Genomic DNA, 57,671 nt, shown 5'->3' with positions numbered 1-57,671 from the left:
CGACTGCGCGTACTCGGCGCGCAGCATCGGCGCCCAGGCGTCTTCCGACAGGTCGTTCGCATAGGCCGCCGGCGTATCGCCGACGGTGGCGGTCGCATCCAGGTCGGCGGCGATGTCGTAGCGTATCGCGCCCAGGCCGATGCCGAAGGCGCGCCTGCCGTCCTGCAGGAACATCCAGGTGTACGACACGCCGGTGATGTCCAGGTCCAGCCGGCCGGTGAACGCCGCATCGACCGGATAGGTGTTGTCGCCGATCTCCAGGTCGCGGTCCAGGAAGCGCACGCTGGCGTCTTCATAGTCGTAGCCGAACGCATCCAGCGTGTGCCGGCGCGCCTCGCCGAAACTCCCGCCGATGCTCCACGCCAGCGCGTCCTGGCGATCGACGAACCCCAGGTCGCGCTGGAAGTTGACGTGCGTGCCGAGCGAACCATCGCTGGCGTCCCATCGCGTGTCCAGGTCGTGATCGGCCCAGTAGCGCCCTGCGCCGATGTAGAAGCGATCGACCGCTGGCAGCAAGTCCTGCGCGGCAGCGGTGGACGATGAGCCTGCGAGGAGCAGGCCGAGGACAACGGGACGGTGCATGGGACGGCTCCTGTGGCAGGGCGGACAGGCAGTGCGTCTTCGTGGATTCCGACGTCGCCAGCATCCGCCCGCCTCCTTGCGGGGTCAAGGCGACGGGCAGGTAAACACGCTTCCTTGCTTCGCGACCTCGACCTCCGGCGCCGACAGGTGCATCAGCAACCGCGCCAGCGTCACCACGTCCTGGAAGTTGTGCAGCAGCACGCGTCGCAGCAGGCCGGCATCGCCACCCCGCAGGTACTGCAACCACGCGCCCGGTGCTTCCGAGCCCGGCAGATCGTCTTCGCGGACGATGCCCAGCGCATGGCGCTCGATGGTGCCCAGGCGACAGTTCTCCCACACGCCGCGATAGCGACGGCGCGTGGGGAACAGCAGGTCGAGGTGTTCGAGGCCGGCCAGCGGCGTACCCTGCCGCGCCAGCCGGTAGCGCGTGGCGAGCAATGGCGCGTCGTAGCAGCGCCCGTTGTAGCTGACCAGCCGCGTGTCTTCCGCCAGCCAGTGCGAGAATTCGCGCAGCATCGCCGGCTCGGCGGACAGGTGCGTGATCAGCAGTTGGCGCACGCGCAAGCCGCCCGGCACGAAATCCGACGCACCCACCATGAAGGCGCGCGTGCCGGTGCCGCCGGACAAGCCGGTGGTTTCGGTATCGAAGAACAGCATGCCGGCGGTCGGCAACCGGCCGGTGCGGGCGAACGTGCCGTCCACGTCCTCCGGCACCGTGTCGAACGGCAGTACGTCTTCGAGCAACAACAACCCCGGCGCGATTTCGGTGCCGGGCAGATGGCGGTCGCGCGCGGGCACAGGCGCCGCGGAACGCGCGTGTTCGCGAATACCCAGCATGCGTCGCAGCGCAGGCAACGGATCCGCGACCGCAACGGTGTCCGGTGTCGCCTTGGCGGATGCATGGCCCGCCTGCCGGCGCAGGCGTTGCAGTGCTTCCAGGCTGATGCTCATGCGGCATCCAGCAAGTGCAGCACGCGCGTGGCGAGTGCGCGCGGCGTGGTGTCGGCGTCTTCGTCGGCCGCCAGCACCGGGCCCACGCAGGCGGGGCATCCGGCCTTGCAGTCGCAACGACCCACCAGGTCCGCCGCACGGCGCACCAGTTCCTGCTGACGTCGCCACAGCGGCTCGCTCAAGCCGATGCCGCCGGGGTAGTTGTCGTACAGATAGACCGTCGGCACGAAGCGCTCGCCCGACACCGGCGACAGCACCTGGCTGTCGGTGCCGCGCAGCTGCCCCCTGCCCTGCGTATCCGGCAGCGCGAACCATGCACCATCGCCATCCCCCACGGCTTTCTGCAGGTCGCGCCCCTCGGCCATCACCGCGACCGTGGCGGCGATGTGCAATGCGTACGCCGCGCCGAGAAAGCCATCCAACGCTTCCTGCCGCGAAGCGAAAGAAGCCTCCAACACCTGCGGCGGCAGCTGCCACCACAGGCTGGTGGTGTGCATTTCCTGGTCCGGCAGGTTCACCGGCCCGTAGCCGATGTTCTCGTGCGTGTAGTAGCGGATCTTCTTGTAGCCGGCCACGCGCCGGACCACATGTACTTCACCGTGGTGGCAGGTGCCCTGCCCCGCGATGCCGCCATCGAAACGCTCCAGCACCTTCAACTTCGTGTAATCGATGGCGTCGGTGTAGTAATCCACGTGGGTGCGGGTGACGTAGGCCTTGCGGCCGTCCCAGTCCAACCGTTCCACCTGGTAAGGGGTGGACTGCACCATGTGGATCGCGCCTTCGTACAGGGTCAGCGGCGCGGCACTGTAATCCACTTCGGCGATGATCACCTGGCGTCCGTCGGTGCGGTCCACCACGACGAAATTGCCGTCCGCCACCGAACGCAGGCTGACCGCGTTGGCCGGATAGCTGTCGGCGATCCACTCGTAGCGGTCGCCCTCGCGATGGACCACGCTGTCCTCGTCCAGCAGGTGCAGGAACGGCGATGGATCGATGGGTCCATACGCCTCGCCCGCGAGGAACGGCAGTTCGAAAGCCGCACAGCGGATGTGGTCGAGCAGGATCATCGGCTGGTCCGGCGCGATGCGTGCGTGTTCCGGCGGGCTGTCGGCGAAGAACTCCGGATGCCGCACGACGTACTGGTCCAGCGGCTGCGAACTGGCCACGAGGATGCCCAGCGACGCCTGTTGGCGACGGCCGGCGCGACCGAAGCGCTGCCAGGTCGCGGCGATGGAGCCCGGATACCCGTTCAGCACCACCGCATCCAGGCTGCCGATGTCCACGCCCAGCTCCAGCGCCGAGGTGGACACGATGCCGTCCACGCGTCCGTCGCGCATCGCGCGTTCGGCCTCGCGGCGCTCGGTGGGCAGATAGCCGCCGCGATAGGCGCGGATGCGCGCCGGCTTGCGCGGATCGTGGTCGAAGACATCCTTCAGGTACTTCGTCAGCACTTCCACCATCGTGCGCGACTGCGCGAACACCAATGTCTTCAGCCCGGCCTTGATCGCCACCCGCGCGATCCGGTTGCTCTGCGACCGCGCCGACGCGCGCAGGCCGAGGTCGGGATTGACCACCGGCGGGTTCCACAGCAGCACGTGCTTGTCGCCGGTGGGCGCACCGGATTCGGTGATCGCCTCGACATCGGCCTCGATCAGCGCCTCGGCGTGCGCCTTCGGATTGCCGATGGTGGCCGAGCACAGGATGAACTGCGGGTCCGCGCCGTAGAACGCGCACACGCGCTTGAGCCGTCGCAGCACGTTGGCGACATGGCTGCCGAACACGCCACGGTAGGTGTGCACCTCGTCGATCACCACGTAGCGCAGGTTCTCGAAGAACTGCGCCCACTTGGTGTGGTGCGGCAGGATGGCCTGGTGCAGCATGTCCGGATTGCTGACCACGATGTCGCCGTGCAGGCGGATCGCCTGGCGCGCATCGCCCGGTGTATCGCCGTCGAAGGTGAAGGCCTTCAGCCCGAGGTCGCCGGCACGGCTGAGGTCGAGCAGTTCCGCCACCTGGTCCTGCGCCAGCGCCTTGGTCGGGAACAGGTACAACGCCTTGCCCTTGCGCGAGAGCGCCGACGCCACCACCGGCATCGTGTAGCACAGCGACTTGCCCGACGCGGTCGGCGTGACGATCGCGAGATGCCTGCCCGCCTGCGCGGCCGTCCACGCTTCGGCCTGGTGCGAATACAGCCGACCGATGCCGCGCGCGCGCAGCGCGGCGGCGAGTGCGGGCGGAAGGTCTTCGGGCAGGTCCGCATACCGCCCTTCACGCCCGGGAATGACGAACCGCCCCGTCACCCGGTCGTGGTACTTGCCGGCCAGGCGCTCAGCCAGCGCGTTGCCGTCGCCGGCTTCCGCAGGCAGCACGGCGGCATCGCGGGCGTAATGGCGGACCAGCGAGGTCTGGGCAGGCATGGCGTCTCTCGTTGCGGGGTGCGCGCCATGAAACGCCGCGCGCGTCTCAATCCCTGAGACTGAGCGGCGACGGGTGGATGAACCGCACCTCAGCTTTGTGATCGGCATTTGAAGGGATTTGTCACCCACGGGTAACGCGCGGCGGGTTACCACGGCATCACCCCCGCCGGAAGCGCCCGCCCATGAACCGACACCTCTATCGCGAGCAGCTCGACACCCTGCGCCAGACGCCGTTCCGTTCGCCCGACCGGGCCGACGACGCGTTCGCCGCCTTCACCGCCCACGATTACGGCCGTCGCCGCCGCCTGCATCCCGATGTGGCCTGGGAAGACGCCTGCCGCGCCTACGCCTTCGCCGCGGCCTCGCACGCGGACCATGGCGGACAGGACCTCGACCTGGATACCGAACTTGAACTCGAAGACCATTGGGAGCGACTGCGTGGAGATGCCGGTCCGGAGTGGCCTGTCGCACGCACGTTGTTGCGCGAAGCGTGGCGATGGCTCGACGAACATGAACCGACACTCGTGAGCATGCACTGACGAACGGTTGGCCGGCAGCCGTGTAGCGATGCGTGTCCCTGTATGCAGGGGCCGACAATAAAACAAGAACCGGCAGATCATGGACCGCGTACCTGTGCGGACGCGGGTGGGAGACGTTGCCACAGGGGGTCGCGCTGTCGGATGCGCGACGGGGACGGGAACGCGGCTGTCATGCCTCGGTAAGCCGTGTTTCATCCAGCGGGTCCATGCTCCGCCAGGCTTTCGCCAGGGAGTGGGACCGTATGTCATGCCTCCATCAACCGATCGCCCCGGCCTGGGCGGACGCGCACGCCCCCTGCGCCGTCATCGACATCCACGCCGAAATGGTCTTCTGGGCCGACACCTACGCCAGCCAGCCGTTCCATCGACACGGCACGCCGTTCCGCCATTACGTGCCCACGCTGAAGTTCGCCTACGACGTCTACCTGCTCTCGCACCGGCAGTCGCTGCACGAACTGTTGCCCTCGCTGCCGGCCCGGTACCACACGGGCACCGTGCGAGGCGTGCGCCTCGACTGGCCGCTCGCGCAGGCCGTCATCGAGCGCGTGTGGGAGCGCCTCAACGCGCCGCTGGAAGACGATCCACCGCTGTTCCCGCCTTCGCCCGCGGCGTTGATGGACGAGCGCGCGATCCTTGCGGCCGCCATGCGCCAGCGCTGAACTTCACGCCGCCGATGCAAAGGTGAACCAGAACGCGCCTGCACGGTTAAACACGGGTTAAAACGCCGTTGATTTCACTTAAGCATCACTCCGACGAACCAACACTCGCCGTGTCAGACCACCACACGACACGGGGATCACCATGGCCAGTCTGCATCACCGCAACGCCCACGCCACCGCGCAGATCGTCGACATCGATGCCGAGCTCGCGTACTGGAAGACGCGCTTGAACGAAGACACCTTCCAGGTGATCGGCGCCACGGTCGGTGATCTGGAGCAGTGCCTGAAGGTGGGCTACGACGCCTACCTGCTGCACCACCAGCGCGAGTTCGACGAGATCGCGCCCGCCCTGCGCGATCGCCTGCAGCGCTACTGCCCCGATACGCCGATCGGCTGGTACCGCGCGCAGCCGATCATGCGCGCGGTCTGGCAGCGGCTGAAGCCCGCCACCGTCGGCCACGTCTAAAGCCGCACGGGTGGGCAGGCCTGTCGCCGGTCAGGCGCGCAGGCCGAGGGCGTGTTCGATCGCGGTGAACAGCGACTGGATCTGCACGGGCTTGCCGACGACCGCCGCGCAGTCGTGGCGATCGTCCTGCATGCCGGGCTCGCGCAGGCGGATCACCGGCCCGTCGAAGCCGGCCTCCTGCAACACCGCCAGCACATCCGCCGCCGACAGCAGCAGGATGTCGTCGTCGAGGATGGCCAGGGCCGGCAGGCCGATGCGGGCGATCTGCTGCAACGCGATGGCGCCGTCGGGTGCCATCATCGGGTCGTAGCCCTGCGCCGCCAGCGCGTTGCCCAGCAGCGACAGCCGCGTGGCATCGCCGTCGACCAGCAGGATCCGCCGGCCTTCGCCATCGTGGAACACCGCCCCTTCCGGCGCACTCCATTCTTGCGATACCGGCGCAGGCAGCCAGAGCTCGAAGCTCGTGCCCTGGCCCAGGCTGCTCTCCACCCGGATGCGGCCCTGCACCGACTCGACGATGCGCTTGCACGACATCAGGCCCAGGCCGGTACCGCTGGTCTTGGTGGTGAAGAACGGCGTGAACAATTGGCTGCGCGTGGCCTCGTCCATGCCACTGCCTTCGTCGGCGACGCGGACCACCACGTGGTCGCGGCCGTCATCATCGGTCGCGCGCCGGGCCGACAGCGTCAGCGCGCCGCCCTGTTCGGCCATCGCCTGGATGCCGTTGAGGCACAGGTTGATCAGGCACTGCTGGAACTCGGTGTAGTTGCCTTCGATCAACAACCCCTCCTCGGGCATCTCGATCGCCAGGCGCACGCGCTTGGACAACGACCCCTGCATCAGCAGTTGGACGGCCTGGAACAGGGCCGCCACCTCGATGCGCTCGCTCGCCTTGCGCGAGCCGCGCACGAAGGACAGCATCGAGTCGGCCATCTCGTGGCCGCGCTTGCCGCTCTCCGAGATCACCGCGCCCAGGCGCAGGATCTTCGGGTCGTTGCTGTAGGTGGCCAGCAGGTCGGGCACGATCAACAGCGGCTGCAGGATGTTGCGCAGGTCGTGGCTGAGCCCGGCCGCCAGCATCGCCAGGCAATCCAACCGTTGCGAGCGCATCAGTTCGCGTTCGGCGTGTTCCCGTTCGCGCTCCAGGCGCGATTCGCGGATGGCGCGCGCCACCGCCGACGGCAGGCGCACGGGCGTGTGCTTGAGCACGTAGTCGCTGGCGCCTTCCTGCAACGCCTTGACCGCCGCTTCTTCGCCGATGGTGCCGGAGAAGAACACGAACGGCAGGCGCGTATCGCGCGACTGCAGGATCTCCAGCGCCTGGTAACCGGAGAACCCCGGCAGCTCCATGTCCGAGATCACGAGGTCGAACGTCTCACTGGCCAACGCCTTGCTCATGCTCGCCGCATCGTCGACGCGCACGAATTCAGCGTCCAGCCCTGCGTCCTGCAACTGCTCGACCAACAACTCGGCATCAAGTTCGGAATCCTCCACCAGAAGGATCCTCACCCGCCCCAGCGGTGTCCCGGTGCGCGGCACGGATCAGCCCTGCGCCGGCGTTTCGTTGATGACGGCCCAGAACGTCCCGAGCGTCTTGACCGCCTGGAAGAACTGGTCGATGTCCACCGGCTTCACCACGTAGGCGTTCACGCCGAGGTCCCAGCTGCGCGCCAGGTCGCTCTCTTCGCGCGAGGACGACAGGATCACCACCGGCAGGTGCCTGAGCTGGTCGTGGTTGCGGATGTTCTTCAGCACTTCAAGGCCGTCCATGCGCGGCATCTTGATGTCCAGCAGCAGCACCGACGGCAGGCCTTCCTCGCGATGGGCGTGCGCGCCGCGGCGCAGCAGGTAGTCCAGCGCTTCCACGCCGTCCTCGACGTGCACGATGGGATTGGCCAGGTTGGCCTCGCGCAGTGCGTCGATCGCCATTTCGGCGTCGGCCAGGCTGTCCTCGGCCAACAGGATGGTGCGGATGGCGCTCATGCGTCTTTCTCTCTGGAAGATGGCGCATCGAGCGCCGCGGGAAGGGTGAAGAAGAAGGTCGCGCCCTGGTCCGGCGCCGATTCGGCCCAGACGCGGCCGCCATGGCGCCCCAGCACGCGGCGCACGCTGGCCAGGCCGATGCCGGTACCGGCGAAATCGCTGGCCTTGTGCAGCCGCTGGAACACGCCGAACAGCTTGCCGGCATACGCCATGTCGAAGCCCGCGCCGTTGTCGCGCACGCTGAAGAGGTGGCTGCCGTCGTCCTGCAGGCGGTGTTCGACTTCAATCAGCGAGCGCTCGCGCTGGCTGCTGTACTTCACCGCGTTGCCCAGCAGGTTGCCCCATACCTGGCGCATCATGTTTTCATCGGCCAGCACGATGGGCATCGGCGAGATCCGCCAGTCCACCCGCTCGGCGCGGCCGTCGCCGGCCTCGTTGGCATCCAGCATGGCGCGCGCCTCGGCCACCAGCGACTGCATGTCCACCGCCTGCAGGCGCAGCGCGCTGCGTCCCAGGCGGGAATACACCAGCAGGTCGTCGATCAGCTGCGACATGCGACGCGCGGAATCGCCGATCACGTCCAGGTAGTGGCGGCTCTTGTCGTCGATGTCCTCGCCCAGGTGCCGGCCCAGCTTGTCCGAGAAACCGGCCACATGGCGCAGCGGTGCACGCAGATCGTGCGACACCGAATAGCTGAACGCCTCCAGCTCCCGGTTCACTTCCGACACCTGCTCCACCTTGCCTTCGAGCTGGCGGTTCAGCGCGGCGATCTCCTGCTGGGCGGTCTTCTGCAGCGACACATCGCTGACGGTCACCAGCACCGCATGGTCGTCGTTGTCCGGCAGCGGCATGCGGCGCGCATTGAGCAGCACCGTGCGGCGCAGGCCATCGGCGGTGTCCTGCTGCAGTTCGTAGTCCCACAGCTCGCGGCCGCGCGCCAGCACGTCGTCCAGGCGCTGGCGCATCACCCGGTCCTGCCAGGCGTCGCCCAATTCGTCCAGGCTGCCGACCTTGTCGCCCTTGCCGATCCCGTACAGCTCGGCGAAGGCCATGTTGTGCATCTGGATGTGCTGGTCGGCATCGAGCAGCACGATCGGCTCGCGCACGGTATCCAGCATCACCAGCGCGCGCTGGCTGGCGCGGGCCGTTTCCTTTTCCGCATTCAACCGTCGCGTCACCTGCCGGCCCAGCGACAGCAACACCAGCGACAACAGCAGCAGCTGTGCGCCCATGGCCACGAGCGCCAGCCACTCCGCCCGCTGGCGCTGCCGTTGCGCGTCGATATTGCGCTGCTCCAGCAACTGCCGTTCGTCGTTCAGGATTTCCGTCAGCAGCGCACGGATCGGGAAACGCGTCGCCAACGGGGCCACGACACTGCCGCGGTAGGCGTCCGGCGCCTCCAGCAGTTGGCCGATCACCTCCACGCGCGCATCGACCAGCTCGCGCAGGCGCCCGACGCGCACCAATTGCTCGGGGTTGTCGGCCGTCAGCCGCGCCAGGGTCTCGAAACGCGCGGGCAGTTCGCGCATGCCGCTCGCCATGCGGTCGCGCGCCAGCGGGTGGTCGGCACCCAGCGCGATCATCATGCCGGACGACTCGATCTCGCGGACGTCCAGCGCCAGCGCCATCACCGCCGCTTCGACTTCGTGGGTATGCGCCACGGCATCGGCGGCATCCAGGTTGGCGCGCGACAGGCGCTGCAGCAGGATCACCGGACCGACCACGATCATCAGGACCACCAGCCCCAACAAAGGCAGGCGCCACTTACCCCACATCATGCGGGCGCGGTCGTCGTTCATGGTCCCCTGGCATCGAATGAACGCGCGGGCCACTCCGACAGTCCCCGCGCGGAAAAGTCAGGGGATGCTAGCGCAGGATCGTGATGTTGGGAATGAAGGCGGGTCGTTCAGCTATGGCGTTCAGGAACGTGGTGCCACGCACACGCGATCGCGGCCTTCCCGCTTCGCTTCGTAGAGCGCCTGGTCCGCGCGCCGCATCTGTTCACGCAGCGATTCGCCCGCCACGTGCTCGGCGATGCCCGCGGAGAGCGTCGCGACGACGCCGTCGTGTTCCTTGCCGAATTCGCCACGCACCCGCTCGGCGAACGCAGTGGCGGACAGCGCGTCGTCGCCTTCCAGCAGCACCGCGAATTCCTCGCCGCCGATACGCGCAGCGCAGCCCTCGTCGCCACCGGTACGCGCACGCATGATCGCGCCGAGCCGCTGCAGCACCGCGTCGCCGCCGTCGTGCCCCAGGCGATCGTTGACGCGCTTGAAGTAGTCGATGTCCAGCACGACCAGCGCGACCGGCATGCCGGCGGCCGCCGCACGCGCATGCAGGGCGTCGGCGCGTTCGCTCCAGCCGTTGCGGTTGAGCAGGCCGGTGAGCGCATCGGTATGCGCCTGCTCCACCAGCCGGCGGCGCATCTGCCACGCCGACACGGCGAAGTCGGTGCGGTAGCCGGCCAGGACCAGGCCGAATCCGATGGTCGTCAGCGTGTACAGCCAGTACAGCGCACTGCCCGTGCCGGGCGCGCCGTGCAACACGATGCGCAACTGCGCCATCACCACGATCAACAGCGCGAACGCCAGCAGCGACACCGGCCGCACCATCAGCGCCATCAGCGCCAGCGGCAGCAGTTGGAACAAACCCGTGCGCAGCGCCAGCTGCCCGGTCGCGCCCGGCAGCGGCATGCTCATGAAGATGCCCGTCAGCAGCGTCGCCACCAGGGTCAGCATCAGGCGCTGCTGCCACTGGGTCAGGCGCGCCACGCCCGCAGCGCACCCCGCCACCACGCCCGCCACCAGCAACTGCAACCAGGCCGGGTAACCGATCGTGGGCGTGGCGCCCGCCAGTTCGAACGCGGCGATGATCGCCAGCAGCACCGCACCGCACAGCAGCACGCCGCTGACGATGGGCCGGGTGGCGCGCAGCTGCGCCTGAGTCAGGTCTTCGCGCTCGGACGCATCGAGACCCCGCGTGGAATCGCGCGCAAGCAGGCCCCGCAAGCTGCGCAGCATGCCGGGCGCCACCACGGGCGAATCGGGATAAGAGCGTGCGCGCATGCGCGACTCCTGGCCAACGTCACCCAGGCGGTGCAACTCCCGTGCCAGCGGGCTCGCGCCCGCCGCAGCAGGGTTTCGACGGCGCCGGCGCCTCATCGGACGCGGCTCCGCGCCGCGTCGGACTGACGCGCTACGTCGTTTTCAGGCTCCCCGTGCCCTTCCCCCATGGCGCGACCTATCCGCCGAAGGCCGCGCGCATGCGCGCTTCGTCGGGCTGCTCGATCACGCCCTTCTCGGTGACGATGGCATCGATCAGCTCGGCCGGGGTGACGTCGAACACGGGATTCCACGCCGCCACGCCCTCGGCCACGATGCGGGTGCCGCCGATGCCCAGCAGTTCGGCCGGGTCGCGTTCTTCGATGTGGATCGCATCGCCGTTCGGCGTGGCCATGTCCACCGTGGACGACGGCGCCACCACCATGAACTTCGCGCCGTGGTGGCGCGCGGCGATCGCCAGTTGATAGGTGCCGATCTTGTTGGCGGTGTCGCCGTTGGCGCAGATGCGGTCCGCGCCCACCACCACCCACTGCACCGCCCCGGTCTTCATCAGGTGCGACGCGGCCGAGTCGGCGATCAGGGTGGCCGGAATACCGTCCTGCTGCAGTTCCCACGCGGTCAGGCGCGCGCCCTGCTGCCACGGCCGGGTTTCGCCGGCGTAGACCTTGCCGATGCGGCCCTGCGCCACGCCGGCGCGGATCACGCCCAACGCGGTGCCGAAACCGGCCGTGGCCAGCGAACCCGTGTTGCAGTGGGTCAGCACGCCGCTGCCGGTCGCGATCAGCGCCGCGCCCAGCTCGCCCATGTGGCGGTTGGCCGCGAGGTCTTCCTCGGCGATGGCCAGGGCTTCCAGCTCCAGCACGCCGCGCCAGTCGCTGCCGGCGGTCTTCAGCGCCGCGCGCATGCGGGCCAGCGCCCAGGCCAGGTTCACCGCGGTGGGACGTGCGGCGTTGAGGCGTTGCAGGGCGGGTTCCAGCTTCTCCGCCGCGTCGGCCGGCGTGGCGGCCAGCACCTCGCGCGAGGCCAGCACCACGCCCCAGGCGGCGGCGATGCCGATCGCCGGTGCGCCGCGCACGGCCAGGTCATGGATGGCGGCGGCGACGTCATCGCTGGTGGTGCAGCTCAGGTACTCCACAACGAACGGGAGCTTGCGCTGGTCCAGCAGTTCCAGGGCGCCGCCGGTCCAGCGGATGGGACGGATGCGGTCGTAGCGGGCGTAGTCGATGGGGTCGGTCATGGGGCCATTGTACCGGCCCCTCCCGCGCCCCCACTCACGCCCGGGGCATCACCAGGTCCGGAAGTCGGCCCGGCAGCCGTCGGTCACCCACACCCCGCGGCCATCCTGGCCCCAGGTACGGCCCTCGATGCAGGCGGCATTGGACAGCTGGCGGACCAACTGCACGCGCCCGCGGCCTTCGATGCCACAGGTCCGCGTGCGGCCCTTCTCGGACTCGCACCGGAAGGTCTGGCCATAGCCGTTGCCATGCCCATTGTCGTAGCCGCCGTTGTTCCAGCCCCCGTTGTTCCAGCCGCCGCCACTCCAGCCGTTGCCGCGACCGTACACCTCGAACTCCGCTCGACAGCCGCGCGACACCCAGATCGCGTTGCGATCCTGGCCCCAGCTGTAGCCCTCGGTGCAGCGCGCCTTGGACAACTGGCGGACCAGGCGCACGTCGCCGCGGCCATTGATGGCACAGGTACGCGAACGCCCGTCGTTCGATTCGCAACGGATGCGCTGGGCGTTGCCCCCGCCACCGCGGCCGCTGGCGAACTCGGCGCGGCAGCCGCGGTCGACCCACACGCCATCCCGCGTGCGGCCCCAGTTGCGGCCTTCCTCGCAGCGCGTCTTGGAGATCTGCCGCACGACCTGCACGCCACCGCGCGTCTCCATGCGGCATTCGCGGTAGCGGTTGTCGGTGGATTCGCAGCGCACGACCTGCCCGTTGCCGTAATAGCGATCGTCGTACTGCGGTGCGGCCTTGACGGCCGCCGTACCGAACAACGCAACCGTGCCCAGCACCAGCGTTGCGATCAGGGAGCGTTCCATGGCGTGCGTCCTCGTGGGTGTTGGAACGCAATCTACGCAGCGATCATGAACGCGCGCCCACGTAATCGTTTGCAGCCGGAAGCGTGCGCGTGGCGTGTTTGGCTGGCTTTCAGGCGCGCGCGAAATCGAAGGCGACCACGTCCGCGATGCGCGGCGTATCGAGCATCGCCATCAACAGCCGGTCCACGCCGAGGGCGACGCCCGCGCACGCCGGCATGCCGTGCGCCAGCGCGGCAAGCAGGCCTTCGTCGGTAGCGGGCGCGGCTTCGCCCCGCGCGGTGCGGGTCGCCACGTCGCGCGCGAAGCGTGCACGCTGCTCCGCCGCATCGGTGAGCTCGTGGTAGCCGTTGGCCAGTTCCAGCGGGCCGAGGTAGAGCTCGAAGCGTTCCGCCACCGGCACGCCGTCGCGCTCCACCACCTTGGCCAGCGCGCACTGGCTGGCCGGGTAGTCGTGCACCACATGGATCTCGTCGCGGCCGAACGTCGGCTGCAGCCGGTGCGTCATCAGCAGGTCCAGCCAGTCGTCCCGGCTCAGGCCATCGCCGTCGATGGCGATGCCGGACGCCGCATTGCGCACCGTGTCCAGATCGGCGGTCATCGGATCGAAGCCCAACCGCTGCCGGTACAGGTCGCGGAAGCTCACGCGCGACACGGTCGCCTCGCGGCCGATCATCGACAACGCCGCCTGCACCAGCGCCACCGTCTCGTCGATCAGCGGTTCCAGCGTCCAGCCCACGCGATACCACTCCAGCATCGTGAACTCCGGGTTGTGCCGCCCGCCCGCCTCGCCATCGCGGAACACCCGCCCCAGTTCGAAGCAATCGCCCACGCCTGCGGCGAGCAGGCGCTTCAGCGGGAACTCCGGCGACGTGCGCAACCAGCGCGTGCGCGACGCGCCGTCCGTGCGACCGGAGAATTCCAGTGCGAACGAGGCGATGTTCGCGTCGGTGTTACCGGCGCGCGACATCATCGGCGTCTCGACCTCCAGCACGTCGCGCGCGAAGAAGAATTCGCGCACCAGCCGGTTGACCCAGGCGCGCAGGCGCAACGCGTCGCGCGAGCCGGACGGTGCCCAATCGAGGCCGGCGACCCCGTCGGTCCAGCCGGGTCCCGGTCGCCAGCGGCTCACGCGCCGCTCCCGTGCTGCGCCAGGAACGCCAGCAACTGCGCCTCGTCCCAGATCTCGATGCCCAGTTCCTGCGCCTTGGCCAGCTTGGAACCGGCGGCTTCGCCCGCCACCACCAGGTGCGTCTTCTTCGACACGCTGCCGGCGACCTTGGCGCCCAGCGCTTCGAGTTTCTCGCCGGCTTCGTCGCGGCTCATCGCGGCAAGACCTCCGGTGAGTACGACGGTCTTGCCATCAAGTGGACCCGTGGTGGTGGCGGCCTCCTCTGGCGTCACCTGCAACAGGTTTTCCAGCGCCGCGCCGCTGCGCGACAGCAGCTGCGCGTTGGCCTCGTCCTCCAGCCAGGCGGCGAAGGCATTGGCGGAATCGCTGGGCAGGCCGGCGGTGACGAAGTTGTGCACCGGCGCATCCAGCAGCGCCTGCACCGACGGGAACGCGGACGCCAGTTGCTCGGCGCGCACGCGGGTGACCTTGGGAATCTCCAGGTCCACCAGCAGCGTCGCCAGGTCCAGCGTCGCGCGCAGCTTGCCGGACGGCGGATGCGTGTCGCCGATGACGACGCCGCGCGCCAGCAGCGCGTCGATGGCCTGCTGGTTGCCGGGCTGGTCGAGGAAGTGGCCCAGCGAGCGCGCCACTTCGCCGCCGATGTCCGGCACGCGTTTGAACAGCGGCCACGGCAGCCGGCGGATCAGCTGCAGGTCGCCGAACCACAGCGCCAGCGCCTTCGCCGTGCTCTCGCCCACATGCTGGATGCCCAGCCCGAACAGGAAGCGCTCCAGCGTGGTCTGGCGGCTGCGGTCGATGGCTTCGATCAGGTTCTCGGCCCACTTCGTCGCGACCTTGCCGGCCTTCACGGTCTCGGGGGTGGTGCCGTCGCGCTCGTCCACGCGGCGTTTCATCTCGAGCAGATCGTCGACGGTCAGCTTGTAGAGGTCGGCCACGTTCTGCACGAAGTCGAGGTCGCTGAGGTCCTCGACGAAGCGCTCGCCCAGGCCCTCGATGTCCATAGCACGGCGCGAGGCGAAATGGATGATCGATTCCTTGCGCTGCGCCGGGCAGGTCAGCTCGCCGCTGCAGCGCCATACCGCCTCGCCTTCCTCGCGGACGATCTCCGAGCCGCACACGGGGCAGCGCGTCGGCATCTGCCACGACACGGTGCCGGCCGGGCGACGTTCCGGCACCACGCCGACCACTTCCGGGATCACGTCGCCGGCGCGGCGCACGATCACCGTGTCGCCGTTGCGCACGTCCAGGCGCGCGACCTGGTCGCCGTTGTGCAGGGTGGCGCGGGTGACGGTCACGCCACCGACATGCACCGGCTGCATCAGCGCCCACGGCGTCACCGCGCCGGTGCGGCCGACGTTGACCTCGATCGATTCCAGCACCGTCATCTGTTCCTGTGCCGGGAACTTGTGCGCGATCGCCCAGCGCGGCGCGCGCGAGACGAAGCCCATCTCGCGCTGGCCTTCCCCGTCGTCCAGCTTGTAGACCACGCCGTCGATGTCGAACGGCAGGCCGTCGCGCGCCTCGCCGATGCGCTGGTAGTAACCGAGCAGGCCGTCCACCCCTTCCACCACGTCACTCAGGCTGCTGACCGGGAACCCCCAGCCGCGCAGTTGCTTCAGCGTGGCGGAGTGAGAGTCCGGCAGTTCGCCGCCCTCGACCAGGCCGGTGCCGTAGGCGAAGAACGCCAGCGGCCGCTGCGCGGTGATGCGCGGGTCGAGCTGGCGCAGCGAACCGGCCGCGCCGTTGCGCGGATTGGCCAGCACCTTGCCGCCGTGCTTGCGCGCGTGTTCGTTGTACTTCTCGAAGTCCGCGCGCGGCATGTAGACCTCGCCGCGCACTTCCAGCACGGCGGGCCAGCCGGTGCCGCGCAGGGTCAGCGAGTCATCCTCATTTTTTCCGCTGCGCAAGCGCAGCGGAATGGCCTTGATGGTGCGCAGGTTGAGGGTGACGTCCTCGCCGGTGGCGCCGTCGCCGCGCGTCGCGCCCTGCACGAACACGCCGTTCTCGTAGCGCAGGCTGATGGCCAGGCCGTCGAGCTTGGGTTCGGCCGAGAAACGCAGCGCCGGGCGCTTGAGCCTGTCGGCGATGCGGCGGACGAAGTCCTGCACTTCCTCGTCGCTGAAGGCGTTGCCCAGCGACAGCATCGGGATGGCATGGCGCACCTCGGCGAACTTGCCGGCCGGCGCGTTGCCCACGCGCTGGGTGGGCGAATCGGCGGTGACCAGCTCGGGGTGTGCGGCTTCCAGTGCGTCCAACTCCCGCAGCAGGCGGTCGTACTCGGCGTCCGGGATGCTGGGCTCATCGAGCACGTGGTAGCGGTAGTTGGCGTCCTCCAGCTGGCGGCGGAGGTCGGCGATGCGGGCAGCGGGGGTCGGCGTCATATTGTGAATTCTAAAGCCGCGGGCCGTGGCGGGAGGTGCAGGCGCGGCGGGTCGAGGGCCGTCCCTGCCCTCCGACGCATCGCGTGCCTTCAGCCGTCGGACCGTCCGCAAGGCTCGGAGGGTCGTCGATGGGGCTTGGAGCGCCATCTTCGGGCAGATAGGTGAGAAATCCTGCGTCAGGGATACCGCGATGACGGTCTGTCAGTCGTGGAACAGCTACAGCACGTCCTCATCCAGGTCGCGCAGGACCTCGGGCAGCGCGGGCGTCACTTTCACCGGACGGCGTTCGCGCACGCTGACGTCCTCATCCAGCGGGCCGCGGTACTGGTGCAGCAGCAGGCCCAGTTCACGCACATGGCCGGACTGCAGCACGTCCTTGATGAAGGCCACCCATGTGGCCATCGCCTCGTCGACGCGCCGCGCCTCCGCCTCGGCATCCGCGTCCGCGTGCTCCCGCTTCTGGCCCAGCGCCCGCGCCACCTTGGTCGGACTCCAGCCCTTGAGCGCCAGCCGGCGCGCTTTCTCGTCCCAGTCGGTCGTCTGCGACGAACGTCCACGACCCAGCGGTCCGCCACAATCGCATTCGCCGAGCGTCGTCAGGAAATAGGACTCACCCGCCACCAGGTGCTGCTGGACCGACGGGCTGGCCAGGGGACGGAGCTGCCGGCCATGCGCACGCGCGATCGCATCCAGCGCAGCGATCGGCGCGGTGGCGGGCAGCGTGGCGGTGACGAAGCGGCACATGCGCGCAGTCTAGCGGAGCCGTCTCACGGCATGCCCGCGCCCACCGTCATCCGTACCGGGATGCCGGCCGGATCGAACCCGTCCAGGCAGTAGACGTTGATGCCGTAGTAGTCCGGGGTGACGCGCTTGCGGTGAAATGGGTAGATGCCGCATAGCCTGCAGAAATGGTGGTGCGCGGTGTGCGTGTGGAACTGGTAGTCGGCGAGTGCGTCGGCGCCGGCCAGCAGGCGGAAGGCGCGCTCGTGCACCTTCACCATCAGCGCGTTCTTCTTGCGGCAGATCGAGCAGTCGCATTGCGTCAGCTCGGGAAAGTCGGTGTCGATCTCGAACCGGACCGCGCCGCAGTGGCAGCTGCCGGTCCAGGTCTGCAAGGGGCGGCTCATGATGTCCCCGCGTTGACAGGCAGGAATCGCGTCACCTTCTGCTTCAACAATTGAATGAGCACGGGGTCCATGAAGTCGTAGTCGTCGGGGATGTCGAGGCAGATCACCCGCTTGCCGTTGAGATGCGCGCGGAACCGCTTCGCCAGACGGTTGCGATGGGCCTTCTCCATCACGAAGACCAGGTCCGCCCAGGCCAGCACCTCGGGCGACACCGGCGTGCCGGCTTCGTGGCCCAGCCCGGCCGACGCGGTCTCGATACCCGGCCAATCGGCGAACACCTGCTCCGCCGTCGGGCTGCGCAGGCGGTTCTGGGTACAGATGAAAAGGACGTTGCGGGGCATGGCACGCAGTGTGCGGGATCGCGAGGGGGTGGGCCAAGGCCCCCATACAGACCGTAGGCTGGGTTGGAGCGAAGCGCAAACCCAGCGATCCATCCGGAACCCTTGAGCGCTGGGTTTCCGCTGTGCTTCAACCCAACCTGTGCGCTTCTCAATCCCGAACGATTGCCATCGACAACACGCCCAGCATGAAAAGCCCCATCAGCAGCAGCCCAAGGAAATTCGCGTTGCAGAGGTACCGGTTGATCCAACGCTTCTTTTCTTCATCGCTGAGGCTTCGCCGGTACGCCCGCATCTCTTCGTGCGGCCACTTCGTCCACAGGAACGAGAACCACGGCGCGTCATCGACCACGAGCGCCTTGTCGGCGATCCGCACCTTGACGACGCAGAAGAAGAGCAACCAGAAGACGATCTGGTGCGTGAACCCGGCGATGAAGATCGTCTGCAGCAGGATGAGGAGTGTTTCCAAGACTAGGTCTCCATCACGCGGCGAAGATCAGTCTCGTGGGCTGAGTTGAAGCGAAGCATGGCTTTCAACGGCGGAGCCGGTCAACCCAGCAGGATGTCCGGATGGCCGAGGATGCTGGGTTTACGCTTCGCTTCAACCCAGCCTACGGCGGATCGGATTGTTCGGCGCCATAGGTTGGGGGGAGCGAAGCAAACCCCAACACGCGACCTCTGGCGATGCAGGAGTCGAACTCACTCCCGTGACGTTGGGCTTCGCTTCGTTCACCCCAATACATGCCACTGATGGGTATCGCCTTCGGCTCCACACATCCTACGTGCTGCTTACGTAGGCTGGGTTGAAGCGCAGCGCAAACCCAGCAGGATGTCCGGATGGCCGAGGATGCTGGGTTTACGCTTCGCTTCAACCCAGCCTACGGCGCTGGATCGCCCTACTCGTAGATCTGACCGCAGACGAGGAAATCCTTGAACTGCTCCCAGCTTATTTCTGGCATGAAGGACACTCGCCTTTCCATGGCGAGAAGAAAGACCTCAAGAGAGCGTTCGTTCGCCTCGTGCTCACTGACGAGGCGCGCGATAGCCAGATACAGCTCGCGATTCGTATCCAGCGACGACGTCATGCGAACGGCCTGGAATCGGCCGCGTGGTTCACCAACGCGGCGCCTTCGTCAGCGGCGGCGCTTCATGCTGGCGGTCGTAGGCGCGCAGTTCTTCGCGGATGTGCTGGATGCGCTGGCGGCCGAGGGTGTTGCGGCTGTCGTCGAGGACCACGCCGCCGAGCAGTTCGGCCATGCGTTCGACGTTGGGAACCAGCTTCTCCCAGGCTTCCAGTGCGGTCATCGGCGCCGGCAGCGTAAGGAAGAACGCGATGGCCGGGGTTTCCAGTTCGCGGATGTGGGCCATGTCGAAGCTGCCCGGCTGCATGATGTTGGCCATGCTGAAGACCGGGCCGCGTTCGGGGTGCCCTTCCACCAGCCGGTGGAACACGTTCATGTGGCCGAAGGTCAGGCCGGTCTTCTCGGCCGCTACGACGATGTCCTCGCCGCGCAACACGTGGCCGGCCTTGGCCGCGACGTACAGCGAGACGATCTTGTCGAAATCCTGGTTGGGCCGCTTGCCCAGGTCGCTCTCGACGCCGACGACGGGCGTGCCGCCGGCCAGGCCGAGTTGCGGCTGGCTGACGCGTTCGCCGCTGTAGTCCTGCACCTGCTCGCTGGTGTCGTCGCCGGCGATGCTGGGCTCTACGCGCGCGGTGTCGCGCTCGGTGGTTTCGATGCGGCGGCCCTGGCTGGGCTTCTTGGGACGTCCGAACAGGAAGATCGCCGCCAGCAGCAGGACGCCGGCGACGAGGATTCCGATACGAAGCATGGCCATGTCGGACACAGGGGATTCTCCGGCAGGTTGGGATCGATCAGGGTCAGGCGGCGCCAGCCAGGCGGGCGGCCTCTTCGAGGTCCACCGACACCAGGCGACTGACACCGGGTTCCCTCATGGTAACGCCACTGAGCTGGTGTGCGGCTTCCATCGTGGCCTTGTTGTGGGAGACGAACAGGAACTGCACCTTCTCGCTCATCTCCTTCACCATGTTGGTGAAGCGGCCGACGTTGGCCTCGTCCAGCGGTGCGTCCACCTCGTCCAGCAGGCAGAACGGCGCGGGGTTGAGCTGGAAGATGGCGAACACCAGCGCCACTGCGGTCATCGCCTTCTCGCCGCCGGACAGCAGCGAGATGTTGGAGACGCGCTTGCCCGGCGGGCGCGCCATGATCGACACGCCGGTATCCAGCAGGTCCTCGCCGGTCAGCTCCAGATAAGCGTGGCCGCCGCCGAACAGGCGCGGATACAGCTGCTGCACGCCGGCGTTGACGCGGTCGAAGGTGTCCTTGAAGCGGCCGCGGGTCTCGCGGTCGATCTTGCGGATGGCTTCTTCCAGCGTGTCCAGCGCCGAGGTCAGGTCGGCGTTCTGCGCCTCCAGGTACTCCGAGCGCTGGCTGGCTTCGCCGTATTCGTGGATGGCGGCCAGGTTGACCGGCTCCAGGCGGCGCATGCGGCCGTCGATCTGGGTGACGGCCTGCTCCCACTCGCGGATGTCGGCGACTTCCGGCAGCGTGTTGACGACGTCTTCCAGCACGAAGCCGCCGGCCACGACGGCGTCGGACAGCTGCTCGGCCTTCAGCGCGAGCGCCTGCTGGTCGAGCTTGCGCTGGGAGATGCGCTCGCGCTGGGCCAGGGCCTGCTCATCGCGCTGCTGGCGGGTCTGTTCGTACTGGCGCAGTTCGTTGTCGATGCCATCCAGCAGCGCGCGCGCTTCGGCCAGCTGGCGGTCGGCGGTGACGCGATGCTCCAGCGCGGCCTGGCGCTGCGCATCGAGCTCCTGTACCGGCGAATCGCCTTCGTTCAACTGCAGGGTGAGTTCTTCCAGGCGCGAGTCCAGCTGGCCACGCTGGCCGCCCATGCGGTCCAGGGCCTGGCTCAGCGAGACGATCTGGGCGCGCTGCGATTCCAGCGTCAGCGCCAGCGCATGCGCGGTGTCGCGCGAGGTGCGCGCGGCTTCGCGGGCCTGGTCGCGGGCGTCGACTCGTTCACGGCGCTCGCTTTCCAGCGCCTGGCGGGCGGACTCGAGGTCGCCCATGCGGCCGACGGCGTCTTCCAGCTTCGTGCGGGCTTCGCGGGCCTGTTCGCGGCTGGCGTCGAGGGTTTCGACGAGTTGGGCGATCTCGCCGTCGATGCGTTCAATGCGGGTGCGGGTGGCGTCCACGCGGCCCTGCTGGCTCTGCAGCTGGCCGGCCAGTTCGGACACGCCGCGGTGGGCCACGTACAGCGTGCGCTGTGCGTCTTCGCGCTGCTGCTCGGCGGCCAGCAACTGGTCGCGCAGGTGGGCCAGGCGCTCTTCGAGTTCGGCTTCACGGGCCTGCAGCGTTTCGATCTCGCCGCGCAGCGACTGGATCTCGCGCTCGCGCAGCAGTGCGCCCTGCTTGGCCGCGCCGGAGCGCAGCACGCGCACCCAGCCGTTGCCCAGGCGTTCGCCGTTGCGGGTGATGACGGAATCGCCGTCGGGCAGCTGCGCCTGCAGGCGACGCGCCTCGGCCAGGTCGTCGGCGACATGCAGGCGGGCCAGCAAGCGACGGATCGCGGCCGGGCCCTGCACTTTCGCGGCCAGCGAAGTCGGCGAGAAGGCGACGTCGCCCGCCTCGCCCGACACCAGCGCGATGCGGCCTTCGCCGAGTTCACCCAGCGCATCGACCAACGACTCCGGGGCATCGACCAGCACGCCTTCGATCAACTGGCCGAGCGCGCCTTCGACGGCATTCTCCCAACCCGGCTCGACGGTGAGCTTCTCGCCCACGCGCGCCGCGCTGTCCAGCCCGCGCGCCTGCAGCCAGCTCATGGCGGCGCCCTGCTCCTGGCCGAGCGCGGCGTGCTGCAGCGTTTCCAGCGAGGACAGGCGGCCACGGGCTTCCTGCGCGCGCTTGCGCACGTCGGACAGTTCGGTCTGCGTGCCGCGCTGCTGCTCCTGCACGTCGGCGGCGCCCTGTTTGCGCGCCTCGACCTGCTCGGTCAGCGTTTCCAGCGATTCCTTCTGGGTGTCGTGCTGCAGCTGCAGCTGTTCGAACGCGCTGGCCAGCGCGTCGAGATCCAACCCGGCGCGCTCATTGGCCAGTGCCTCGCGGCGGCGGTCGGCCTCGAAGGCCTGGCGGTCCAGGTAATCGACGCGGGTGCGTTCCACGTCGCCGGCGCGCGAGGCTTCGGCCGTCTCGCGGCTGTGGGTCTCCCAGCGCTGCTGCCAGTCGGCCAGCGCCGTCTCGGCCTCGCGCAGGGCGTCCTGGCGCATGACGTCGTCTTCGCGCAACTGCTCGAGCTGGGGTTCGGCATCGGCCACCGAATCCCGCAGGACATTGAGGCGCGTCTCGTCGCCGCTGATGTGCTGGCCGAGTTCCTGCAGCGCGTTGTGGACTTCGTCGCGCGCCTTCTTCAGGCGTTCGGCAAGCTCGCGCTGGTGCTGGATCTGCTGTTCGACGCGGGCCAGCGTGCTGCCGATCTGGTAGACCTCGCCCTGTGCCTTGTTGAGGCCGTCGGCGGCTTCCTCGCGACGCACGCGATCGGTCTCCAGCAGGCGTTCGGCTTCGCGCTGCTCGGCGATCAACTGCTGCAGCTTGGTTTCTTCCTGCCCCAGCTTCTCGCGCAGGCCCTGCAGCTTGCCGTCCAGGCCGCGGTACTCCAGCGCCTTCCACTCGGCATCCTTCACCCGGCGCTCTTCCTGCAGCGCCTTGTACTGCTCGGCCTGCTTGGCCTGGCGCTTGAGGTGTTCGAGTTGCTTGCTGATTTCCTCGCGCAGGTCGCTGAGGCGGTCCAGGTTCTCGCGGGTATGGCGGATGCGGGTCTCGGTTTCCTTGCGGCGCTCCTTGTACTTGGAGATGCCGGCGGCTTCTTCCAGGTACACGCGCAGGTCTTCCGGGCGGGCCTCGATGATCTGGCTGATCATGCCCTGCTCGATGATCGAGTAGCTGCGCGGGCCCAGGCCGGTGCCGAGGAACAGATCGGTGATGTCGCGGCGGCGGCACTTGGTGCCGTTGAGGTAATAGTTGCTCTGGCCGTCGCGACTGACCTGGCGCTTGACCGAGATTTCGTTGAACGCAGCGAACTCGCCGCTGATGGCGTGGTCGCTGTTGTCGAAGATCAGCTCGACCGTCGCCTGGCTGACCGGCTTGCGCGCCGAACTGCCGGAGAAGATCACGTCCGTCAGCGAATCGCCGCGCAGGCGGCTGGCCGAGCTTTCGCCCATGACCCAGCGCACCGCGTCGATGATGTTCGACTTGCCGCAGCCGTTCGGCCCGACCACGCCGGTCATGTTGGTCGGCAGGTGGAGCACGGTGGGATCGACGAACGATTTGAAACCGGACAGCTTGATGGTGGAAAGGCGCATGCGGCGGTGTCTTCCGGGCACCGCGACCGGACCGAGCCGACGCGCTGCCGCAAGTATGTAAAGGGATCAGCTTTGATTGCCAATCTATTGATTCATATGGCAATCCGGTACAGCCAAAGGCGCACCAACAAATGAGTATAGCGGCCCCCGCCATGCTGTGCCCGGGCCTCCGGTCGCCGTACGCCACCCCGGGCGGGAAGTACGGGAAAGGCCCGCGCCTGTTAGCATCGCAGGCCGCTCCACCCCTCCCCCCTCCCACAGCAACGGCCCACATTCCGTGTCTCTTTTTGCATCCGTCGAACTGGTGCCCGGCGACCCCATCCTGGGGCTGACCGAGGCTTTCAACGCTGATCCCCGTACCCAGAAGGTCAACCTGGGCGTCGGCATCTATTACGACGAACAGGGGCGCATCCCCCTGCTCGACTGCGTGCGCCAGGTGGAACAGGCGCTGGCCGCCGCCGCCAAACCGCGCGGTTACCTGCCGATCGACGGCCTGGCCGCGTACGACGCCGCCACCCGCGAGCTGGTCTTCGGCAAGGACTCCGCCCTGGTCGCCGCCGGCCGCGTGGCGACCACCCAGACCGTCGGCGGCAGCGGTGCGCTGCGCGTCGGCGCGGACCTGCTGAAGAAGCTGCTGCCGCATGCGACGGTGGCGATCAGCAACCCGAGCTGGGAGAACCATCGCGCGGTGTTCGGCGCGGCCGGCTTCGATATCGTCGACTACACCTACTTCGACGCCGCCACGCACGGCCTGGATTTCGCCGGCCTGCTCGCCGACCTCGGCCAGCTCAAGCCCGGTACCGTCGTGCTGCTGCACGCGTGCTGCCACAACCCCACCGGTGCCGACCTGACGGTCGACCAGTGGAAGCAGGTGGCGGGCGTGCTGAAGGAACGCGGCCTGTTCCCCTTCATCGACATGGCCTACCAGGGCTTCGACAAGGGCATCGCCGAAGATGGCGCGGCGGTGCGGATCATCGCCGATGCCGGTGTCGACAGCTTCGTCGTCGCCAATTCGTATTCGAAGTCGTTCTCGCTCTATGGCGAGCGCGTGGGTGCGCTGTCGGTGGTCGCGCCCGATGCGACCGCCGCCAAGGCAGTGCAATCGCAGGTCAAGCGCATCATCCGCACGATCTACTCCAGCCCGTCCACGCACGGCGCCGCACTGGTGGCCGGCGTGCTGGCCAGCCCCGAGCTGCGTGCGCTGTGGGAAATCGAACTGGGCAGCATGCGCGAGCGCATCCATGCGCTGCGCGCAGGACTGGTCGACAAGCTCGCCGCGCTGGGCGCACCGGAGTTCGGTTTCATCCAGCAGCAGGCGGGCATGTTCTCGTACTCCGGCCTGGGCAAGGCGCAGGTGGACCGCCTCCGCGACGAGTTCGGCATCTATGCCGTCGGCACCGGTCGCATCTGCGTGGCCGCGCTGAACCAGCAGAACCTGGACTACGTGGCGCAGGCGGTTTACACGGTGGGTCGCGGCTGACCCGCCATTATCCGCTGCAACGGAAAAGGGAGGCTTCGGCCTCCCTTTTTTCTTGCCCCTCGCCCGCCTCAGCCGAGCCGCACGCCACTGTCCGGGTCGAAGAAATGCGGCACGGCGTTCTCGAGGGTAAGCCGCAATGCGTGACCGGGTTCGGGCAGGTGCTGCGGCGGCATGCGCGCGACCAGGGCCTGGTCGGCGTAGGACATGTTGACGAAGACCTCGTTGCCCACCGGCTCGATCAGCTCCACCTGGGCTTCGAACGCCGGCTTGCCGATGCCGGCCGGCTGCAGGTGCTCGGGCCGCAGCCCCATCGCCACGCGTCGTCCCAGCCAGGCGCCGGGGACCGGCGCCGGCCCCAGCGGCACGGCCGCGCCGCTGTCGAGGACCAGGCGCACCCCATCGTCCTGCTGCAGCGTGCCATGCAGGACATTCATCGCCGGGCTGCCAAGGAAGCCGGCGACGAAGAGGTTCGCCGGCCGGTCGTACAGCGCCATCGGCGTATCGATCTGCTGGATCTCGCCGTCCTTCAGCACCACGATGCGCTGGCCCAGCGTCATGGCTTCGACCTGGTCGTGCGTCACGTAGACCATCGTCGCGCCCAGTTGGCGATGCAGCCGCCCGATCTCGGTGCGCACGGAATGGCGCAGCTTGGCATCGAGGTTGGACAGCGGCTCGTCGAGCAGGAACACCGAGGGTTCGCGCACCAGCGCACGCCCCAGCGCCACGCGCTGGCGTTGTCCGCCGGACATCTCGCGCGGCAGCTTGCCCAGCATGTGGGTCATGCCGAGCGTGTCGGCCGCGGCGTTGACCCGCCGGTCGATCTCGGCGCGCGCCACGCCACGCAGCTTCAGGCCGAAGGCGAGGTTCTCGGCCACGGTCATGTGCGGGTAGAGCGCATAGCTCTGGAACACCATCGCGATGTCGCGGTCCTTCGGCGCCACGTCGTTCACGCGACGGCCGCCGATCAGCAGGTTGCCGTCGGTGATGTCCTCGAGGCCGGCGATCATCCGCAGCAACGTCGACTTGCCGCAGCCGGACGGCCCCACCAGCACCATGAGCTCGCCGTCGGCGATCTCGAAACTGGCCCCGCGCACGGCCACCTGGCCGTTGTCGTACACCTTGCGCACGCGGTCGAGTTGGACGCTGGCCATCATTGCTCCGGTCGGGCATCGCCCGTCTGCTGGGTTGCCGCCGCCGGGCCCCTCCCGGTCGCAGCCGCCGCCCTCGCGGGCGACGTATCCGCTTCCCGTTCCGTGGGCGGGGAAGTTGCGCTATTCTGCCATGTAACCGTTTTCACAGCGCAAGCGGCCCCGGCGCCGATGTCCTGAAGTCCCCACCGCACATCCTGCCGCCCATGCGTTCTTCCTCGCCCCGCACGCTTGCCCCCGCACCGGCGTATGCCGGAATCGCGCATACGTATACGCATGTCGAATACGCGCGCGCCACGACATCCCCGCGGCGCAGGTGCGCGCTATCATGCGCCGCCCACGCGACGTGGCCACTCCACGGCAATACAGGATCGACCAGGCGAATGCAGCGGACCAGTTTCGGAAGCCACACTGCAGCGAACAGGATGTTTCCCGCATGAGCAACGCTGATCGCGTCCTCCTCGCCGATATCGGCGGCACCAATGCGCGCTTCGCGCTGGCGGACCCTCATGCCGCCGTGCCCTTGCTCGACGACAGCGTGCGCGAGTTCGTGGTGGCCGATTTCCCGTCCCTCGCCGATGCCGCGCAGCACTATCTCGACGAGACCGGCGCCACGGCCCAGAACGGCGTGTTCGCCGTCGCCGGCCGCGTCGATGGCGATGAAGCCCGCATCACCAACCATCCGTGGGTCATCTCGGTGAACCGCACGCGCCAGGCGCTCGGTTTCCAGGGCCTGAAGCTGGTCAACGATTTCGCCGCGCAGGCCATGGCCGTGTCGCTGCTAACGGCGCGCGACGTGGTCGCCATCGGCGGCGCGCGCTGGACGCCGGCACCGCTGTCGGTGCCGCGCACATACGCCGTCATCGGCCCCGGCACCGGACTGGGCGTCGCCGCGCTGGTGATCCGCGACGGCCGCGCGTATCCGCTGGAAACCGAAGGCGGCCACGTCAGTTTCCCGCCCGGTACGCCGGAGGAAATCCGCATCCTCGAAATCCTGTCCGCGCAGTTCGGCCGCGTCTCGAACGAGCGCCTGATCTGCGGCCCCGGACTGGTGAACCTGTATCGCGCGCTCAGCGAAATCGCGGGCGAGGATCCGGGCGGTCCGCTCGAACCGAAGGACGTCACCGCGCGCGCCGCCGCCGGCGATCCGCGCTGCGTGCGCACGCTGGATGTGTTCTGTGCGGTGTTCGGCGCGATCGCAGGCGACCTGGTGCTCACCACCGGCGCATGGGATGGCGTGTTCCTCACCGGCGGACTGGTGCCGAAGCTGCTGCCGTCGCTGCAGCACTCCGGCTTCCGCCAGCGCTTCGAACACAAGGGCCGGTTCTCGCCGGCGATGGGCCGCGTGCCGACGCTCGCGAACGTGCATCCGCGTCCCGGCCTGCTGGGTGCGGCGGCGTACGCGGTGGAACTGTTCGGCCCGGGACAACCCGCGCGCGCCTGAGGTTTCGCGCATTTGCGCGCTGCATCGCAGCAGGATGCGGCGCAGCGCACCAAGACTGGTCTTGCTTTGGTCACTTTCGCGCCTGCGTCAAAGGCAGTAGAAAGCAGCATGCCGTCGCCGTCTTCCTCCGTCCTGCCGCTCCGCACATGGGGCCCCGGGTGCGGCGCGCTCCTCACGACCTCTTCCGCCACGACATGCAGAATTCCCACGTCTGCAGCCTAGCCCTACGCCCATGAGCCTGCACCCCCGTATCCAGGAAGTCACCGAACGCATCCGTCAGCGCAGCGCCCCGTTGCGCCGCGCCTACCTCGACGGCATCGACGCCGCGCACCACGGAGGTCCGCAGCGCGAACGGCTGAGTTGCGGCAACCTCGCGCACGCCTTCGCTGCGTGCGGCCCGACCGACAAGGGCCGCCTGCGCGCCGATGCCACGCCCAACCTCGGCATCATCAACGCCTACAACGACATGCTGTCGGCGCACCAGCCGTTCGAGCACTACCCCGAGATCATCCGCCAGGTCGCGCGCGACCTCGGCGCGACCGCGCAGGTCGCCGGTGGCGTGCCGGCCATGTGCGACGGCGTCACCCAGGGCCGCCCGGGCATGGAACTGTCGCTGTTCTCGCGCGACGTCATCGCGCAGGCCACGGCGATCTCGCTCAGTCACGACATGTTCGACGCCGCGCTCTACCTGGGCGTGTGCGACAAGATCGTCCCCGGCCTGCTGATCGGCGCGCTGGCGTTCGGCCACCTGCCCGCGGTGTTCGTGCCGGCCGGTCCGATGACGCCCGGCATCCCGAACAAGGAAAAAGCCGCCGTGCGCGAGCGCTACGCCGCCGGCCAGGCGACGCGCGAAGAACTGCTTGAAGCCGAAGCCGCGAGTTACCACGCCGCCGGTACCTGCACGTTCTACGGCACCGCCAACTCCAACCAGGTGCTGCTGGAAGCGATGGGCCTGCAATTGCCAGGCACGTCGTTCGTCAATCCCGACCAGCCGCTGCGCGATGTGCTGACCCGCGCCGCCGCCGAGCGCGCGCTGCGCATCACCGCGCTGGGCGACGACTACCGGCCGATCGGGCGCCTCATCGACGAGCGCGCCATCGTCAACGCGATGGCGGCGCTGATGGCGACTGGCGGTTCCACCAACCACACGATCCACTGGATCGCGGTCGCGCGCTCGGCCGGCGTGGTGCTGACGTGGGACGACATGGACCTGATCGCACAGACCGTGCCGCTGCTGGCGCGCGTCTACCCCAACGGCGAAGCCGACGTGAACCGCTTCGCCGCGGCCGGCGGCACGCAGTTCGTCTTCCGCGAACTGCTCGACGCTGGGCTGATGCACGACCTGCCGACGATCGTGCCCGGCGGCATGCGCGCGTTCTGCGACGAACCGCGTTTGCAGGATGGCGGTCTCGCCTATGCACCCGGCATCGCGCAGAGCGCCGACGAGGACGTGGTGCGCCCGGTCGCGCGCGCGTTCGAAGCGCAGGGCGGCCTGCGCCTGCTGCGCGGCAACCTCGGCCGTTCGCTGATCAAGACCTCGGCCGTGAAGCCGGAGTACCGCTTCATCGAAGCGCCGGCCGTCGTCGTCGACGACCCGCGTGCACTCAACAAGCTGCACGCCGCGGGTGCGCTGCCGCAGGATTTCGTCGCCGTCGTCCGTTACCAGGGCCCGCGCGCGAACGGCATGCCGGAACTGCATTCGCTGGCGCCGCTGCTGGGCCTGCTGCAGAACCAGGGCCGCCGCGTCGCACTCGTCACCGATGGTCGCCTCTCAGGCGCGTCGGGCAAGATTCCCGCCGCCATCCACCTGACGCCGGAAGCCGCCCGCGGCGGTCCGCTCGCGAAGCTGCGCGAAGGCGACATCCTCCGTCTCGATGCGGAAGCCGGCACGCTCGAAGCGCTCGTCGACGCCACCGAATGGGCATCGCGCGAGATCGCGCCCAACACGTCGCCCGCCGCGCTGGACCTGGGCCGCAACCTGTTCGCGATCAATCGCGACGTGGTCACGCCGGCGGACCGCGGTGGCATGTCGGTGTCCTGCGGCCTGCCCTTCCACGACGGCACCTGGGAGTACGATGCGGAGTACGAGCTCGGCGATGCCGCGCATGCCGCCGACGCCCCGCACGAAGCCAAGGATGCCTGACCAACACCGTGTGGGAGCGACGTCAGTCGCGAAGCTTTCCCGCATCCGTAGTCGCGACTGACGTCGCTCCCACCACCGACCCATCGCACACCTGCACATGACCATCGAAGCCCGCCAGCAGAAAGCCGAATCCCTCCTCCGCGCCGCCGGCATCCTGCCGGTCGTCACCGTGCACACGCTGGACGAGGCGCGTCGCGTCTCCGAAGCCCTGTTGAAAGGCGGGCTGCCGGCAATCGAGCTGACGCTGCGCACGCCGGTGGCGATGGACGCGCTGGCGATGCTGAAGAAGGAACTGCCGGACATCGTGATCGGCGCGGGCACCGTGCTGACGACCGAACAGATCGCGCAGTCCATCGACGCAGGCGCGGACTTCCTCGTCACGCCCGGCACGCCGCCTGCGCTCGCCGATGCGCTCGCCGCCGCCGACATCCCGGTGGTGCCCGGCGCTGCGACCCCGACCGAACTGCTGTCGCTGATGGGTCGTGGCTTCCGCGTCTGCAAGCTGTTCCCCGCCACCGCCGTCGGCGGCCTGGCGATGCTGAAGGGCCTGGCCGGTCCGCTGTCGGAGCTGAAGATCTGCCCCACCGGCGGCATCACCGAAGACACCGCGGCGGATTACCTCTCGCAGCCGAACGTCGTCTGCATCGGCGGTTCGTGGATGGTGCCGAAGGGCTGGCTCGACAACGGCGAGTGGGACAAGGTCACCGCCAGCTCGGCCAAGGCCGCCGCCATCGTCAAGGGTGTGCGCGGCTGAGGCAGCCAAAGGGTTAGCCGTCGAGATGGAAGAGAACGCATACGAGACACTGACGTTTCGCGCTGAGATCTCACTCGATCAAAGCGCGATGTTCGGTCGACCTGGATTTGGCTCCGGTATACGTCCAAATCATCGTCTACCCGGCAGAGATTATTACGTCTTTGGGCAGATCGATTTCATCGACATCGACTGGCTAGTACCAAGCGAAACATGTGAGGCGACCTGTGTTTTCGTGGTCCCTAAGCAGGATGTCGCCACGTTCGTTTCCGGCTTCCGCTGGGAATTCTCGGAGGGTATTCGCCGCGTCGGCTTTGGCCACATCTTATGGATCGATAACACTTAGCGACCCATCATCCTTTCGGCGAAGGACTACGCTATGTATTTGCCGGCAGCGTCACAGCGACACGCTGTCGCCGCCAGCTGAAGGCCAGCACGCCATACCAGCCGATCATCAGCAGGCCGAGCCACCACTCGAAGACGTTCTCCCAACGGTCTTTCGCCGCGGGATCCGGGACGGCCAGCCCCGCCACGACATTGGCGACGCCCAGCGCCAGCATCGCCATCGCGATCCACGACATCCACGCGATGACGCTCGCTGGCAGTGCCTGCATGCGCGACGCGCGACGCATCAGCGCCAGTTGCGCGAGATAGCCGAAGCCGAAGTACACCACCACGCCGTAGCGGCGCAGGAAGCGGTAGGCCTCGCCTTCGGTGCCGAGAAAAGTGGCGTAGACCGCCAACGCAATCGCCGACATCACGCCCAGCACCAGCATCAGCCGGCCTCCGCGCAGCCAGTGCCGAGCCAGCCACCACACCAGTGCATGCAGCACGGCGCACGGGATCACCAGCAAGCGGAACAGGTGGTTGCCGTCGCCATGGCGGGCGGCGCGGCTGATCGACACGCAGCCCTCGAGATACGGCACGCAGGCCGGCACATGCCCGGCCTGGATCGACAGCAGGTAGGCCGCATGCGCCGCGACCAGGAACAGCAGCGCGATCAGCAGCGGCAGCGGCCAGAGCGGGAGGCGGGCGTCATCGGCGTTCATGGCAGCAGGCGCGGACAGGAGCCGCGCCTACTTTATCCCCATCCGCCTGCGCTCAACGCGTGCGGATGCTGACCTTCGCCGGCAACGTGGTGATGCGCAGCTCGCCATCCTTCCACGGCGCCGGCTTGCCGTTGATGCGGGCTTCACCCGGCTCGCCGGCGTACGGCCACGGCAGCACCAGCCCACCGGCCGGCAGCTTCATGCCCGCCTTCACGTCGAGCTGGAGCTGCCCGTCCGTCTTTCGCAGCCGGTAGCCGAGCGCGCCGTTCGGCGTGCGCAGCCCGTCGATGGCGATGCCCTCGCCGTCCAGCCACGTCGCCGGTACGCCCGCCGCCAGCACGAGGCTGTCGTCGGCTTCCCGTGTGTAGGCGAACATGTCCAGCGCCGAGCGCACGAAGTCCGACGCGACCCAGGCGTGCGGAAGATCGCCGACGAAGAACGGCTTGCGCGGCGTGCGCGATACCACTTCCGCCCACTGGTTCCAGGCCTGCGGCGCGCGGTCGTCGAAGAAGAAGTCCAGCACCTCCCACGCGCGCTCGCGCCATCCCAGCCGCACGAATGCGGCCACATTGCGCCACTCGTACGGCGTGTAGTCCTTCCACTCGCGCTGGCCATCGCGGCGCTGCACGAATTCGCGCCAGTAGCGCTGGAAGGTGTTGTCCAGCAGGTCGGCTGGTAGCTTGCCTTGCTCACCACCCGGGGCCAGCGCGATGGTGGTCGAGGTCGGGTCGAAGTCGCCGATCTCGGCCGCACCGGGCAGGTAGTCGATCTTGTTGCGCTCGGTGGCCGCACGCAGCGAGGCGTAGAGGTCGTCGCGGAATTGATCGCGGGAAGCGGCCATGCGCCTGGCTTCACCCGTCTCGCCCAAGGCGTCCGCCACTTCGACGGCATCCTTGTAGCCGCGCAGCGCCCAGAAGTTGTCCCAGTACGAATGCATCGGCTTGGCCGAATAGCCTTCGTGGCTGATCGAGGCCGGCATCATGCCGTAGAACGCCGCATTGATCGCGCGGTTGGCCTCGGTGCGCTCACTGAGGCGCAGCTCTTCCATGTAGGCGAATGCGCCCTGCACGTGGGGCCACATCGCCTTCAGGAACGCCTTGTCGCCCGTATAGCGGTAGTACTCGGCGATGTTGAAGACCAGTTCGCCGTGGCTGTCGTTCTCCGGCACCGGGTCGCTACCGCGGTCGTCGACGCAGCACGGCACCTTGCCGTTCTTGAACTGGTACGGCGCGTACCACTCGACGTACTCCTTCACCACTTCCGGACGACCCAGGCGCAGCAGGCCTTCGGAAATCATGGCGCCGTCGCGGATCCAACTGCGCGAGTACGAACGCGTACCCGGCTGCAGACGCGGTCCAATGCGCGAGATCAGCATGTGCGCCAGCGCGGTGCGCAGCGTATCGGCGACGGGCTGGCCTTCGGCAGGCACTTGCAGCTTCATTTCGTCGAGCTTCTTCCGCCAGACGCCCGTCATCGCCTGTTGGTCGCGTGCCGCATCGATGCGTGCCGGCAACGCACCCTCAAGCGGCGCGACCCAGTCGATGTCCCGGCTCGCACCCGGCGCCAGCGTGAAGCGGTAGAGCACGGCACCGGAGGCCAGGCCTGTCGCGTCGCCGTCGACCGATGCGGTGGTCGCCTTCGATGCGTCGCTGTCTTCGATGCGTTCGCGCACCATGCCTTCATCGAAGCGCGACGCCAGCACGGCATCCGGCGTCGCGAAGCGCAGACTGGCGCGCCCGTTCACGCTCGCCACGCCATCGCGCAGCGCGATGGCATGGATCGGACTGAAGCCGCCCGTGGTGTTGAGGAACTGGCTGGGCGGATTCACCTGCCATGGCTGCACGGCCAGCGCGAGCGCGTACTCGCGTGGCGCCGCGCCGGTGTTGGTCAGGCGATGTCGCGCGACCACGCGGGAATCGCCGGGCGCGCCGGCCGCGAAGGCCGTGGTGGACAGCGAGAAAAGCGGGTGCGTCCAGGTGACCGTGGGAATCGGCAGATAGCCATCCTGCAGCGACTGCGCCGCCCGCACGTCCGACCAGCCGACCCAGCGGCCATCGATCTGCACGAACGGCTCGACGCTGATGCCGCCCTTCGCGATCTCGATGGCGCCGTCCTCGCCGATCAGGCCCTGTTCGCGGCCGCCGTCGAGGCCAACGATGGTCCAGTACGGTTGCTCGCCACTGAATCCGCGCGGGAACCAGCCCTTCGGCGCATCGACCGCCATCGCCTTGATCACATCGTTGGGATGCGCCGCGAACGACAGCGGCTTCACCTCCAGCCCGGCGAGGGCGAACGAGGTGCCCGGGCCGTCGCCGACCGACACGCGGATGTAGCGCGCCTCGGACTCCGGCAGCGCGAGGTAGTCGCGCCCGCCATTGCCGTCCACGACGGTGCGCACGTCGCGCCAGCGCGCGCCATCGTCCGAGATCTGCACGAGGTAGTCGGATGCGTGTTGGCCCGCCTTCCAGTCGAGCACCAATCCGCCGAATTCACGCACCTTGCCCAGATCCAGCGTCAGCTGCGGGTCCTGGTTGCCATGCAGGTCCGCGGACCACGCGGTATCGGGTTTGCCATCCACCGCCAGCGATGCGGCACCGGCGGGGAACGCGACGTTCGCGCTCGCCTTGCCGGTCAGCGGTGCACCGTCATCGACGGGCAACGGCTGGAACGTCAGCTGGTCGAAGCAGACCGAGCCCTTGCCGCCGACGTTGTTGTAGATCGTGTATTCCAGCTTGACGCTCTTGCGAAGCACGCGGTCCGGATCCGGGCCCCAGGCCTTGTCGATGTGGCGGGTCTTGTAGCGCACTGGCGTCCATGCGGTCGGGAAATCGTACTTCGGCCGGTTGACCCACCACACGTTGTCACCGCTGGCATCGACGACCTTGAACTGCAGGTCGTTGCGCGGCGAATCGCCGCGGAGCTGGAAACCGAACTGGTAGTTCTGCGGATATTCGAGCACCAGGTCGCGCTGGATGCCCGCATGGCCCGATACGCCGTTGAAGTCGTAGTCCAGGCACAGGGCCTTGCCATCGACGCCGTCCACCGGCCGCAGCGCGCCGCTGACCTGGTTGGAGGTGACCACGCGCCAGGTGGACGCGTCATCGAACGCATCCAGCACGCGCACGGGATCGGCGGCATGGGCGCCGGCGCAGACTGCAGGAAGCAATACCAACCCGGCCGTCAGGCGGGCGAAAGTCGACACCATGTTGTCATCTCCGTCAGACACGGGCGGCAGGCGCGGCGGGTTCAGCCCTTCACGCTGCCCAGCAGCAAGCCCTGGATGTAGTAGCGCTGCAGCACGAGGAACAGCAGCAGCACCGGCAGGATGGTGACGACCGAGCCGGCCATCATCAGTTCGTAGTCCATCACGTGCTCGCGCGACAACGCCGCCAGCGCCACGGGAAGGGTCTGCAGCGCATCGTCGCTCAGCACGATCAACGGCCACATGAAATCGTTCCACGCGCCGAGGAAGCTGAAGATCGCCAGCGTCACCAGGATCGGCTTCAGGCCCGGCAACACGATCTGGAAAAAGATGCGGGCCTCGCTGGCGCCGTCGATGCGCGCGGCCTCGAGCAGTTCATCGGGGATCGAGCGCGCGTACTGGCGCACCAGGAAGATGCCGAAGATCGCCGCCATGCCGGGCACGATGGCGCCGGCATAGGTGTTCACCAGGCCCATCTGCTTCAGCAGCAGGAACAGCGGCATCATCGCGACCTGCGCGGGGATGACGAGCGCGGCAAGCAGCGCGCGGAACGTGCCGTCGCGCCCCTTGAAGCGCAGCTTGGCGAACGCATAGCCCGCCATCGTGTTGAACAGCAGCGACAGCAGCATCACGCTGGTCGAGACGATGAAGCTGTTGATCAGGTAACGCCCCATGCCGGCGCGCACGAACAGGTCGCGGTAGTTGTCCAGCGTGGGCGCCGCCGGCAACAGCGGCGGCGGGAAGTGCCCCGCTTCGCCGGTCTGCATGAAGGACACCGACAGCATCCACAGCAGCGGACCCAGGCTGAGGACGGCCAGCGCGACCAGCAAGCCGTTGACGACGATCGTGGCGAGGCGCTGGTTCATTCCACGCCCCGCTTGCGCGCGAACCACAGCAGGCCGCTGGTGACGGCCGTCATCAGGATGAAGAGCAGGAATGCCACCGCCGAGGCGTTACCCAGGTTCCACCACTTGAAGCCTTCTTCGTACATCAGGTACAGCACGCTCTTGGTGCTCTCCAGCGGACCGCCCTGGGTCATCACGTAGGGCTCGGCGAACAACTGGAAGTAGCCGGCCATGGTCAGGATGCCGACCAGCAGCAGCACCGGGCCCAGCTGCGGCAGGGTCACGTGGCGAAACTGCGCCCAGCGCGAGGCGCCATCGATGCGCGCGGCTTCGTAGAGGTCTTCGGGGATGCTCTGCAGGCCGGCCAGGAAGATGATCATGTTGTAGCCGAAGTTCTTCCACACGGCGAACAGGATGATGGTCGGCATGGCCCAGGTCGGATCGCCCAGCCAGTCCACCGGATCGATGCCCACCCACGACAGTCCCCAGTTCACCAGGCCGTACTTGGTATGGAAGAGATAGCGCCAGATCACCGCGACCGCGACGACCGTGGTGACCACCGGCGCGAAGAACGCGGTGCGGAAGAAGCCCTTGAAGCGCCCCAGCTTGGAATGCAGCAGCAGCGCGGCACCGAGCGACACCGCGACCGACAGCGGAACGCCGACAACGACGAAGTAGACCGTGTTGCCCAGCGATTTCCAGAACAGCGGGTTCTGCAGCAGGCCGAGGTAGTTGTCCAAGCCGACGAAGCGCAGGTTGCCGATGTCGGCCAGTGCATAGATATCGAAGTCGGTGAGGCTGAGCACGAACGCCGCCAGCACCGGCAGGCCGAAAAAGACGACGATGACGGTCAATGCCGGCGCGGCGAACAACCAGCCTGCGAGCGCGTGGGTCGACCTCATGGCGCGGCCCCTGTCTTGTCGGCGTGGTCCAGCATCCAGCGCCGCTTCTCGAGGATGCGGTCGGCGCGCCGGTCGAGCTCTTCGACCGCCTGGTCCACCGTCATGCGTCCGTTCGCGACCTGTTCGCCGACGAGCCGCATTTCGGTGGCGATGCGCTCCCACTCCGGCACCTTGGGCGTCGACACGGCCCGCTCCAGTTGCTCGCGGAAGGCTTTCGCATAAGGATCCTCAGCCAAGGCGGGCGTCAGCCACGGAGAACGACGCGGCGGAAGATCACCCGTCAATGCATGGAACTCCGCCTGTACCTGCGGCGACGACAGCCAGGCAATGAGCTTCCAGGCCGCAGCCTTGTTCGGCGAATTCCTGAACACCACGAAGCTGGTGCCGTTGGCGAGCGACGCGCCCGGCCCCGTCGGCCCCGGCAGCGGCATCGTCATCCAGTCGCTCTGCTGAGCAGCCGGCAAGCGTTCCTTGAACTTGGCGATGTTCCAGGGGCCCGAGATGTAGAACGAATAGAAGCCCTTGCCGAATTCGTCCCACACGTTCGAGATCTGGTTGTTGGTCACCACCGGTGCCCACTGCTGGTCGAACATCTCCTTGTAGAAGCCGAGCGACTGCCGGAAACCTGCACTGCGGAAATTGCCATAGCGCCCGCCATCGCGCAGCAGCGGTTCGGGCTGCTGGATGGCCAGGCTCAACAGCGGCTCGAATTCGTTGAGCGGCAACAGGATCGAGTAGTTGCCCTCGCCCGCCACCTGCTTGACCTCGCGCAGCGCGATGCGCCATTCGTCCCAGCTGGTGGGCAGCGTCTTGACGCCGGCCTTCGCGAGCACATCGCGACGGTAGAACGGCAAGCGCGTCTCGACGTACCACGGCACTGCGTATGCGCGCCCGTCGATCACGCCGGTATCCCAGACGCCCGGGAAGAAATCCGCCTGGTTGAAACCGGGCGTCGCGGCGATCTGGTCGTCCAGCGGATCCAGCGCGCCGAGCGCAGCGAACTCCGGGATCCACGTGTTGCCGATCGGGCACACGTCGGGCAGCGAATCGCCAGCGAAGGCGGTCAGCAATTTTTCGTGCGCCGACAGCCACGGCACGATCTGCAGGTCGACATGGATATCGGGGTGCTGGCGCTCGAACTCGGGCAGCAGTTTCGCCACCACTTCGCCTTCATAACCCATCACCCAGAAGCGCACCGTGGTACGCGCATCTTCCGTGCGCGTGCAGCCCGCCAGGCAGAACGTGAGGCCCAGGACCACGAGCAGGAAACAGCAGCGCACCAAGGCCGCCCTTCGAAAGAAGGAGGCCCTGATGCGTGCTGGAGAGAACGACGCTGGCACGCGCTCGACCATGCGTGCAGCTTACTCCGGCTGTTGCGGGCGCGCCGCCTCAGGCTGTGCGGCCTGGTTGGCGCGCGATTCCGCCGTGCCCAATGCACGCGCTGCGGCTGCATCGAGATCCGGCGGCGCGGTGGGTGCCGTCGGCGCGGCCTGTGCGGCCTGCTCCGTCTTCGCGTCCAGCCATCCGCCTTCGAAGCCGGCCTTCTTCAGGCCATCGCGGATATAGGGATTCTTCTTCATCACGTTCCAGACGAAATCGCTGCGGTAGTTCGCGATCATCGCGAGGATCGGGCCCTGGTCGATGCCGATGTAGTCGCTGGCCACCCAGCCCTTGCCCGGCACGACACGGCCGGTCTTCAGCGGGATGTCGTAGTCGAAACTCGGGTTGAACGAATCGAGGAAGCCGTAGCTCGAGTAGAGGTAGTCGCCGTAGCGGCGGTGCATTTCCTCGGTGGCCGGGATCACGATCTCCGGGGCGAACGGCAGCGAGGCGACCGCCGCGGTGGGCGCGATGGTGCCGTCGTCGAAGTTCTCGCGGAAGCCGGCCCCGCGCGCGGAGTAATGGCGGAACTGGCGCTGCTCGCCGCGGTACTCCTGCAGGGTCTGCTGCGGGCCGTCCGAGGCGGTCAGGCCCCAGACGTTCTCGCCGTAATCCTTCCACTTCATCGGGTTCTCGGTGGCATATGCGCGCTGGGCGTACGTCGCGCGGCGGCTGTTCTCGAAGTAGTCCATGCCGCGCTCGCGCATGTAGGCGTCCTGGATGCCGCGGAAGTCGATCCAGACATGGCTGTACTGGTGGCCGAAGTGCGGCGCGAAGGTCAGGTACTCCTGCCCCTGGAATACGCCCCACAACTCGCCGTAGCTGCGCGTCCACACTTCCCACGCGTCCTGGCCGACCGGATGGGTCGGCGACGCCATCGCCAGCACGTAGACCATCATGGCCTCGTTGTAGCCCTTCCAGTCGTGCGGAATGGTGCCGCTTTCCGGGAACCAGCCCATCGAGATCAACGGCTTGTTGTTCTGCAGGAAGGTCCAGTCCACGCGCTTGTACAGCACATCGGCGATCTCGCGGATCTCCTTTTCGCGTGCCTCGTCGCGGTCGTAGTACGACTGCGCGAACAACACGCCCATCATCAGCAACGAGGTATCCACGCTGGACAGTTCCACCCAGCTGTTGAAACGCTGGCCGGTGTCCATGTCGAGGAAGTGGTAATAGAACCCCTTGTAGCCACCCCGCCCTTCCTTCTGCGCGCCCTGCGGCACGTCGCGCAGGAACTTCAGCGTCGTCAGCGTGCGATCCACCGCCTGGGTGCGGCTGACCCAGCCGTTCTCGATGCCGATCGGATACGCCGTCAGCGCATAGCCGACCGACGCGATGCTGGCGAAAGGACGCGATGGATAGCGGTCTGGCGTCAGTCCGTTCATTTCGTTGGTCGTATCCCAGAAGAACTGGAACGTGCGGCGTTCGATGTCGCGGAACAACGGCGGCAGTTCCGGCTTGGCCGGCGGTTCGGGCTTGGCGGCAACGGCGGGCGTTGCAGGCTTGGCTTCTGGCTTGGGCGCGGGCTCCGGTGCCTTCTGGCAGGCGGCAATCGCCAGGGTGAGGAGGAACGCCGTGATGCTGCGGGTCAACGGAAAGCGGGCTTCGTTCGTGGTCATCATGCTGGGCTGTAAACGTTTACATGCGAGAGCGGAATACTGCACGCCGCGTTGGCGACAGGACCCGACGGCGGTTCAAAGAAAAAGGGGGATTCCGGTGCCTGGCGGGCAGCGGGCGGAGAAGGCACGGGCTACCGTCGCCGGATGCACCGGCGACCCTCGTCTCTGCGCCGTCGCACCTGCGTGCGACACGCGTCGGGTAAGCCACTCGTGCGTCACGTCCGCCCTCCACGGATGACATCTCACCACGGAAATGTAACCGTTTTCAGAACCCATGGCAAAAACGGCCAACTCCACCCGGTGCAGCCTGCAAGTACTTGTTTCAACAAGGGAAACAAAGCACTTCAATGCTGCACCGCAGCGTCAAAGCGACGGATGGACTCAGCCCACCGCCGGCGCACGGCAATGCCGCTCGATGAAGGCCTGGTGCTTGGGCATCGCCTGCACGCAGCGGTCGATCGTCTGCCGGACATTCGCCACGAAGGCCTCGACCTCCGCCTCCGACAGCCGATCCACCAGGGGTGAGTACGCGCTCGGCACGATGCGCTGGCCCAGCATTACCTGGATCCAGCTCTGCAGCGCGAAGAACTCCTCGCCGTCCCGGTAGAAGCGCCCGCTGTTGCGGAACAGGTCGATGTTGGCCTGCAGCGTGTCGGGGATCGGCATCTCCCGGCATTCGCGCCAGAAGGGCTCGTCGCGCTCCACCGCCTTGTAGTGCAGGATCAGGAAATCCCGGATGTGGTCGTATTCGAAGTGCGTGCGTTCGTTGTAGCGCGCCACCAGACCCGGGTCGATGCCCTGCCGCGGGAACATGTCCAGCAACCGCAGGATCGCAGTCTGGATCAGCAACAGACTGGTCGATTCCAGCGGCTCCATGAACCCGCTGGCCAATCCGACCGCCACGACGTTGCGGTTCCAGAACTGTTTGCGCTTGCCGGTGACGAAACGCAACGGCCGCGGCTCTGCCTGAGCTTCGCCATCCAGATTCGAGAGCAGCGTGTTCGCAGCTTCGTCGTCACTGAGGAAGCGACTGCAGTAGACCAGGCCGTTGCCGGTGCGGTGCTGCAGCGGAATGCGCCATTGCCAGCCCGCGGTACGCGCGGTCGAACGTGTATATGGCGTCGGGTCGCCCACGCGTGCGCATGGCACGGCCACCGCGCGATCGCACGGTAGCCAATGACTCCAATCCTCGTAACCCGTCTTGAGCGCCTGTTCGATCAGCAGGCCACGGAAGCCGGAGCAATCGATGAACAGGTCGCCTTCGACCCTGCGGCCATCGGCCATGACAACGGCCGAGACGAAGCCGTCCTCCGGGCGAAGTTCCACATCGACGACCTTGCCTTCGATCCGCTCCACGCCCTGCCCCTCTGCGAACCCGCGCAGGTAGCGTGCATAGAGCGTCGCGTCGAAATGGTAGGCGTACGCCACCGATGCCAGCGGCGATGTCGGCGGCACGTCGTTCGCGCCCGGGAGGAACCGGTCTTCGCGCGAGGCCGCCGTCTGCAACTGATAGGAACCGATGTCGCCAACGTTCTTGCCGGCGAGCAGCAAACGCAACCAATAATGATGGAAGGCGGCCGGCCCGGGGTCATGTCCCACCGTACCGAACCCATGCATGTAGCGGTCGCCGATGCGCGCCCAGTCGCGGAACTCGATGCCGAGCTTGAAGGTGCCCTGCGTGGCACGGACGAATTCCGCCTCGTCCAGCCCCAACGCCTGTGCATTGAAGGTGCGGATGTGCGGCACCGTCGCCTCACCGACACCGATGATGCCGATCTCGTCGGACTCCACCAGCCGGACCTTGCAGTTCCGGTCCAGATGCCTGACCAGTGCCGAAGCCGCCATCCAGCCGGCCGAACCACCGCCCACCACCACGACTTCGCGAATCGAGTTCCCGTCCATCTCCCCTCCCCCAAATGACGGGACCCGCTTGCGCGGGTCCCGAACATGGCCGATGACGTCGTACCCGTTACCAGGTCAGACGCGCACTGACGAACAGCGTACGCGGCGGCGTGTAGCTGGTGACGCCGTTGCCCGTGCTGACGACGCTGGTCTCAGGATCGTATACGCCACCGGAACCCCAGACCGTGCGGTACGAGCTGTAGTTCTTCGCGTTGGTGACGTTGATCATGTCCGCGCGAACTTCGAACGCCATGTCCTCGGCGATATCGAAACGCTTGGACAGCGACAGGTCCAATTGCTTCGTACCCAGCGTGCCAGGCGTGTCGGTCGAGACGATCAGCGGCGGCACGGCGGTCGCAGAGCCGTACTCCCACCAGCCGACAACGGAGTTGAGCGGCGGCGGCGTCGCCAGAGTCACCTTCGCCGAGGCGGTAACGCCCCAAGGCAGATCGTAGATGCCGGTCATCACCAGACGATGGCGCGGAACCGCCTTCAGGTCGATGAAGGGATAGGCGTCGATCGTCGGACCGTCGAAGGAGTAGTGCTCGTCGCCACCCCGATTGCCCTTCGCGCGGGAGAACGTATAGCCCGCGGTGAAGCCCCAACCGGACTCTTCGGTGTACGGCTTCTCGGCCGACAGCAGCAGCTGCGTGGTCTTGGTTTCGATACCGTTGTCACCCAGGATCAGCCCACCGAAACCCGGCGGGTTGTGCTCCCAGGGCTGAGCGATATCGTTCGCATTCCACGACGGAGCGTCGTAGAAGTTACCGTTCGGATAGCGGTTGCCCAGGGTGAAGACGAATCCTTCCTTGCTGTGCACGTAGGCCACCGTCGCCGACGTGTTCCACTCGCCGATGGTGCCGCGGATGCCCAGCGAGTACTGGTCGGAGTACGGCGTGACCAGATCGTTGTTCATCAGGTCGATTTCGCCGTTGCGACGACGCGTGTCGATCAGCGAGTACAGCTCGTCGATCCCGTTCAGGAAACGCGGATCCCAGTTCACGCAGGTGCCAGGCGCAGGCGTGCAACCCGAACTCTCGACGAAGTTGATGTCGTAGGTCGCCAGCGCGGCCTTGACCTGCTCCAGACCCAGGTAGTCATACAGGTTGCGGTCGTAGCTGCGGCCCGCACCGCCGAACAGCACCCAACGCTCGTCGCCGGTCAGGTCGTACGAGAAACCAAGGCGTGGCGCCCAGTTGTTCTTGTCGGCCTTGCGGTTGTTGCCGGTGCTGATGTAGTCCTCGATGTTGACGCCACCGGCGCGCAGCTGGTCAGCGTAGATGCCGCCCGAGTTGCTACCCGTGCCCGGACCATACAGCGCGTCCACCACTTCCTGCGGCGTACGGAAATCCACGTAGGACGGGATATCCTCGTAGTCCCAACGCAGACCGAGGTTCAACTGCAGGCGATCAGTGACATCCCAGTCGTCCTGGATATAGATGCCGTACTGTTTGGCCTTGGTCGTGACGATAGGCGATGCGCCCTCGTAGGGAGCGTTGAAGCTCACCATATAGGGAATGACGTTGGTACCCACCGGGGAGTAAGCGGTGATCGGCAGCGAACCGTCGTTGACCGAATAACGGAAGGTCGGATTGATGGCCGAGTTTTCACTCTGCGTCAGTTCAACCGACTTGAACTTAATGCCGGTCTTGACTACGTGGTCGCCCATCCACTCAAACGAGTTGAAGGTCAGGTCGTTCTGGAACGCCGGTCCCTTTTGACCCTTGCGCTGGATCGACAGGGCGCTGGTCGAGTCGGCGGTGAGCAGCACATCATTGCGGTTCGGCCCGCGGGTGTAGATCGACTGGTTGCCGATCGTGAACGCCGCCGGATTGAACAGCGAGTCCTCATAGGTCACGCGCGCTTCATTGAGGAACGTCTCGCCGTAATGCATCCAGCGCAGGTCATAGCGCTTGTCGGTATTGAAGTTGACCTTCGCGGCGCTGTCCGTGGTCGTACCGCCTGCACCGCTCACACCCTGTTCGTCGCGATATTTGGCCGACAGCTCCAGACGATCGTTGTCGCCCACATCCCAGCTCAACTTGCCAAAGTACAGGTCTTCGTTGAACGGCTGTGTGGTCGGGCCCAGCTGCGCGCGGACACCCGCAGGCAGGAAGTCCTCGAACGATTCCCACTGACGGGGTGTTGCGACGGGATCGACGTTCAGCACGAAATCCTTGGCTTCGTAGCTGAAGAAGAAGTGCATCTTGTCCTGGATGATCGGACCACCCAGCGCGAAACCGTACTCGTTCTGCTTGGTCTGGGCCTTGTCCACACCCGCAGCGTCTTCACCCACCGTCGGCTGACGCATGGAGGTATTGGTGTAACGGGTGAAGAGCTCACCCTTGAACTCGTTGGTGCCCGACTTGGTCTGGGCGATGATCGCCGCCGAGCCCACCTGGTCGAACTCGGCCTTGTAGTTCGAGGTCACGACCTTGTATTCGCCGATGGCCAGCTGCGGGAACGGATTGCCTGCGCTCTGGTCCTGGCCTGCCACACCACCGGTCAGCACGTAGTTCTTCTGGCCGACGCCATCGATGTACACGTTGATGGCGCTGCTCTTCTGGGCGCCGCCGCGCAGCTTGGACTGGCCGCTGCTCTGGTCGGTCTCGAACTGCATGCCCGGCACGGTGTCGGCGAACTCGAGGAAGTTGCGCGTCAGCTGCGGGACCGTGTTGATCTGCTTCAACGATACGTTGGTGCCGACTTCGGAGGTCTTGACCTCCTGCAGCGGCGGTGCGGACACACGGACGGTGTCCAGCGTGGTCGTATCACCCGCAGGCGCCGCTGGCGCACCGCCGACGAGATCCAGGCTGACGGACGTAGCGACCTGCAGCGTCACCGTGCGTTCGGTACCGCCTGAAGACACCGTATAGGTACCCGGCGGCAACCCGGCGAGCGAGTAGCTGCCATCCGCATTTGCCGTCACCTGGCGCTTGCTGCCGGTGGCGGTGTTGACGGCGGTGACCTGCGCGCCGGCATCGGCCTTGCCGCGCAGCGTGGCATTCGAGGACTGCGCGATGGCGTGGCCGCTGGCCACGACCAGCACGCTGGCCAGGGCACAGGTCAGCAGTTTGCGCTTGGGTTGGAATGTGGAACGGTTGCGATACTTCATTGGCTCTCTCCCTCCAAAAAGTTGTTTCATTGCTGGCCGGCTTGATGGCCGCCTGTAATCGGTTACAAGCCCGCCCAAAAAAAAGCGGGTGCCTCTCCCTCGCTACTTCTTCGCCTGGGGCACCGCTCCGATGCTCGATTCCCGCACGATCAATTCGGGGACCAGCGTCGCCGAGGGCGCCACGCGCTCGCCATCGGAATCAATCGTGTCCAGCAACCGGCTCATCGCCTGTCCACCCAACTCCGCGATACTGACCCGCATCGTGGTCAAGGTCGGGTGAACGAAGCGTGCGAGCGGAATGTCGTCGAAGCCCGCGAGCGCGATGTCCTGCGGTACGCGCACGCCGGCTTCGTTGAAGGCGTACAGGCAACCCAGCGCCGTCATGTCGTTGGCGGCGAACACCGCCTGCGGGCGCTCCTTCATCTGCGCGATGCGCTTGCCGGCTTCGTAACCGGCGGATTCGCTGAAATCGCCCGCGAACTCCAGCGGCGCCGCGCCGGGAACGAAGCGCGCAAGCGCGTCGCGGTAACCGCGCAGGCGTTCGCGTGCGTCGAAATTGCCTTCCGGGCCGCCAATGAAGGCGATGCGCCGGTGACCGGCCTGGGCCAGATGCTCGACCATCGCCACGGCTGCGCTGTAGTTGTCGATCGTCAGCGCCGGATAGGCGGCTTCCTGCACGTCGGTATTGATCAGCACCACCGGCAGCGCCGACGGCAGGTTGTCCACCAGGAAGCCAGGCTGATCGGTGTAAGGCGAGAGCACGAGCAGGCCGTCCACGCGGCCACGCATGGCACGCAGGGCTTCGCCCTGCTCTTCCGGATGACCGTGATAGCTGGATACCAGCAGATGCTGGCGGCGGGCGCGTGCGACCTGATCGATGCCGCGGATCAGTTCCGAGAAGAACTCGCCGTAGAGATCGGGCAGCACCACGCCGATGGTCTGGGTGCGACGACTGCTGAGGCTGCGGGCGGCGGCATGGGGCTGGTAACGCAGGCGGTCCGCAGTGGCCAGGACTTGCTGGCGCACGGCTTCGGCGACGTTCTCGTGACCGTTCAAGGCACGCGAAACGGTAGCCACGGATACCCGTGCCTCACGTGCGACATCCTTGATGGTGACCGAGGTTCGCGCCATTCCCCGCCCCTCCGCGGTGATGACTGCTGTAAGTGGCGCGGACTGTAACCGTTTTCACGGAAACGTGTAAAGCCCGCGTTATTCGATGCCGAAAACACCTGGAATTCATGCACTTGCGGGCACCCGCAGGTATCCGCAAGTATTTTGCGTTGCAGCATATTCACGACTACCGCAACACCCCGCCTCTACTTGGCGGCGACCTCGAAAGCGACCTCGCGTGTCTGGTCGGAGCTGCCGCCGACGAACACCGTGAACGTGCCAGGCTCGACCACGCGCTGCATGCGGTCATCCAGCATCGACAAGTCGTCGAATCCGAGTGCGAAGGTGACGACCTTCGACTCGCCCGGCTTCAACGCGACACGCTGGAACCCACGCAACTGCCTGACCGGCCGGGTGATGCTGGCGACGTCATCGCGCACGTACAGCTGCACGACTTCCTCGCCCGCCCGCTTGCCGGTGTTGGTGACCCGCACGCTGACCTGCTGCTGCAACGCGGAGGGTGCCAGCGTCTTCTTCGACACGACCGGTGCGTCGTAGCGGAACGTCGTATAGCTGAGGCCGTGGCCGAAGGCGTACAGCGGCGTCCACGGCACGTCGAGGTACTTGCTGGTGTACTTCTCTTCCTCGCGCGGCGGGCGTCCGGTGTTCTTGTGTGCGTAATAGATCGGCACCTGGCCGACGTTGTGCGGGAAGGTCACGGGGAGCTTCGCGGACGGGTTCACGTCACCGAACAGCACGTCCGCGATGGCCGGACCGCCCTCCACGCCGGGGAACCAGGCTTCGAGGATCGCGGGCACCTTGCCCTTCAATCCGCCGATCGACAGCGGCCGGCCATTGAGCAGCACCAGGGCGACCGGCTTGCCGGTCGCCGCAACGGCGAGCGCCAGTTGCTCCTGCACGCCGGGCAGATCGAGCGTGGTGCGGTTGTTGGCTTCCGCGCTCATGTCCGGGTGCTCGCCGAGGAACATCACCACGGCGTCGGCCTGCTTCGCCGCGGCGACCGCTTCGGCAAAACCGCGGGTGTCCTGGCTGTCGATGTCGGCGCCCTTCGCCACGACGATCCGCGTCTTGTCGCCGAGCGCGGCCTTCAGGCCTTCCAGCGGCGTGATCGCGTCCTCCTCACGCCCCGCGACGGCCCAGTTGCCGAGCATCGCGCGGCGATGATCGGCCAGCGGACCGATCACCGCCAGCGTGCGCACGGACTTCGACAGCGGCAACACGTTGCCCTCGTTCTCCAACAGCACCATCGACTTCTGCGCCATGCGGCGCGCCGCGGCGCGGTGCTCCGGCGTCAGCGTCAGCGCGCGTTCGCGCGCGCCGTCGGCAGTACAGGAGCGATACGGGTCGTCGAAGAGGCCGAGCCGGTACTTCGCGTTGAGCACGCGACGCACCGAGGCATCCACCTCCGCCATCGGCACCCGACCCGCCTTGACGGCAGCGGGCAGGTCCTTGACGTAGATCTGGCTGACCATGTCGACATCGACGCCGGCGCGCAGGCCGAGCACGCCGGCTTGTTCCGGATTGGCAGCCACGCCGTGCGGCATCAGCTCCATCACGCCGGTGTAGTCGCTGACGAGCAATCCGTCCCAGCCCCACTCCTTGCGCAGCAGGTCCTGGATCAGCGGCCGGTGCGCGTGCATCGGAACCCCGGCGATCTCGTTGAACGAGGCCATGATCGACTGCGCGCCCGCATCGACGGCCGCCTTGAACGGCGGCAGGTAGACCTCGTGCAATGTGCGCTCGGAGATGTCGGCCACGTTGTAGTCGCGCCCGGCTTCGGCGGCGCCATAGGCGACGAAGTGCTTGGCCGTGGCCAGCACCGCATCCGGCTTGCGCAGGTCGTCGCCCTGGAAACCGCGCACGCGGGCCGCGGCGAGCACCGAGCCCAGGTAGGGATCTTCGCCGGCGCCTTCCACGATGCGGCCCCAACGCGGGTCGCGTGCGATGTCGACCATCGGCGCGTAGGTCCAGTGGATGCCGTGGGCGGCGGCCTCGATCGCGGCGATGCGCGCAGCGTGCTGGACTTCGTCCGGATCGAAGCTGGACGACTCGCCCAGCGGCACCGGGAACACCGTCCGATGGCCGTGGATCACGTCATAGCCGAACAGCAGGGGAATCCCCAGGCGCGACTCTTCGACGGCGATCTTCTGCAGGCGGCAGGTCAGCGCAGCGCCCTGGGTGCCGAGGTAGGAACCGATCTCACCGCGGCGGATCTGGTCCTCGTTGCCGGCCATCGCGGCCGGGCCGGTGTTGTTGCCGACGCCCGGCGGCTGGTTCAGCTGGCCCAGCTTCTCCTCCACCGTCATCTTCGCCAGCAGGGCATCGACGAAGGCGGTTTCGGCGGGGGTGGCATAGACCGGCGGCTTGGCCGCGACGGGAGCGGCCAATAGAGCAGCCAGCAGGCCTACCCGCAGGGGATGAGGAGCAAGGGGGTGGTGGTTTTGGCTCATGGCGCCCTCCCGGCGATGCGAAAGGGGGCGAATGTAAACGTTTTCACAGTGCACTGCATGCCGCAGTGCCGGAAAACGCGACGCGGCTCAGCCCGCCTCGTCCGGGGTCCGGGCCTCGATGACGAGAGCGTGGATGTCGGTCTGCATCATCTCGCCCAGGGCTGCATAAACGGTCCGGTGCCGGGCCAGCGGGGCCTTGCCCGCGAAGACCGGACTGACGATCCGCACCGTGAAATGGCCACGCCCGTCGCGGGCGCCCTCGTGCCCGGCATGTTGGTGGCTGTCGTCCACCACCTCCAGCGCGGTCGGCTGCAGCGCCGCCAGCGCGTCCCGGATACGCTCGATCCGGCTCACGGCAGGACCTTGCGGAAGGGGCGCACGTCGACACGCGCGTAGACGCCCGCGGCGACGTAAGGGTCGGCGTCTGCCCAGGCCCGCGCGTCTTCCAACGCGTCGAACTCGGCGATCACGATGCTGCCGCTGAACCCCGCCGGGCCCGGATCCTCGGCATCGATGGCGGGACAAGGACCGGCCAGCAACAGGCGCCCTTCGTCGCGCAGGGCGGTCAGCCGGGCCAGGTGGGCCGCCCGGGCTTCCAGGCGCTTCGGCAGGGCATCGGCCGCATCATGGCCTTCAATGGCATACCACATGGTCTTCACTCCGGAGTCGAAGCCTGAATTGTACGTGCCCGTCCGCCGCACGGCGCTGGACACGGTCCCGGCCAACGCTTACCCTGTCTTCCATTGCACGGCCGGAAGCAGCGGCCCGTCCAGGGTAGGCACCGGCCAGACGGTCCGCCCACCCCGCCACGGGGACACCGGGACGTTCGATTCGCTGCCCCCACCCGCCCGCGCCCAACGACCTCTCGCTGTCCGCCCCCGCGGCCCCCGCGGTGTGCATTGCTGGTTGATGTAAGGGAAGCGTTCGCCCTGCGACGCATGATTTCGTTAAGGCATTGCCGGAACCGCGCCGCCCCTGCCGCGCGCCGCACGCATGCCGAGGCTGTGATTAGCACGATGGCTGTTTCTTGATGAGCCCAGAACTCGCGTCCGACGCGACTCAGACCAACCCGTCCACGCATCCGCAGCAGCAGGAAATGCCGCTGGCGGTGGTGCATGGGCAGCCGGTGCTGCAGATCCCGCAGGACCTGTACATCCCGCCGGACGCGCTGGAAGTCATCCTCGACGCCTTCGAAGGCCCGCTCGACCTGCTGCTGTACCTGATCCGCCGGCAGAACCTGGACATCCTGGACATCCCCGTCGCCGAGATCACCCGGCAGTACGTGGACTACATCAATGTCATGCAGGAGCTGAGGTTCGAGCTGGCGGCCGAGTACCTGGTGATGGCCGCCATCCTGGCCGAGATCAAGTCGCGCATGCTGTTGCCGCGACCGGTCTCCGAGGAAGGCGACGAAGGCGACCCGCGCGCCGAGCTGGTGCGCCGGCTGCAGGAGTACGAACGCTTCAAGCAGGCGGCCGAGGACCTGGACACCCTGCCCCGCCAGGATCGCGACACCACCCCGGTGAACGCGCATGTGCCCGACCGCGCGGCGGTGAAGCTGCCGCCGCCGGTGGAACTGAAGGAAATGCTGCTGGCGCTGCACGACGTGCTCAAGCGCGCCGAGCTGTTCACCGGCCACGCCATCCGGCGCGAGGCGCTCAGCGTGCGCCAGCGGATGGGCGACGTGCTGACGCGGCTGGAGGACGGCAAGTTCCACCGCTTCGAAAGCATGTTCACCGTCGAGGAAGGCAAGCTGGGCGTGCTGGTGACCTTCCTGGCCATGCTGGAACTGGCCAAGGAACAGTTGCTGGACATCGTGCAGGAAGGACCGCTTGCCCCGATCTACATCAAGTCGCTGGCGCTGAACAACACCAACGAGCCGCTGCAGTTCTCCAGCGAGTTCGACGACACCGACGCTGCCAACGACACCCCCTGACGCAGCCGGCCCCGCGCCCGCTGCCAGCCCGAACGACAGGACCGCATGGATCAATCGCTCATCAACCGCATCGTGGAAGCCGCGCTGATGGCCGCCACCCAGCCGCTGACGTTGGCGCAGCTGCACGGCCTGTTTCCGGAAGAGGAACCGGCGCCGGAAGGCAGCGTCGAGCTCGCGCTCGAACAGCTGACCGAGGCTTGCGCCGACCGCGGCGTGGAACTGGTCGAAGTGGCGTCCGGCTACCGTTACCAGGTCAAGGCCGACGTGCATGGCTGGGTCGCCCGTCTCTGGACCGAGCGCAAGACCAAGTACACGCGCGCCACGCTGGAGACCCTGGCCCTGATCGCGTACCGCCAGCCGATCACGCGCGGCGAGATCGAGCAGGTCCGCGGCGTGGCCGTGAGCAGCAACATCATCCAGGCGCTGGAAGAGCGCGAATGGATTCGCGTGGTCGGCCACCGCGACGTGCCGGGCAAGCCGGCGCTGTTCGGCACGACCAAGGGCTTCCTGGATTATTTCGGGCTCAAGCGCCTGGACGAACTGCCGCCGCTGTCCGAACTCCGGGACATCGGCGAACTGGAACCGCAGCTGCCGCTGGACGGCGCCCCGCTGCCGGTCAGCATCGCCAGCGGCGATGCCCCGGTGGACGGCCATGACGATGACGCCCGCGACGATGAGGACGGGCACACGCTCGCCGCATCGAACGACGGCGTCGACAACGAAGACAACGCATCGGCCGATACCGGCGAAGACGCCGGCGACACCGATGACTCCCACCCCCAAGATGACGACGCCGCAGCTTCCGACGAGGAAGACCGGGCACCGTCGGAGCAGAAGCAATGAGCAACACCCCGAAGAAGACCACGCTGGGCAAACTGTCCCTGAAGCGTGAGAGCGCACCCGTCGAAGCCGCGCGCCTGGAAGAACGCCTGCACAAGGTGCTGGCGCAGGCCGGGCTCGGCTCGCGTCGTGCGCTGGAACAGCGCATCGCCGATGGCCTGGTCAAGGTCAATGGCGAAACCGCGCAGACCGGTCTGTCGGTCAAGGCCGGCGACAAGATCGAACTGGACGGCAAGACCTTCGTCACCAGTGCGCTGACCGAGCCGGCCCGCGTGCTGATCTACAACAAGCCGGAAGGCGAAGTCACCACCCGCGAAGACCCCGAAGGTCGTCCGACGATCTTCGAAGCGCTGCCGGCCATGAAGGGCGCGCGCTGGATCGCGATCGGCCGCCTGGACATCAACACCACCGGCCTGCTGCTGCTGACCACGGACGGCGAACTCGCCAACGCGATGATGCACCCGTCGTACGAAGTCGAGCGCGAGTACGTCGTGCGCGTGCGTGCGCCGGAAGGCCAGGAAAGCGTGCCGGACAACGTCGTCGACCGCCTGCGCCGCGGCGTGGCGCTGGACGATGGCCCGGCCAAGTTCGACGAGATCGAACGCATCGGCGGCACCGATTCGCACGACTGGTTCCGCGTGGTCGTCAAGGAAGGCCGCAACCGCGAAGTGCGCCGCCTGTGGGAATCGCAGGGTTGCCAGGTCAGCCGCCTCAAGCGCGTGCGCTACGGCAAGGTGAGCCTGCCGCAGCCGCTGTTGCGCGGCCAGTCGCAGGAACTGGCGGACGCGCAGGTGGAAGCGCTGCGCAAGGAGCTGGGCCTGGAAGACGGCGCACCCGCCGCACTGACGCTGCAGCCGGTCATCGGCCAGCGCAAGGCCTCCAAGTCCACCGTGCATGTCGGTGGCGGCCGCAGTGGCAGCGCCTACGTCAACGGCCACAACACGGCAGACGAAGGCCGTGAGCTGCGCCGCTTCGACCACGTGCGCGAAGACCGCGGCCGTGGCCGCGGCAAGAAGCCCCACGGCGGCCTGACCGTCAGCGGCGAACAGGCGGCCAAACAATCGCAGAAGCCGTTCAAGCAACGCGCGCCGAAGGGCCCGAAGCCGTTGCCGGATGGCAATCCGGCGGCCTTCCGCAGCTGGTACGTGCCGGACGGCGTGGACACCGGTCCCGCCGGCCATCGCAACGCCGGCCCCGGTGGCCCGAAGAAGCCTTATGGCGGCAAGCCCGGCGGACGCCCCGGCGCGGGCGGCAAGCCCGGCGGTGCGGGCAAGCGCGGCCCCGGCGCAGGTGCCGGCGGCTTTGGTGGCAACCGCTTTGGCAACGACCAGGGCGGTGGCTTTGCGGGCGAGCGCGGCCCGCGTGGTGCGCAGGGCGCTGGCGCCGGCAAGCCGCAGCGTGCGGCGCGTCCCTACGGCCACCCCGGCAATGCGCCGAGCTTCCCGTCCGATCATGCGAACCCCGGATTCAATCCTTACGGCCAGCAGCCCCGTGGTCCCCGGCCGCAGGGCCGCCCTGGTGGCGGCAATCGGCCGCAGCACGCAGGTCCGCGTCCCGGCGGTCGCCCCGCCGGTGGCCGCGGCCCCGGTGGACGGCCCGGCGGTGGTGGCCAGCGTGGACCGCGCGGCGGCGGCCACGGTTGAGTGAGCGGCTGAGTGAAACGAAGGCGCCCCGTGGGGCGCCTTTTTTCTTGGGTGCATCCGACATCTCCGATGGCTTCACCGTCGCTTCATGGCGACCCCGCAGAGGCACTGCACCTTGGACGCTCCCCAGGAACGGAGCATCCACGCGCATGCAGGAAACGGACTACGACGTCATCGTGGTGGGCGCCGGCTTCGCCGGTGTCGCCTGCGCCCAGACCCTCGCGCAACACGGTGCAAGCGTCTGCGTGGTGGATCGCAAGCGCGATCTCGGCGAACGCATCCACACCACCGGCATCCTGGTGGCCGAAGCTTTGCAACATGCCTGCTTGGCGGACCTACCCGCCGCACTTCTGCGCGCGGTGCCGCACGTCCGCCTCTACGCGCCGAACCTGCGCAGCGTGCGACTCGCGGCACCGGACTATCGTTTCTATACCACCGACACGCCCGCGTTGATGCGCTGGCTCGGCGAGGGCCTGGTCGAATGCGGCATACCGCTGCGCCTGGGCACGCCTTTCCGCGACGCGCAACGCACCGGAGATCACTGGAGGTTGCCGGGCATCGGACGCGCACGCTGGCTGGTGGGGGCCGATGGCGCGACGTCACGGGTGGCGACGTGCCTCGGCTTGGGCCGCGTGGAACAGTGGCTGTATGGCGTCGAGCACGAGTTCGACGGCGTGGCCCTGCGCGAGCCCGATGCCCTGCACTGCTTCATCAGCAAGCACTACGCCCCGGGCTACATCGGCTGGGTGGCGCAGACGCCGACGGGCGTGCAGGCCGGATTGGCGCGGCGGCACGTGCCGGGATCATCGGCCGTGCCCGACATCGATGGCTTCCTCCACCACACCGCCGTCATGACGGGCCTGCCAGCCCCCCGACGCCCCGACAGTGTCCGCGCCGGACTGATCCCGTGCGGAGGACCGGTGCGTCCCCGGCAGCGGGACGGCGTGGTGCTCATCGGCGATGCGGCCGGCATGGTGTCGCCGGTCACGGCCGGCGGCATCCATGCCGGCTTGCGCCACGGTACTGCGGTCGGTCTGGCGATCGTGCACAACCTGCAGCAGGGCGACGCCAGCCTTGCCCTGCCCGCCATGGACGCGGTGCCGGCCTTCCGGGCCAAACGATTGCTGCGCCGGGCCTTCGACCATGCCCAGTTCGACGGGCTTTTCAACCTGGCCTTCAGGACCCCCTTCATGCGCTGCGTTGCCGAACAGCTGTACTTCCACCGGCGCGGCCATGCAGTCCACGCGCCGGAGGCGGACGCCTCCGCGCGAATCGATTGAGTACGATCAAGGCCGAAGCGCAGGCGTCGGCTACAATAGGCCGTTGATTCAATAGCCAAGACCCCCACATGTCCTCCGCGTTCGGCGCCGAAACGGTGCTCGATGTCCGTCACTGGACGGACGCCTACTTCAGCTTCACCACCACCCGCGACGACGGTTTCCGCTTCGAGAACGGCCAGTTCGTGATGATCGGCCTGGAAGTCGAGGGCAAGCCGCTGCTGCGCGCCTATTCGATCGCGAGCGCCAACTGGGAAGAGCAGTTGGAGTTCTTCAGCATCAAGGTGGCCAACGGCCCCCTGACCTCGCGCCTGCAGCACATCAAGCCCGGCGACCGCGTGCTGATCGGCCGCAAGCCCACCGGCACCCTGCTGATCAGCGACCTGCACCCCGGCCGCAACCTGTATCTGCTCGGCACCGGCACCGGCCTGGCGCCCTGGCTCTCGGTGATCAAGGACCCGGAGACCTACGAGCGCTTCGACAAGGTCGTCCTGACCCACGGCGTGCGCAGTGTGGAAGACCTCGCGTACCGCGACTACTTCGAGAAGGAACTGCCGCAACACGAGTTCCTCGGCGAGACCATCCGCGAGAAGCTGCTGTACTACCCGGCGGTCACCCGCGAGGACTTCCCGAACCGCGGCCGCCTAACCGACCTGATGGCCAGCGGCGAGATGATGAAGACGCTCGACATCGAGGCACTGGACCCCGAACACGACCGCGCCATGATCTGCGGCAGCCCGCAGATGCTGGCCGATTTCCGTGCGCTGCTGGACGGCCGCGGCTTCACCGCCGCGCCGCGCATCGGCACCGCGGGCCAGTACGTGTTCGAACGCGCTTTCGTCGAGAAATAGACCCGGCCCGGGACCACCGCCCGGTCGCCACAGGTGCTACGCTCGCCCGCAACGTCCTGGGGAGGACAAGCGAATGATGCGTAGCCTGTGGCTGGCGGCCCTGCTGGCCGTGACGACGTGTGCCCATGCCGCCGAACCGGTGAAGCAGCCCGGGATAGGGGAAACGCCCCCGCCCATCGGCCTGAAGGATCGCGAAGGAAACACCATCGACCTGGCCGCGTTGCAGGGCAAGGTGGTCGTGGTGACGTTCTGGGCGTCCTGGTGCGGGCCATGCCGGCGTGAGCTGCCGATGCTGGGCCGGGTCCAGGAGATCGTCGGCCGCGAGCACCTGGAAGTCATCGCGGTGAACTTCAAGGAGCCGCGCCGCGACTTCAATGCCGTGATCCGCGCGAACAAGGGCCTGAAGGTCACTTACGTGCACGACGAACGGGGCGTGGTCAGCGACCGCTATGGCGTCACCGCCCTGCCCAACATGTTCATTATCGGCCAGGATGGCGTGATCGCGCAGACCCACCGCGGCTACTCGGAGGATGTGCTGCAATCCTTCACCCAAGAGCTCCTCGATCTGCTGCCGGAAGAAGCGCTGCAACGCGAAGTCGAAAAGCCCGCTGCGCAGGGCTGACGGGCGGGACTAGCCGCCCCCGTAGCGAAGCCAGATCACGGCGGCGGCCTCGTCGCCGAAGATCTGCGCATGGAACCCGTGCTCGTTGGCCAGCAGCCCGGCGAACTCCACCTGCGGGATCTGCTGGGTGTGGCGCTCGACATAGGCGATCCGCACGGCCTCCATGCCCTGCCCCTGCATCGCCTGCACGAATTCCAGCAGCTGGCCCGGCGGCGGCGGCTCTCCCTCCATGTCGTCCACCACCAGCAGGCCCTTGGGCCGGACACGGCGGACTTCTTCGGCGATGGTGCGCCAGCATGCGAGCGTCGTATCCAGCGTTCCGTTGATGCCCGTCGCCCAGGCACGCAGGCCATAGTCCACCGTGACGAACTCGATATGGAACAACGGGCCGTCGCCAGTGCCGGGCACGGGGTTCACGCGAGCGCGGAGCGGATGTCGCCGGCAAGGGATTCCGGCGTGTCGGTCGGCGCATAACGCTTGATCACGCCGCCATCGCGACCGACCAGGAACTTGCTGAAATTCCACTTGATCGCGCCGATGCCCAGCAGCCCGCTCTTCTCCTTCTTCAACCACTTCCACAGCGGATGCGCAGCGTCGCCGTTCACGTCGATCTTGGCGAACATCGGGAACGTCACGTCGTAGTTGAGCGAACAGAAGTTGCGGATTTCCGTTTCGTCGCCCGGCTCCTGGTGACCGAACTGGTCGCAGGGAAAACCCAGCACCACGAGCCCCTGCGGGCCGAACTCGCGCCACAGCGCCTCCAGCCCGGTGTACTGGGGCGTGAAGCCGCACTTGGACGCGACATTGACGATCAACAGCGCCTTGCCCTGGTACTCCGAGAGCGAGCGCTCGTGGCCATCGATGTCCTGGGCGGAAAAGTCGTAGGCAGTGGTCATGCGCGGTCTCCGGGAAAGGCGCTATCAGACACCGCCGGCGCGCGCGGGGCAAGGCATCGTGCAGGGAGCCCGATGATCGGCTAACGTGGCTGCGCACCGGATCCAGGACGCTGCCCATGCAAGAAGCCGCCGATCCCGCCAGCCACGCCAACCTCTACATCCATGTCCGCATCCTGCTGGGCATGATCGTCGGCCTGGGACTGACCCACCTGCTGCGCCATGCGGCGCGCATCGTCGAGCGCCCGCGCGCGCATCCCGTCTACGGGGTGCACCTGGTCTGGGCGGCCTTCATGTTCGTCTACCTGCTGCATTTCTGGTGGTGGGAGTTCAGCCTGTCCCACCAGGCGCACTGGAACTTCAACCTGTACCTCTACGTCACCCTCTACGCCCTGCTGCTCTATCTGCTGTGCGCGCTGGTGTTTCCCGAATCGCTGCCGGAAGGCGCCGGGTATCGCGACTATTACTACGGGCGCAAGCACTGGTTCTTCGGCCTGCTCGCGCTGATGTTCGTCGTCGACGCCGGAGACACGCTGATCAAGGGCCCCGCGTACGCACACCAGCTGGGTACGGAATACTGGGTGCGGAATGCCATGTACATCGCCGGCAGTGCGGCGGCGATCGTCACGCGCAATCCCCGCTTCCACGGCGTCTTCGCCGTGGCCGCACTGCTGTACGAATTGAGCTGGATCTGGCGGCGCTACGAGAATCTGGCGTAGCGCCGCCGCACCGCGCCTGCACCCGCCGGGTCAGCGCGCCGGCTGTACCTTGACCGGCGCGGAGAACGGCGCGATGCCCAGCGCTTCGTGGATCTCGGCCGGGTAGTACGCCTGCCCGCCCTTGATCACCAGGGCCAGCTTGCGTACGTCGGCGATGTTCGTCGTCGGGTCGCCGTCCACCAGCACCAGGTCGGCGCGCTTGCCCGGCGTGATCGAGCCGGCATCCTCCAGCGTGCGGGTGTACTTGGCGCCGTTCCAGGTGGCCACCTGGAGCACCTGCGCCGGCGTCAGCCCGGCCTGCACATACAGTTCCAGCTCCCGCTGCAGGGTGAAGCCCGGCAGTTCGTCGGTGCCTGCGACGATCGGCACGCCGGCCCGGTACATGCGCCCGGTGAAGTCCACCAGCTTGTCGAAGCTGCGCTTGTAGCGCGCACCGGTCTCGTCGTCCTTGATGTCCATCTCGGCCGCACGCCGGCCGCGCTGGACGTCCGGCGGCAGGTGGTCGGCGACATCCGCGACGATCGGCGACAACTGCCCTTCGCGCTGGTGGATGAACTCGAACGTCGCCAAGGTCGGATCGATGACGATCTGCTTCTTCGCCAGTTCCGCGATGAAGTCCTGCACCGGCTTGCTGTCGAAATCCAGGCCATCGGTCTTGTCCGCGACCAGGTAGAAGCGCGAAAGCGTGCGCGTGTCGGTCTCCGGCGTGACGAAGAAGTTCAGCATCACCTGGTTGATGTGCTGGATCTCGTCGTAGCCCTGCTCCACCACGTCCTGCGCGCGCAGGAAGGCCGGCACGTGGCCGCTGACCCGCAGGCCTCGTTGGTGCGCGTAAGCCGTCGTGTCGCGCAGGATCTCCTTCGGAAACGAGTTGTAGATCTTGATCTGGGGATAGCCGTGGTCGGCGTACCAATCGATGGCCTGCTTCGCCCCGGCCAGGTCCTTCACGACGAATCCGCCTTGCGACGAATGCGGGCTCTGCCCCTCGATGTAGCCGGCCGGAATCACCCGCGGATGCATCAGCGTACCGGCCTTCTCTTCCGCCATGAGCTGTTGCAGCGTCGCGTTGTCGTTGCCCATGTCGCGCGCGCTGGTGACGCCTGCCGCCAGATGCAGGCCACCCTCCCAACTGCCCGCGTGCACGTGCATGTCGTACAGGCCGGGCAGCAGCACGCGGTTGGCCGCGTCCACCACGTTGTCGGCCGCGACCCTCGATTGCCCCACCGGCGACACCGACAGGATCCTGCCATCGCGCACCA

General features: G+C 67.4%; 47 protein-coding genes and 2 pseudogenes (2 of these 49 only partly in view). 15 read left to right on the top strand and 34 right to left on the bottom strand.

What is annotated here, in order from left to right; all coding sequences use genetic code 11:
* From ASD72_RS16535 to ASD72_RS16525, 3 genes and pseudogenes are all read right to left on the bottom strand, one after another.
* On the bottom strand, positions 1–582 hold the 5' portion of the coding sequence (locus ASD72_RS16535) for a hypothetical protein (RefSeq protein ID WP_155944704.1). Its footprint begins 240 nt before the window's first position; only the first 582 of its 822 coding nucleotides appear in the window; the start codon lies at positions 580–582; its stop codon lies off the left edge, out of view.
* Positions 583–666: 84 nt separating this feature from the next.
* Positions 667–1,428 (bottom strand): annotated as a pseudogene (locus ASD72_RS16530) (ribonuclease H-like domain-containing protein); the annotation flags it as partial.
* Between the two features lie 101 nt (positions 1,429–1,529).
* Positions 1,530–3,950 carry a DEAD/DEAH box helicase gene (locus tag ASD72_RS16525; protein WP_081420399.1) on the bottom strand — a complete coding sequence of 807 codons (2,421 nt, stop codon included), beginning with the start codon at positions 3,948–3,950 and terminating at the stop codon, positions 1,530–1,532.
* Positions 3,951–4,132: 182 nt separating this feature from the next.
* Here ASD72_RS16525 and ASD72_RS16520 point away from each other — a divergent pair, with 182 nt between their 5' ends.
* The 3 genes from ASD72_RS16520 to ASD72_RS16510 all read left to right on the top strand — a co-directional run bounded on the left by ASD72_RS16520 (position 4,133) and on the right by ASD72_RS16510 (position 5,614).
* Complete coding sequence (locus tag ASD72_RS16520) at positions 4,133–4,489, top strand: hypothetical protein (protein WP_056881023.1); 357 nt, start codon at positions 4,133–4,135, stop codon at positions 4,487–4,489.
* A 242-nt stretch (positions 4,490–4,731) separates the two neighbouring features.
* A complete protein-coding gene (locus ASD72_RS16515; RefSeq protein WP_056881022.1) occupies positions 4,732–5,148 on the top strand; it encodes a hypothetical protein in 417 nt (138 codons plus the stop codon).
* A gap of 142 nt (positions 5,149–5,290) precedes the next feature.
* A complete protein-coding gene (locus ASD72_RS16510; RefSeq protein ID WP_056881021.1) occupies positions 5,291–5,614 on the top strand; it encodes a hypothetical protein in 324 nt (107 codons plus the stop codon).
* Positions 5,615–5,644: 30 nt separating this feature from the next.
* On the opposite strand, the gene ASD72_RS16505 is transcribed toward ASD72_RS16510, so the two are convergent.
* The 15 genes from ASD72_RS16505 to smc form a co-directional block, all read right to left on the bottom strand.
* On the bottom strand, positions 5,645–7,153 hold the full coding sequence (locus ASD72_RS16505) for an ATP-binding protein (RefSeq protein ID WP_056881020.1): 1,509 nt from the start codon (positions 7,151–7,153) through the stop codon (positions 5,645–5,647).
* 3 nt (positions 7,154–7,156) lie between these two features.
* Positions 7,157–7,597 (bottom strand): response regulator, encoded by a 441-nt coding sequence (locus tag ASD72_RS16500; protein WP_056881019.1) that lies wholly within the window; start codon positions 7,595–7,597, stop codon positions 7,157–7,159.
* Positions 7,594–9,396 (bottom strand): ATP-binding protein, encoded by a 1,803-nt coding sequence (locus tag ASD72_RS16495; RefSeq protein WP_056881018.1) that lies wholly within the window; start codon positions 9,394–9,396, stop codon positions 7,594–7,596. The genes ASD72_RS16500 and ASD72_RS16495 overlap by 4 nt, the downstream gene beginning before the upstream one ends.
* 120 nt (positions 9,397–9,516) lie before the next feature.
* Positions 9,517–10,662: a GGDEF domain-containing protein gene (locus tag ASD72_RS16490; protein ID WP_056881017.1), complete on the bottom strand. Its 1,146-nt coding sequence runs from the start codon at positions 10,660–10,662 to the stop codon at positions 9,517–9,519.
* Positions 10,663–10,837: 175 nt separating this feature from the next.
* A complete protein-coding gene (gene mtnA, locus ASD72_RS16485; RefSeq protein WP_056881016.1) occupies positions 10,838–11,896 on the bottom strand; it encodes an S-methyl-5-thioribose-1-phosphate isomerase in 1,059 nt (352 codons plus the stop codon).
* Positions 11,897–11,944: 48 nt separating this feature from the next.
* Positions 11,945–12,706: a DUF3011 domain-containing protein gene (locus tag ASD72_RS16480; protein WP_056881015.1), complete on the bottom strand. Its 762-nt coding sequence runs from the start codon at positions 12,704–12,706 to the stop codon at positions 11,945–11,947.
* 109 nt (positions 12,707–12,815) lie between these two features.
* The gene (gene epmA, locus ASD72_RS16475; RefSeq protein WP_081420398.1) at positions 12,816–13,835 is read right to left on the bottom strand and encodes an EF-P lysine aminoacylase EpmA; all 1,020 of its coding nucleotides are present in this window, start codon (positions 13,833–13,835) and stop codon (positions 12,816–12,818) included.
* Positions 13,832–16,219, bottom strand: coding sequence for an NAD-dependent DNA ligase LigA (gene ligA / locus ASD72_RS16470; protein WP_056881014.1), 2,388 nt, complete (start codon positions 16,217–16,219; stop codon positions 13,832–13,834). Before ligA ends, epmA begins: the two co-directional genes overlap by 4 nt.
* Positions 16,220–16,435: 216 nt before the next feature.
* Positions 16,436–16,963 carry a hypothetical protein gene (locus ASD72_RS16465; RefSeq protein WP_056881013.1) on the bottom strand — a complete coding sequence of 176 codons (528 nt, stop codon included), beginning with the start codon at positions 16,961–16,963 and terminating at the stop codon, positions 16,436–16,438.
* A gap of 23 nt (positions 16,964–16,986) precedes the next feature.
* Complete coding sequence (locus tag ASD72_RS16460; RefSeq protein WP_200948916.1) at positions 16,987–17,346, bottom strand: GFA family protein; 360 nt, start codon at positions 17,344–17,346, stop codon at positions 16,987–16,989.
* Positions 17,343–17,687: a low molecular weight protein tyrosine phosphatase family protein gene (locus ASD72_RS16455; protein WP_056881012.1), complete on the bottom strand. Its 345-nt coding sequence runs from the start codon at positions 17,685–17,687 to the stop codon at positions 17,343–17,345. The genes ASD72_RS16460 and ASD72_RS16455 overlap by 4 nt, the downstream gene beginning before the upstream one ends.
* 148 nt (positions 17,688–17,835) lie before the next feature.
* Complete coding sequence (locus tag ASD72_RS16450) at positions 17,836–18,153, bottom strand: hypothetical protein (protein WP_056881011.1); 318 nt, start codon at positions 18,151–18,153, stop codon at positions 17,836–17,838.
* Between the two features lie 427 nt (positions 18,154–18,580).
* Positions 18,581–18,769: a hypothetical protein gene (locus ASD72_RS16445; RefSeq protein ID WP_056881010.1), complete on the bottom strand. Its 189-nt coding sequence runs from the start codon at positions 18,767–18,769 to the stop codon at positions 18,581–18,583.
* A gap of 28 nt (positions 18,770–18,797) precedes the next feature.
* A complete protein-coding gene (gene zipA / locus ASD72_RS16440; protein ID WP_056881009.1) occupies positions 18,798–19,532 on the bottom strand; it encodes a cell division protein ZipA in 735 nt (244 codons plus the stop codon).
* Positions 19,533–19,566: 34 nt separating this feature from the next.
* On the bottom strand, positions 19,567–23,070 hold the full coding sequence (smc, locus tag ASD72_RS16435; protein ID WP_056881008.1) for a chromosome segregation protein SMC: 3,504 nt from the start codon (positions 23,068–23,070) through the stop codon (positions 19,567–19,569).
* A 277-nt stretch (positions 23,071–23,347) separates the two neighbouring features.
* On the opposite strand from smc, the gene ASD72_RS16430 reads away from it, so the two are divergent.
* Positions 23,348–24,550: an amino acid aminotransferase gene (locus tag ASD72_RS16430; RefSeq protein ID WP_056881007.1), complete on the top strand. Its 1,203-nt coding sequence runs from the start codon at positions 23,348–23,350 to the stop codon at positions 24,548–24,550.
* A 68-nt stretch (positions 24,551–24,618) separates the two neighbouring features.
* Here ASD72_RS16430 and ugpC read toward each other — a convergent pair whose 3' ends face one another.
* Entirely contained in the window at positions 24,619–25,701 is a 1,083-nt protein-coding gene (ugpC, locus tag ASD72_RS16425) for a sn-glycerol-3-phosphate ABC transporter ATP-binding protein UgpC (RefSeq protein WP_056881095.1), read from the bottom strand.
* A gap of 433 nt (positions 25,702–26,134) precedes the next feature.
* Here ugpC and glk point away from each other — a divergent pair, with 433 nt between their 5' ends.
* The 4 genes from glk to ASD72_RS21085 all read left to right on the top strand — a co-directional run bounded on the left by glk (position 26,135) and on the right by ASD72_RS21085 (position 30,382).
* Positions 26,135–27,142, top strand: a complete 1,008-nt coding sequence (gene glk / locus ASD72_RS16420) for a glucokinase (RefSeq protein ID WP_056881006.1) — start codon at positions 26,135–26,137, stop codon at positions 27,140–27,142.
* A gap of 232 nt (positions 27,143–27,374) precedes the next feature.
* Positions 27,375–29,285: a phosphogluconate dehydratase gene (gene edd / locus ASD72_RS16415; protein WP_056881005.1), complete on the top strand. Its 1,911-nt coding sequence runs from the start codon at positions 27,375–27,377 to the stop codon at positions 29,283–29,285.
* A 97-nt stretch (positions 29,286–29,382) separates the two neighbouring features.
* Entirely contained in the window at positions 29,383–30,039 is a 657-nt protein-coding gene (locus ASD72_RS16410; protein WP_056881004.1) for a bifunctional 4-hydroxy-2-oxoglutarate aldolase/2-dehydro-3-deoxy-phosphogluconate aldolase, read from the top strand.
* Positions 30,040–30,064: 25 nt separating this feature from the next.
* Entirely contained in the window at positions 30,065–30,382 is a 318-nt protein-coding gene (locus ASD72_RS21085) for a hypothetical protein (RefSeq protein WP_155944703.1), read from the top strand.
* 31 nt (positions 30,383–30,413) lie between these two features.
* On the opposite strand, the gene ASD72_RS16405 is transcribed toward ASD72_RS21085, so the two are convergent.
* The 12 genes from ASD72_RS16405 to ASD72_RS16350 all read right to left on the bottom strand — a co-directional run bounded on the left by ASD72_RS16405 (position 30,414) and on the right by ASD72_RS16350 (position 48,281).
* Positions 30,414–31,085: a hypothetical protein gene (locus tag ASD72_RS16405; protein ID WP_056881003.1), complete on the bottom strand. Its 672-nt coding sequence runs from the start codon at positions 31,083–31,085 to the stop codon at positions 30,414–30,416.
* Between the two features lie 52 nt (positions 31,086–31,137).
* Positions 31,138–34,290, bottom strand: a complete 3,153-nt coding sequence (locus ASD72_RS16400) for a discoidin domain-containing protein (RefSeq protein ID WP_081420397.1) — start codon at positions 34,288–34,290, stop codon at positions 31,138–31,140.
* 41 nt (positions 34,291–34,331) lie between these two features.
* Positions 34,332–35,153, bottom strand: a complete 822-nt coding sequence (locus ASD72_RS16395) for a carbohydrate ABC transporter permease (RefSeq protein WP_056881002.1) — start codon at positions 35,151–35,153, stop codon at positions 34,332–34,334.
* Complete coding sequence (locus ASD72_RS16390) at positions 35,150–36,034, bottom strand: sugar ABC transporter permease (protein WP_056881001.1); 885 nt, start codon at positions 36,032–36,034, stop codon at positions 35,150–35,152. Before ASD72_RS16390 ends, ASD72_RS16395 begins: the two co-directional genes overlap by 4 nt.
* On the bottom strand, positions 36,031–37,314 hold the full coding sequence (locus ASD72_RS16385) for a sugar ABC transporter substrate-binding protein (protein WP_235578038.1): 1,284 nt from the start codon (positions 37,312–37,314) through the stop codon (positions 36,031–36,033). Before ASD72_RS16385 ends, ASD72_RS16390 begins: the two co-directional genes overlap by 4 nt.
* 81 nt (positions 37,315–37,395) lie before the next feature.
* Positions 37,396–39,036, bottom strand: coding sequence for a glucoamylase family protein (locus tag ASD72_RS16380; protein ID WP_200948914.1), 1,641 nt, complete (start codon positions 39,034–39,036; stop codon positions 37,396–37,398).
* A gap of 378 nt (positions 39,037–39,414) precedes the next feature.
* On the bottom strand, positions 39,415–40,935 hold the full coding sequence (locus ASD72_RS16375; protein WP_056881000.1) for a tryptophan halogenase family protein: 1,521 nt from the start codon (positions 40,933–40,935) through the stop codon (positions 39,415–39,417).
* A gap of 67 nt (positions 40,936–41,002) precedes the next feature.
* Complete coding sequence (locus ASD72_RS16370) at positions 41,003–44,050, bottom strand: TonB-dependent receptor (RefSeq protein WP_056880999.1); 3,048 nt, start codon at positions 44,048–44,050, stop codon at positions 41,003–41,005.
* Between the two features lie 102 nt (positions 44,051–44,152).
* Entirely contained in the window at positions 44,153–45,181 is a 1,029-nt protein-coding gene (locus tag ASD72_RS16365) for a LacI family DNA-binding transcriptional regulator (RefSeq protein WP_056880998.1), read from the bottom strand.
* 185 nt (positions 45,182–45,366) lie between these two features.
* A complete protein-coding gene (locus ASD72_RS16360; RefSeq protein WP_081420395.1) occupies positions 45,367–47,631 on the bottom strand; it encodes a glycoside hydrolase family 3 N-terminal domain-containing protein in 2,265 nt (754 codons plus the stop codon).
* Between the two features lie 87 nt (positions 47,632–47,718).
* Positions 47,719–47,985: a BolA family protein gene (locus ASD72_RS16355; protein ID WP_056880997.1), complete on the bottom strand. Its 267-nt coding sequence runs from the start codon at positions 47,983–47,985 to the stop codon at positions 47,719–47,721.
* Complete coding sequence (locus tag ASD72_RS16350) at positions 47,982–48,281, bottom strand: YciI family protein (RefSeq protein ID WP_056881090.1); 300 nt, start codon at positions 48,279–48,281, stop codon at positions 47,982–47,984. Before ASD72_RS16350 ends, ASD72_RS16355 begins: the two co-directional genes overlap by 4 nt.
* A gap of 380 nt (positions 48,282–48,661) precedes the next feature.
* Here ASD72_RS16350 and ASD72_RS16345 point away from each other — a divergent pair, with 380 nt between their 5' ends.
* The 6 genes and pseudogenes from ASD72_RS16345 to ASD72_RS16320 all read left to right on the top strand — a co-directional run bounded on the left by ASD72_RS16345 (position 48,662) and on the right by ASD72_RS16320 (position 54,800).
* Positions 48,662–49,567, top strand: a complete 906-nt coding sequence (locus tag ASD72_RS16345) for a ScpA family protein (RefSeq protein WP_056880996.1) — start codon at positions 48,662–48,664, stop codon at positions 49,565–49,567.
* 45 nt (positions 49,568–49,612) lie between these two features.
* A pseudogene (gene scpB / locus ASD72_RS16340) lies at positions 49,613–50,185 on the top strand (SMC-Scp complex subunit ScpB); the annotation flags it as partial.
* A gap of 221 nt (positions 50,186–50,406) precedes the next feature.
* A complete protein-coding gene (locus ASD72_RS16335; protein ID WP_056880995.1) occupies positions 50,407–52,050 on the top strand; it encodes a pseudouridine synthase in 1,644 nt (547 codons plus the stop codon).
* A 149-nt stretch (positions 52,051–52,199) separates the two neighbouring features.
* Positions 52,200–53,330, top strand: coding sequence for an NAD(P)/FAD-dependent oxidoreductase (locus ASD72_RS16330; protein ID WP_056880994.1), 1,131 nt, complete (start codon positions 52,200–52,202; stop codon positions 53,328–53,330).
* 68 nt (positions 53,331–53,398) lie between these two features.
* On the top strand, positions 53,399–54,178 hold the full coding sequence (locus tag ASD72_RS16325) for a ferredoxin--NADP reductase (protein WP_056880993.1): 780 nt from the start codon (positions 53,399–53,401) through the stop codon (positions 54,176–54,178).
* Positions 54,179–54,251: 73 nt separating this feature from the next.
* Positions 54,252–54,800: a TlpA disulfide reductase family protein gene (locus tag ASD72_RS16320; protein ID WP_056880992.1), complete on the top strand. Its 549-nt coding sequence runs from the start codon at positions 54,252–54,254 to the stop codon at positions 54,798–54,800.
* 9 nt (positions 54,801–54,809) lie between these two features.
* Here ASD72_RS16320 and ASD72_RS16315 read toward each other — a convergent pair whose 3' ends face one another.
* Both ASD72_RS16315 and ASD72_RS16310 read right to left on the bottom strand, forming a co-directional pair.
* Positions 54,810–55,217 (bottom strand): hypothetical protein, encoded by a 408-nt coding sequence (locus ASD72_RS16315; RefSeq protein ID WP_056880991.1) that lies wholly within the window; start codon positions 55,215–55,217, stop codon positions 54,810–54,812.
* Positions 55,214–55,696 carry a glutathione peroxidase gene (locus tag ASD72_RS16310; protein ID WP_056880990.1) on the bottom strand — a complete coding sequence of 161 codons (483 nt, stop codon included), beginning with the start codon at positions 55,694–55,696 and terminating at the stop codon, positions 55,214–55,216. The genes ASD72_RS16315 and ASD72_RS16310 overlap by 4 nt, the downstream gene beginning before the upstream one ends.
* 116 nt (positions 55,697–55,812) lie before the next feature.
* On the opposite strand from ASD72_RS16310, the gene ASD72_RS16305 reads away from it, so the two are divergent.
* Complete coding sequence (locus tag ASD72_RS16305) at positions 55,813–56,412, top strand: hypothetical protein (protein WP_056880989.1); 600 nt, start codon at positions 55,813–55,815, stop codon at positions 56,410–56,412.
* Positions 56,413–56,442: 30 nt separating this feature from the next.
* Here the strand turns inward: ASD72_RS16305 and ASD72_RS16300 are convergent, their stop codons facing one another.
* On the bottom strand, positions 56,443–57,671 hold the 3' portion of the coding sequence (locus tag ASD72_RS16300; protein ID WP_235578037.1) for an amidohydrolase family protein. The gene runs 805 nt beyond the window's last position; the window shows 1,229 of its 2,034 coding nt (coding positions 806–2,034); its start codon lies beyond the right edge, outside the window; its stop codon occupies positions 56,443–56,445.

This window comes from Pseudoxanthomonas sp. Root630, assembly GCF_001427585.1.
Classification (GTDB): domain Bacteria; phylum Pseudomonadota; class Gammaproteobacteria; order Xanthomonadales; family Xanthomonadaceae; genus Pseudoxanthomonas_A.
The sequence above is the reverse complement of the archived record's forward strand: the minus strand, read 5'-3'. Positions and strand labels throughout refer to the sequence as shown.

What these genes read in the sequence shown, in the direction of transcription:
- ASD72_RS16525 (WP_081420399.1), bottom strand. Translation starts at nt 3,950, where the DNA reads ATGCCTGCCCAGACCTCGCTGGTCCGCCATTACGCCCGCGATGCCGCC.
- ASD72_RS16520 (WP_056881023.1), top strand. Translation starts at nt 4,133, where the DNA reads ATGAACCGACACCTCTATCGCGAGCAGCTCGACACCCTGCGCCAGACG.
- ASD72_RS16515 (WP_056881022.1), top strand. Translation starts at nt 4,732, where the DNA reads ATGTCATGCCTCCATCAACCGATCGCCCCGGCCTGGGCGGACGCGCAC.
- ASD72_RS16510 (WP_056881021.1), top strand. Translation starts at nt 5,291, where the DNA reads ATGGCCAGTCTGCATCACCGCAACGCCCACGCCACCGCGCAGATCGTC.
- ASD72_RS16500 (WP_056881019.1), bottom strand. Translation starts at nt 7,597, where the DNA reads ATGAGCGCCATCCGCACCATCCTGTTGGCCGAGGACAGCCTGGCCGAC.
- ASD72_RS16495 (WP_056881018.1), bottom strand. Translation starts at nt 9,396, where the DNA reads ATGAACGACGACCGCGCCCGCATGATGTGGGGTAAGTGGCGCCTGCCT.
- ASD72_RS16490 (WP_056881017.1), bottom strand. Translation starts at nt 10,662, where the DNA reads ATGCGCGCACGCTCTTATCCCGATTCGCCCGTGGTGGCGCCCGGCATG.
- mtnA (WP_056881016.1), bottom strand. Translation starts at nt 11,896, where the DNA reads ATGACCGACCCCATCGACTACGCCCGCTACGACCGCATCCGTCCCATC.
- ASD72_RS16480 (WP_056881015.1), bottom strand. Translation starts at nt 12,706, where the DNA reads ATGGAACGCTCCCTGATCGCAACGCTGGTGCTGGGCACGGTTGCGTTG.
- ligA (WP_056881014.1), bottom strand. Translation starts at nt 16,219, where the DNA reads ATGACGCCGACCCCCGCTGCCCGCATCGCCGACCTCCGCCGCCAGCTG.
- ASD72_RS16465 (WP_056881013.1), bottom strand. Translation starts at nt 16,963, where the DNA reads ATGTGCCGCTTCGTCACCGCCACGCTGCCCGCCACCGCGCCGATCGCT.
- ASD72_RS16460 (WP_200948916.1), bottom strand. Translation starts at nt 17,346, where the DNA reads ATGAGCCGCCCCTTGCAGACCTGGACCGGCAGCTGCCACTGCGGCGCG.
- ASD72_RS16455 (WP_056881012.1), bottom strand. Translation starts at nt 17,687, where the DNA reads ATGCCCCGCAACGTCCTTTTCATCTGTACCCAGAACCGCCTGCGCAGC.
- ASD72_RS16445 (WP_056881010.1), bottom strand. Translation starts at nt 18,769, where the DNA reads ATGACGTCGTCGCTGGATACGAATCGCGAGCTGTATCTGGCTATCGCG.
- smc (WP_056881008.1), bottom strand. Translation starts at nt 23,070, where the DNA reads ATGCGCCTTTCCACCATCAAGCTGTCCGGTTTCAAATCGTTCGTCGAT.
- ugpC (WP_056881095.1), bottom strand. Translation starts at nt 25,701, where the DNA reads ATGGCCAGCGTCCAACTCGACCGCGTGCGCAAGGTGTACGACAACGGC.
- glk (WP_056881006.1), top strand. Translation starts at nt 26,135, where the DNA reads ATGAGCAACGCTGATCGCGTCCTCCTCGCCGATATCGGCGGCACCAAT.
- edd (WP_056881005.1), top strand. Translation starts at nt 27,375, where the DNA reads ATGAGCCTGCACCCCCGTATCCAGGAAGTCACCGAACGCATCCGTCAG.
- ASD72_RS16410 (WP_056881004.1), top strand. Translation starts at nt 29,383, where the DNA reads ATGACCATCGAAGCCCGCCAGCAGAAAGCCGAATCCCTCCTCCGCGCC.
- ASD72_RS21085 (WP_155944703.1), top strand. Translation starts at nt 30,065, where the DNA reads ATGGAAGAGAACGCATACGAGACACTGACGTTTCGCGCTGAGATCTCA.
- ASD72_RS16405 (WP_056881003.1), bottom strand. Translation starts at nt 31,085, where the DNA reads ATGAACGCCGATGACGCCCGCCTCCCGCTCTGGCCGCTGCCGCTGCTG.
- ASD72_RS16400 (WP_081420397.1), bottom strand. Translation starts at nt 34,290, where the DNA reads ATGGTGTCGACTTTCGCCCGCCTGACGGCCGGGTTGGTATTGCTTCCT.
- ASD72_RS16395 (WP_056881002.1), bottom strand. Translation starts at nt 35,153, where the DNA reads ATGAACCAGCGCCTCGCCACGATCGTCGTCAACGGCTTGCTGGTCGCG.
- ASD72_RS16390 (WP_056881001.1), bottom strand. Translation starts at nt 36,034, where the DNA reads ATGAGGTCGACCCACGCGCTCGCAGGCTGGTTGTTCGCCGCGCCGGCA.
- ASD72_RS16380 (WP_200948914.1), bottom strand. Translation starts at nt 39,036, where the DNA reads ATGATGACCACGAACGAAGCCCGCTTTCCGTTGACCCGCAGCATCACG.
- ASD72_RS16375 (WP_056881000.1), bottom strand. Translation starts at nt 40,935, where the DNA reads ATGGACGGGAACTCGATTCGCGAAGTCGTGGTGGTGGGCGGTGGTTCG.
- ASD72_RS16370 (WP_056880999.1), bottom strand. Translation starts at nt 44,050, where the DNA reads ATGAAGTATCGCAACCGTTCCACATTCCAACCCAAGCGCAAACTGCTG.
- ASD72_RS16365 (WP_056880998.1), bottom strand. Translation starts at nt 45,181, where the DNA reads ATGGCGCGAACCTCGGTCACCATCAAGGATGTCGCACGTGAGGCACGG.
- ASD72_RS16360 (WP_081420395.1), bottom strand. Translation starts at nt 47,631, where the DNA reads ATGAGCCAAAACCACCACCCCCTTGCTCCTCATCCCCTGCGGGTAGGC.
- ASD72_RS16350 (WP_056881090.1), bottom strand. Translation starts at nt 48,281, where the DNA reads ATGTGGTATGCCATTGAAGGCCATGATGCGGCCGATGCCCTGCCGAAG.
- ASD72_RS16345 (WP_056880996.1), top strand. Translation starts at nt 48,662, where the DNA reads ATGAGCCCAGAACTCGCGTCCGACGCGACTCAGACCAACCCGTCCACG.
- ASD72_RS16335 (WP_056880995.1), top strand. Translation starts at nt 50,407, where the DNA reads ATGAGCAACACCCCGAAGAAGACCACGCTGGGCAAACTGTCCCTGAAG.
- ASD72_RS16330 (WP_056880994.1), top strand. Translation starts at nt 52,200, where the DNA reads ATGCAGGAAACGGACTACGACGTCATCGTGGTGGGCGCCGGCTTCGCC.
- ASD72_RS16325 (WP_056880993.1), top strand. Translation starts at nt 53,399, where the DNA reads ATGTCCTCCGCGTTCGGCGCCGAAACGGTGCTCGATGTCCGTCACTGG.
- ASD72_RS16320 (WP_056880992.1), top strand. Translation starts at nt 54,252, where the DNA reads ATGATGCGTAGCCTGTGGCTGGCGGCCCTGCTGGCCGTGACGACGTGT.
- ASD72_RS16310 (WP_056880990.1), bottom strand. Translation starts at nt 55,696, where the DNA reads ATGACCACTGCCTACGACTTTTCCGCCCAGGACATCGATGGCCACGAG.
- ASD72_RS16305 (WP_056880989.1), top strand. Translation starts at nt 55,813, where the DNA reads ATGCAAGAAGCCGCCGATCCCGCCAGCCACGCCAACCTCTACATCCAT.